Consider the following 57,671-nt stretch of genomic DNA (forward strand, 5'->3'; position numbering starts at 1 on the left):
CCCCACATATTCAATAGGGCCTTGTTGGCATAGATAAATTTATAATCCAGATCAAATACATAAATGAGGTCCGGGGTATTACCGGTAACCGCCTCGTATAACCGCTTTTGTTTGTCTGAAGCGCTCTGGAATTCTCTGAATGCATTTTCTGCCCTGATCCTTTCTGTGATGTCCCGGAATATCCTGGTAAAGCCAGTCGGCTCACCGTCCTTATTCCTGATCAGTGTGATTACACTCTCCGCATAAAACGGCGAGCCGTCCTTCCTCAGATTCCACTGAATGCTTTCAGCACGCCCGCTATGCAGCGCAAGCGCAATATCCTGCCCGGGAACGCCCGCCTTCCTGTCTTCTTCAGAATAAACCAGTTCTAGTGGTTTTCCAATGAACTCTTCCGACGAATAGCCGAGGATACGACCGATACTGGCGTTCCAGGTGATGATTTCGCCCTTTATATCGGTCATAAAAATTCCATAGTCGTAAGCACCATCAATGAGTTGCCGGTATTGTGCTTCGCTAAATTCAATTTTCTTACGTGCCATAACTTGTTCGGTCACTTCAAACCCCATGGCCATAATACCCGCTACATTTCCCTTTGTATCAAATATCGGTTGCAAAACATAAGTAAACCAGTTTTCTGCATGCTCCCCGCTCCTGAAAAACATGGCCTTCTCTTCGGTACCATGTTGAGGCTCTCCGGTTTCAAACGTTTTCACCAAAAGTTTTTCAAAAACCTGCCCCCTGAGCTCCGGGACCACTTCCAGCAAAGGCCTGCCAATAATATCAGCTTTTCTGTTGATCGTCTGAAGCATTGATTTATTTGCAAATTCAATAACCTGGTCATGCCCGCGCAACATCAAAAATATCCCTGGCGACTCCATTAACAACTCTCTCAGTTTCTGCTCTTCTGATTCAGGCTGGATCAGCATAATAGAATTCTGTTTTGAATATGTTTTAGGTAGAAAATGGCAATTTAAAAAACAGGTTTGTATCTAAATTGTTTTGCTTACAATGTATAATTTCGGATGGTCCTTTATATGGAAAAAGAAATTATACAGATTCTGCTCGCCGACGATGATGCCGATGACCAGGAACTTTTGATTGAAGCATTTTCAAAAACCGAACCACGTGTACAGGTTCATACCGTTGTTTTTGGGAAAGATGTCATAGCATATCTTGACACGCTTTCCGAAAGTCAATTGCCTGAACTGATCATACTGGATTACAATATGCCGGATTGCAATGGGGTTGAAGTATTGAGTCAATTGAACAAAGTTCCTCGTTACAAACAAATACCGGCCGTGTTGTGGAGTACCTCCAATGCTGACTTTTACCGTGAATCAGCTCAGCAAAACGGTGCGAGGGATTATTTCTACAAACCGCACCGGTTTGATGATGTGGTGAAATTGTCAAAAAAGATACTCAGTCACATCTATGCGTAAGTAAAATTAATCGGTTTACCTGTGTCAATGTAAACCAACCCTGGTACGACATTGAACCAATATTATTTCCGGACGAAGTCTTTTTTCTACCTCTTTTCAGTAAACCCTGCAGGTATTTCGAAAGTCGAAGCAGGCAGGTTTTCCCGCTTGAGCGATGTTACTTGCATTCCAAAATTACCCTGACCAGAAATGAATTCAATTTCCAGCGGGAAACCATCTATTCCTTCCACATAAAAACTGCTGTTTCCTTTCGAAGCCTGGCGGGCAATCGATCTCATGTCGAGGCCTTTGATTTCCGTTGTTGACCAGACATGTTGGGTGACTGATTTGCCCGATTCGTCAACATAGGTAACATCATATTTCGTGCAATTATAGTCGAGGATTTTTTTCGTTTCAGATGTCTTTGTGACTGTATACTTTCCTTTCGGTTTGGAAATCGTATCGGACACAGATAATGGTGTATATGTTTTATTGTCCCGGTCGATGCGATAACTCTGCTTTTTTGCTCCGACGGTTAGTATTTCGGTGCCGAATGTACCTCCCTGTGTAGTCACTAAAGAATTCGACCCTTTAATTTTTATTGTTGTTCCCTGTGGAATCAGGGCAGAAATGTTTCCTGCACCTAATGCTTTTTTTGCATTTTCCATCTGAGTTTTTAACTGCGGATTTTTATCCATCATTGCTTTAAACTCCGGTGTATTCATCTGCTCTTCCAGCTGTTTCAGCTTTTCCTGGTTTGCCGGATTGGAAAGCTCTTTATTCGCCTGCTCCATTTTTGCTTTGGTAGCTTCATCCAATTTTACGGCCCATACAATTGTTCCTTCAAAATTCTGAGCAAGTAGTTGAACCGGCAGGAAAATCAGTAATGCAATAATTGTTTTCATTGTAAAAGCATTGATCTTTTCAATTTACGTTTTTTCTGATGAGCATCATTAAGACAACCGAAGCTCGTATTTGTGACGGAAATTTTATTTCCAGGGTTATCTTAAAATAACCGGAATGCCGCATCTGCCTGTCAATAAACCCCGGATAACCTGCCTAATGGCCCATCTTGTTGATCATAGTACTTACGGCGGCAACTTAAATTGCCTATAAATAGTATATTGTCCAGACAATCGCCAGAATTCATGCCTGAATTTCACAACAGCTTCGTACACCTGCTTTTTATTGGATTAATTGCTCTTTTTCCGGTAGTCAATCCGATCGGATCTGCTTTTATTGTCAATCCCTATTTCAGTAACCTGACCAAAGATGAAAAGAAGCTCGCAGTAAAAAAGATCACTATCTATGCCTTTTTCATTTGCGTGGTGTCACTTTTTGCGGGTCACTGGATACTTGAGCTGTTTGGAATTTCTATCCCGATTGTACAGATCGCGGGTGGCACGATGATCTGCAAAATGGGTTGGGAATTTTTGTCCTCCGATAAATCGGATGACAAGCCAACAGATGCTGAGAGCAAACAGGCGCCGGATTCGGGCTATCAGAAGCTGCAGGATCAATTGTTTTTCCCCATCACGTTCCCCATCACTACAGGAGCTGGTACAGTGTCCGTACTTTTTACCTTGAGCGCACATTCGGCAAATAAAAACTGGGAAAGTTACCTGATCAACACCAGCGCGATCATTTTATCTATTCTGATCATGTGCTCGATGGTCTATTTCTTCTATCTGAATACAAAGACAATCATCAATTACCTTGGATCGAATGGCGAAAAAATTGTAAACAGGATTACAGCGTTTCTTATTTTTTGTGTAGGACTGCAGATTGCGGTGACGGGGATTAAAAGTCTTAACCTTTAATCGCTTTGCGTTCAACGTTAAACGTTCGACGCTGAACCTAAAATAGTAAAGCAACAACAGTTTCCCGTTATTGCTTTGCACAATGTCTTTCTGGCTTCATCTGGACATTGGTTTGGATCATACATTCATAGGATAAGGATAGTGGTTCGGTTGGGTTGGTTAGGCATTCATAGAATTGGATCAGAACTCAGGATGATCAGGGTTGTTTGGTTTTTTTCACGGACATTGGAACGGATGGTTTCAGGATAAAGGCTTCAATCAATCTTCAAGGTTTAGGATTTTATAAGGATGGTTTCATTGGATTTGTTACACAAAGAAACGCCGGATTCAGGCGCTGAAAAATAGTATCATCTACCCTTCATTTGTAATAAATGGAACTACGTAAAAAACATGCTGTGTAATTACGACCTCAGCCTGGAGACAAATACGATTTCCGCTGAAACCCGCTACCAGTGGGAATTTTAGCATTTAGCAAAAAGCAGCGACCCAAATTTTCGGGTGGAACTACGTAGTTAAATTACTATAAGGAAAAATGTCGCATTAGAAAACTGTGGAATTAATGATTGTCTTTTACCTCAGAAATCATTTTCCATAGAGATTTCGGCTCAAAAATGCGTTTCTGAATTTTGCTTTTGCATCGAATTCTGCAACCAGGTTCTTAAATTCTTTCATTTTCGGATACAGGGTTGACAGCTTCGCTGGTGACATCGTAAAAAGTTTGCCCCAATGTGGTTTTGCATTAAATGGCTCCAGCGTTTTTTCGATTACAGGCAACAACTTACTTACGTTGGGCCAGTCTTGTTTTAAAGTAAAATGAATTGCGACTGATGGTTGTTTATAGCAGGGACTCATCCAGAAATCATCACCATCAATTGTTCTTATTTCTGAAATAAAAAGATGCGGACTGATCTGCTTTCCGATTTTCTGAATAGCAAGGATTGCATCGACCGCATTTTGTTTGGATACAAAATATTCAGCCTGCAACTCTTTTCCACTGCTTGGTGTGAACCCCATTTTAAAATGCGGAAGTCTTTCATACCACGGGCCATCCACACCCATTTGTTCTGTACAGTTTTCAGCAGATAGTTCAATGATCGGGTGCACATTTTTCGTTGCTGCTGCTGCACCAAAAAATTCAGGTTTTCCTCCATATGCAGAGGGAGAAGAAGAGCGTTCTTTTATCCAGACTTCGTTAATACTTTCAGTAGTCCAGTCGGTAAACAAACTCACGCTGTATCCTGCAGATTCTATTGTTTCAAAATTATCGCGTAGCTGACTCAGTGGCAATTTTTCAAAAACCCATTGACGCATCTGAAATTTAGGTTGCAGTTTCAGCGTGATATTTGCTATCGCGCCTAACGCACCAAGGCCAACAACAGTAGCATTGAATTTTTCTCCATCTGATTTTTTCAGTTCAATCCATTCACCTGACGCATTGATAAACTGAATGGCTACCACCTGAGTCGATAAGTTTCCATTCTTTAAGCCTGATCCGTGTGTTGCTGTTGTAACCGCACCCGCAACAGAAATGTGTGGAAGAGAAGCCAGGTTGTGCAGTGCAAAGCCTTTTTCATCAATAATCGGCGCAAGCTCTCCGTACTTCATCCCACCCTCCACCGTAACCTCGGATTTTTCAGTATCCAGCTTCACCATCCTGTTCATATCCCGGAGTGATACAAACTGATCTTTGCTGTCGGCGATCGTATTGAAGCAGTGCTTTGTACCCAGTACTTTCATCTTAGGATATTGAACAATCAGCTTCTGCAACTCTTCTACCGATTTAGGATAAACGATTTTATCTGTACTGTATACAAGATTACCCGCCCAGTTACTGATTTTTTCGGGCATGGCCCATGATTCGATCGGACTAACGAGCGGAGCAGCCATCATTGCAGAACTTAATTTTAAAAATGTTCTTTTCTTCATATCCCGGTGTTGATACAAAAAAGATAGTATAAATAACAATCACTTTTAATCAGCACAGCTACGTGGCTGGAAATATTTTCAAAAAAATGATCATTGAAGGACTACATAAAAAAAAAGCACCCCTTTTGGAGGTGCCTTCTCAAAACATCTACGGACAAATTATTTCAGTTTAATGACTGGTTTCAACTTATAGTCGCCAGTACCTTCCTGGTGGATGGATAAAGCAGCATCAAAATCAGCAACCAGTGAATCGATATCTCTGCTCAACGCTTTCTGCAGTTTAATTTTTAACCCCGATTCACTTCCACTGGGAATCGTCAGCGGATAAGTTTGTCCGGAAATCACAATGCTGTTAGCATCTCCCAGTACAAATCTCACTTCCTGCAAAACATCCAAAGGAACAACTGCCGTTGCAACTACAGTATCAAGGCCATTCTGATATTCAAGCAAATTATAAATGCCCTGGTTGGTAGGTAAAGAAATCCAATCGTGCTTCTGCAATTTTACTCTTACCTCCCTGATGTCCACATTTACTGCTGATGCATTGTAAGGAGCATCGGTAAGATGAATTTTCAGCTGGGTAGTTTCCTCTTTGTCTTTTGTACAGGAAGCCAATCCAAGCAATGCTGTTAAACCAAAAAGACCAACAAGTTTCAGGATACGCATAAATGATTATTTGTCTTCCCAGAATGAAAAAACTATGCCATTGAGTACCCAAAAACCGTGACTAAAAGCTAAAATTGGGAAGAGGCGATTTGTTCGCTGGAAAATAGACGTTTATGTATTGAATAACCTGTTAATTGCCGGGCGGAATTTTGTAAAAAATTACGATAGTGCATTTCGGGTGAATAAACTTTCGGCTTTTCAAACAGCCATCCCACGGGGGCTTTTTTTGCCGCCTTCGGCGATCTTCTAAATGCAGCACACGGAGGAAGCTGAGAAACAGCCCGCAGAGGAGAGAGAGTCTTAATATTAGAGTGCTTTTAAAAATTCTGAAAATTACTTATTGCTCTTATTTTTTAGTTAAGAGAAATGTCAATCGCTAAATCCATTATTTAATTTTTCTCCTCCGCGTATATTCCTCCGCATGCTCTGCGTTCCGGCTGTTCCCATCGCCACAGGCGATTAAAAAAAATCCGAAGCACACAATCCGCCATTCGAAGTGAGTACAATTCCGATATATTTGTTTCATGAACGCGCTCATCGTCGATGATAACAAAATAGCCAGGACCACCATGAAACAACTCGCCTCACAAGTGAAGGACCTGGTGGTAGTGGGTGAATGTTCCAATGCGATGGAAGCTTACAATTTTCTTCGTGACCAGGCTGTTGATTTATTACTACTCGATATTGAAATGCCTGGCATGACCGGTCTGGAGCTCACAAAAAATATGGGTGATAAAAAACCCCTGATTGTTTTTACAACCTCAAAAAAAGAATATGCTGCAGAAGCATTTGAGCTCAACGTAGCAGATTACCTCGTAAAACCTGTTACTCCTTCACGCTTTATCCAGGCAATCGATAAAGTGCGTGAGTTTTTGGAAAGTGACAAAGATGAAATCACTCTCAACAAGGATAGTTTCATTTTTATCCGCGACTCTAACATCGTTCGTAAACTCAACCTCGAAGATATTCTCTACGCCGAAGCCATGGGCGATTATGTAAAGCTTCACACAGCACAAAAATTTTATGCCATTCATTCGACATTAAAAGCTGTTGAAGAAAGACTTCCCGCTCCTGCTTTTATTCGGGTTCATCGATCTTACATCGTGGCACTGGATAAAATTGAAACCATACAGGATGGTGACCTGATCATTAACAGCAAAGCAATCCCCGTTGCAGATGCATATCGATCCTCATTGAATAAGCGGATGAATATCCTCTAGACCCCTATAAATGTTAAATACCACCCGTTTTGATTTAACATTCCATTTTTGTAACTGATTTCTTTCCTGTACGTCTCTATTATATAAACAGGGAACAAAGTGAGTTAAAGATTACTGCGGGTATTCCGACGACTAAAAATGCCTGTTTAACGATTCCCGATGATGCAGGGCAGATCAGGATCTTAGCTTTGTTTCATCAATATGATTCAAATACATAACAATAGTTTTCTCATAAGCAGTTAGTTTTGGTTAGACAGGGCTGTATTTCCATACGGCCCTCCTTTTTTTACACTCGAATGAATAACAGACAAATCATATTAATCATCTTTTTAACTGTCATACTTATCCTTTCAGCTTATGGATTGCTTGAAGGAATTGAGCGGCATTTCCATATTGCCGTGATGATTATTCTCATTTTTATCATGCTCTCTGATGTTATAATGATGGCTTCGGCTTATTTCAGGTATCTGAAAACTGGTCCGGAAGACAAACCCTGACCTTATACTATATTTGGTTATACAATCATCATGAGCCGCTACTTTAAATATCTTTTACTCGTAGCTTTTCTGGCTGCAGTCTTACTGATTGTATTTCTCCAATTTAATTCCAACAGCAATATCAATCAACTGATCGATAGCAACGAGATGCTGATGCAGGATCTCGCAACAAGATCGGATCTGCAGCAATTGTTTAATGAGGTGATAACGATGGAGTCGAAAGTGAGAGGAGCAGTAATACGGGGAGTTCCACTTGATTCTATAGAATTTACATCTGAAACGGATACCATTTACAAGGCTTTGAACCGTCTTGACTCACTTCATGATGATCCTTCACTGCATTCGCTTATCGAACAATTGAGTTTCCAGGTTGATGAAAAGATAAAATTCAACCGGGCGGTGCTTGACAGCTTTTCCCTGAGAGGTAAAGCGTCTGCAGAAGAACTGATCAATACACAGATGGGGAAAAAGCTGACGGACAGTATTCGCCTGGTGATACTCAAAATAGATGACCAGCACCAGGTGTTTGTATTGAATACCATCAGACAGGCAGATGACAACGGCAGAAAAGCAAAGACCCTTGGTACCATCATGGCTATCATCGCAGCCATTGCGTCCGTTTTTACATTCGTATATGTGGCTTATAAAGTGCGCGAACAACAGCAACTTATTTCGCGACTGAATGTATCTGAAAAGAAAGCAAGGGATGCGGCAAGGATCAAGGAGAATTTCCTGGCCAACATGAGTCATGAAATCCGAACGCCGCTAAATGCGATCCTCGGGTTTACTAACCTGCTTCAGCGGAAGCCTCTTGAACCGGATACAAAAGACTACGTACAAACAATTCAAAAATCGGGTGAAAACCTGTTGACGATTGTAAATGATGTGCTCGATCTTTCAAAGATTGAAGCTGGCATGATGCGAATAGAATCGGCGCCATTTAGTCTGAGGGGCCTGGTACACTCTGTCGAAACCATGTTTCGTCAGAAAGCTCAGGAGAAAAATCTGAAGATCAGTTCAGCGGTTGCAGACGAAATTCCGGATGCCCTCGAAGGCGATGCCACCAGGCTAACGCAGATACTGGTCAACATTATTGGCAATGCGATAAAGTTTACTTCCTCAGGAAGTATATCGATGCATTTTACCAGCAAGGGCAAAACGGGCCCGGCCATTTTACTTGGAATCGAAATAAGAGATACAGGGATTGGTATTGCAAAAGATCAGCTCCCCCATGTTTTTGAAAGGTTTCAGCAGGCTGAAAACACTCCTGCAAGAAAATATGGCGGTACTGGTCTGGGCCTTTCGATTGTAAAGGAACTCGTGGAATTGCAACAGGGAAGTATAGCCGTAGAGAGTGAAGCAGGTATGGGCGCAGGATTTCTTTTGACCATCCCTTACAAAATTGCTGTTGAAGATGCACAACCGGTTCCCCGGCCGGATAAGGTAGCATCCCCGATTTTTATCGGACAAACAAGGCTGCTGGCAGTAGAAGATAATGAGATTAATCAAAGTCTGCTCAAACATCTCTTCACCGGATGGAAATTGAATTTCGATATTGTCAATAACGGACGCGAAGCTCTACAAATTCTGAGCAAAAACAAATACGATCTCATTCTGATGGATATCCAGATGCCTGAAATGGACGGATATTCAACAGCACAGGAGATCAGAAATAATTTGCAATTACAGACCCCGATTGTTGCGATGACTGCACACGCAATGTCCGGCGAGCGGGAAAAATGCCTCAGCTATGGCATGAATGAATACATTCCGAAGCCTATACGTGAAGAGCAGCTCTTCCAGATCATAACCAAATTTGTAGAGGCTCAACGAAAAAATGAGAATGGTAAAAATCCAGAAGAGTTGCGTTCCGATCATGCATTCAGGTTCATCAACCTGGATTATATGAAGGAGGTCAGTGGTGGCAACAGAGAATATGAAAGAACGGTTACGGAGCAATTCATGGAAGCCATTCCTGATGACCTGCAAGATATCCGTCATGCCTGGGAAACAAACGATGCTACTCTTCTGCGACAACTTGCACATAACCTGAAAACGACAATATCAGTAATGGGATTAAATCCATTACTCGAACCACAATTGAATTTGCTCGAGCACCATAACCTTTCAAAGGATCAGTTTGAAAAGGTTTTTGGCGAATTGAAATCAATACTTTCCCACTCTCTGCAGGAAGCAAAACAGTTCTATCGCAGTTTCAATTAAAGATGTATTTTCCTGACCTGCCGATTGTTTTTGCCTGTTCAGCGATCAGCTAAACTTCTTTTTATTATACGGTTGTAAGTTTATGTTGTCAGTCGATAACACATCTGAAACATAAAAACAAAAGGATACTTAGCATAAGGCTTCTCAAGGTTTCTATAGGATAAAAACTTCCCCTGCGTCTGCAGGGGATTTTTTTTCAAGTAAGAAGGGAAAGGTTAGAAGTAAGAAGTAAGGGCGAAGTAGGATTTGCGAAGGACTAATTGAAGATCGTTCAACCGAATGATTTTTTTATGTGGCATCTGTACGGAGGTGTTCGATTTTCTGTAGGGAAAAGGCATGCCTTTTCCTTGGATATTTTCAACTGCATTTTATCAAAAGCACTGCATTAATCTGCTGCCTGCTGCCTCTCCCCTACATAACGACCCTTTTTGCCCATTCGCCGAGTGATCCCTGCAACAGTTTTTTCTTCAAAGCAACTTTGCCTTGCAATAATGAAGTGCTATGAACTTAAGGTTTCAATACCTGATCAGATACTTAATAGTCGCCATGGTTTTTTGCATTCCTGTTTTAGCAAATGCGCAAAACAGGAATACCGATTCACTGCGCCTGACTATTCCGGAAGCAGAAGGTCTTTTTCTGAAAAACAATCTCCAATTGCTGGCGGAACAATATAATATCGATATCAACCGGGCTTTTGCAGATCAGGCAAAACTCTGGGATAACCCCCTTCTTGTGACCGATCAGAATATTTACGACGGGAAATTCTTTCGCCATGGTACAGAAAATGGAGTACAATATGGTGAAATATATGTGCAGGTGCAGCAACTGATACGCACAGCTGGTAAAATCAAAAAACAAACAAGGCTTGCCAATGATAATACCCTCGGCGCAAAGGCTCAATTCGAAGACGTGATGAGAAACCTTCGCTATGTCCTTTCCACCGATATGAATAATCTTGCGCAATTACAGAATACATCGACGGTTTATACCACTGAAATCAGTACAATGCAATCACTCGTGAAGGGAATGGACGAAATGCTTCGCGTTGGGGACATCTCACAAAAGGAAAATATCCGCGTCAAAGCATTGCTTTTCTCTTTACAGAATGAACTCAGTGAAAATATTCGTCAGCAGGTTGATCTTGAAAAAGAACTTGCAATGCTTCTTCATCTGGATGACACTTCGTGGGTTATTTCACTCGCCGGCGAATCATTCGACAGCACTAAAATTTCAGATCTCAAACCAGGTCTGCTTCGTGATAGTGCCATTCAATTCAGGCCTGATCTGAATTTCGCAAAAATTGCCATCCAATACCAGTCCCACAATATTGCATATCAGAAATCACTCGCAAGTCCGGACCTGAATGCCGGTGTTGAGTATGATAAACTCAATAGTTATGTGCCTAATTACTGGGGCCTTTACCTGGCATTACCCCTTCCGGTATTCAACAGAAACCAGGGAAATATCAAAGCAGCAAAACTGGCATCGCAACAAACAGATATCAACTTTCAGCAGGCACAAAACCAGGTAAGCAGAGAAGTAACCAGTGCCTGGCAAAAGCTGATCAATGCTACAGGAATGCTAAACACAGATAATAATCAACTACAAAGTAACTACGATACCCTTATGAAAAACATGCTTGACAGTTACCGGAAACGGCAGGTAAGCCTGATTGAATTTATCGACTTTTTTGAAGCTTACAAAGATACCCGTGTAAAAGAATGGCAGCTCATCACCAATCAGCGAAACGCAGCTGCTGAATTAAACTTCGCTGTAAACCGGCCCGTCATTCAACTTTAATTATTACTGTGATGAAAAAATTATATAACCTGGTTATACTCGCTGCAACTGCATCATCCATTCTTACAAGCTGTGGAGACGGCGATGCAGAAACAAATGCAAAAACAGATGAACCGCTTATCAGCGACAGTACAATGCAACTGCTGAAGATGGATACAGCCCGATTGCGAAACACTGATGACGAGATCAAATTGAGCGGAGAAGTAAGTTTTGATGAAAATAAAGTAGTAAAAGTATATCCATTCAGCAGTGGCCAGGTACTCAGTGTAAATGTCAGTGTAGGCGATTATGTGAAAAAAGGGCAGACCCTTGCCACCATCAGGAGTGCAGATATCGCAGGTAATTATTCCGACCTGAGTGTCGCCGGCAATGATGTTGCTATTGCAAAACGCAGTATGGATAATGCAGAAGGTCTGTACAAGAATGGCATCGCCAGTCAGAAAGAATTTGAAGAGGCAAAGGAAAATTATAACAAGGCTCTGGTCAATGCCAATAAAATACGTCAGCAGATCCAGATCAATGGTGGCGGCCACACGGATGCGAATGGTACTTATGTAATCGCATCACCAAGAAGTGGCTATGTAGTAGAGAAACTGATCAACGCCGGCAATTTTATCAGGAACGACAACAGCACAAACCTGTTCACTATCGGTGATATCAGTGATGTCTGGATCTGGGCAAATGTGTACGAAACAGATGTTGCAAAAGTGCAGGAAGGTTATACTGCATTGGTTACTACCCTCGCCTATCCGGATAGTGTTTTTACCGGAAAAGTCGATCGTGTTAACCAGGTACTCGACCCCGTTACCAAGGTGATGAAAATAAAAATTGTACTTGAAAATCCTGGCGGCGCTTTAAAACCGGAAATGTTTGCGAATATCCTGATCACAAAAACGGACAGTAAAAAATCGCTTGCTGTTCCTGCTTCAGCAATCATAAGCGAGAATGGCAGAAATTATGTGGTGGTATTTGTAAATAAAGATGATGTGAAAGTGCAGGAAGTGAAAGTGGCAAAGACCATTGGAAATTATACATACATCAACAAAGGACTCCAACCGGGCCAACTCGTGCTTACTCAAAACCAGATACTCGTTTACAGAAAACTTACCGACAGATAGCAAATTAATTCTGAAGAAAGTCGCATGAAAAAATTTATACAACGAATCATCCGGTTCAGTTTACAACACCGCTATTTTGTTTTCTTCATGACGGGCGTGCTGGCGATCATCGGATTCATCAGTTATAAAAGCACTCCGGTGGAAACTTTTCCGGACGTCACCAATACGCAGATCGTTATTATTGCTCAATGGCCGGGACGAAGCGCAGAAGAGGTGGAAAAATTTGTTACCATACCGCTTGAAGTCTCTTTGAACAGCGTACAGAAAAAATCAAATCTCAGAACTACATCAGCATTCGGTTTAAGCTATATCAGGATCATTTTTGATGATGATGTTGATGATGCTTTCGCAAGACAGCAGGTATTGAGTCGCCTTGGCAATGCTGACTTACCGGAAGGCGTGAAACCAGATGTACAACCACCATACGGACCAACAGGAGAAATTTTCAGATATACTTTAAAGAGTCAGACAAAAAGTATCCGTGACCTTACTACTATTCAGAACTGGGTATTGGATCGTGCATTCAAGAGTGTTCCAGGCGTGGCAGACGTGAACAGTTTTGGTGGTGAAGAGAAGATATTCGAAGTCAGTGTGAATCCCGATCTCCTGATCAAATACAATCTTTCTGCACTTGATGTATACAATGCTATTGCCAAAAGCAATGTGAATGTCGGCGGTGACGTCATTGAAAGAAACGGGCAGAGCTATGTAGTGAGAGGAATTGGCATTCTTTCCAGTATAGATGATATCAAAAGCGTGTTTATTGAAAAGAGAAACGGAGTTCCCTTGCTTGTAGGGAATGTCGCGGATGTTATTGAAAGCGGCAAACCCAGGCTGGGAAAGGTGTCCAGGGATGAGGATCAGCCAGACGTTATTGAAGGAATTGTGGTAATGCGCAAAGGCGAAAATCCTGCGGAAGTACTTACACGCGTTCGCGAAAAAGTAAAAGACCTGAATGAAAATATTCTTCCCAAAGATGTAAGGATCGATACATTTTATGATCGCACCAACCTCATGGATTACGCGCAGGAAACAGTGTTGCATAATCTATTTGAAGGTATCGTGCTGGTCACGGTGATCGTACTCATATTCATGGCCGACTGGCGAACTACGCTGACCGTCGCGATCATCATTCCGTTATCGTTGCTTTTTGCATTTATGCTGATGCGCATCAAGGGAATGAGTGCCAACCTGCTGTCCATGGGTGCTATTGACTTTGGTATCATCATCGATGGTGCCGTGGTCATGGTCGAAGGGATTTTTGTTGCGCTGGATCACCGGGCTAAAGAAATAGGAATGGAGAAATTCAACAAACTCTCCAAAATGGGTTTATTTAAATCGACGGCAACAGAGATGGGCAAGGCCATCTTCTTCTCCAAAGTAATTATTCTTACCTGTCTCATTCCCATCTTCGCGTTCCAGAAAGTGGAAGGAAAAATGTTTTCGCCACTGGCATACACTTTAGGCTTTGCACTGCTGGGTGCATTACTATATACGCTTACGCTGGTACCGGCATTGTCGAGCGTACTGCTGCGAAAAAATGTTCGCGAAAAAAATAATCCTGTCGTTCTGTTTTTTGAGAAAGGAGTCAGCAGATTACTCAACGTCGTTTACAGAAATCAGAAACGAAGCGTGATCATCGCATTCTCTATCATGATCGTTTGCTTCTTCTCCGTAAAATTTCTTGGTACAGAATTTTTACCTGAACTGAATGAAGGCGCATTATGGGTAGAATCGGAACTACCGATGAGTGTATCGCTCAACGAAGCTGATAGTGTTTCACAAAAAATGATCTCGATGCTGACTTCATTTCCCGAGGTAAAACAGGTGTTGTCTCAGATCGGGAGAACCAATGATGGAACGGATCCTAAAGGTTTTTTCAATGTGCAGATACAGGTGGATCTCAAACCTAAAAAAGAATGGAAACGCGGACTGACAGAAGATCAGCTGATCGATGAAATGGATAAGAAACTAAATATCATTCCGGGTCTTGTACTGAACTATTCACAACCGATCAGGGATAATGTAGAAGAAGCAGTCGCAGGTGTAAATGCAGCGCTTGCTGTAAAGATTTTTGGCAGCGATTTTCAGACGCTCGATAGTTTGAGTCGCGCGGTTTTAAAAAATCTGGAAGGCATAAGAGGTATAGAAGACCTCGGGATTTTAAAAAATCTTGGACAGCCGGAATTCAAGATTGAGCTCGATCAACAGAAAATGGCGATGTACGGCGTCAATACTGCTGATGCGAATGCGGCCATTGAAATGGCGATTGGTGGTAAGGCTGCGACAGAGTTGTATGAAGGCGAAAGAAAATTTGATATACGTGTACGTTATCAGCAAAACTATCGAAGTACACAGGAGGAAATTGAACAGATCATGGTGCCTACCAACGATGGTGCAAAAGTTCCGCTGAAAGAAATTTCGGTGATGAAAACGCTTACCGGTCCGGCCTTTATTTATCGTGACAATAATATGCGTTACATCGCTGTAAAATTTTCTATCCGTGAACGTGACCTTGGAAGTACCATCGCTGAAGCGCAAAGCAAAGTAAAGGCCAATGTGCATTTGCCCCAGGGTTATAAGATGACATGGAACGGTGAATTTGAAAATCAACAAAGAGCAAACGCAACGCTGGCGAAAGTGGTTCCGATTTGCTTACTGGTGATATTCATCATTCTATTCATCACATTTGGAAATGTGAAAGACGCAACACTTACCATTCTGAATGTACCATTTGCATTGATCGGAGGTATACTCGCGTTACATATCACGGGAATGAATTTCAGCATCAGCGCAGGCATTGGTTTCATTGCATTGTTCGGTGTATGTATTCAGAATGGTGTGATATTGATCAGTGTATTCCGGAAAAACCTTGAAGCAAAAATGCATTTTGATGATGCGATTAAGCAAGGGGTGATCAGTCGCGTGAGGCCGGTAGTGATGACGGCATTGATGGCCGCGATTGGCTTATTGCCTGCAGCGGTTGCCACAGGTATCGGAAGTGAAACGCAGAAGCCATTAGCACGCGTAGTTATCGGGGGGCTCATTACTGCCACAATACTGACTTTGCTGATCCTGCCGGTGATGTATGCGCTGGTGTACAAGTTTATGCACCTGAGGGAGAACAGGAGGTTGTTGAAGAAATCGGGATTGGTGAAATAAGGAAACAGCAGACAGTAGATGTGACAGGCAATACGAACAGCCGGCGGTTGATAATGACAAAGGCCGGCAAAAATTATAAATTTCAACAGCCAGTCCCGTAGGAACGATGATCTTTTGAACGTTAAACGTTGAACGTTGAACGTTACACGTTCTACTTCTTCAGTTCTTTATCCAGCGCCATCAACTCTTCATGGTACTGATGCTTTCCATGTTCATCAGCATTCAGCTTTTTTGAAAGTGATGCAAGTACAGCTTTGGATTCAGTTGAGTTTATCGCACCGATGCGTTGAATAGTGAACAGCATGGCTTTTGGCAACTGTGCTTTTTCTGCAATGGCCAGTGCACGATGCATATCCAGGGCGACCAGCGGCTCAAATGCATACCAGTTCATGAAGGGCAGGTTCTGATCATCCTTATCTTCTGCGTGTGCATACAAGGCTTCCACAATCGCCCAGCGTTTTTCAGGCGCTGTTTGTTGCATTGCTGATGATATGCGCAATCTTACCATTGCGCTTGGATCAGACTTTGCCATGGAAGCAAATTTTGCCAGTGCGGCATCAGAAGGATTTTTTGATTCAGTAAGAAACTGCACAGCCCAGCCGCGTACATACTCGCTTGCGTTATCACACAGTGCAATCAACTCTGATTCACTCAATCCATTCGTTACTTTTAGTGCCCACATCGCACGCAGTTTTCTTGTTACATCAGAATTGTCATTCAGGATCTTTTTCAATGCTGCATGAACTTCTGCATTACCACCACGTTGCATCAGCTGCAAACGCGCCTGGCGGACATACCAGTCGTTTTTATTGAGTTGATAATTCACGAGCTCCATATCACTCGCCTTCGATAAATCGACCTGGACAAACTTATCTTTCTCATTGATGATGGTGAAAATGCGGCCCATCGTTTTATCATGCACTTCTGCATTTGCGCTGTGACATTGGTTTTTATCATACCAGTCGATCGCATACACCGAACCTGACGGACCATAACGGAAATTCAACCACTGGCTCCACGAATCATTGGTCAACAGGAAATCCTGGCCATGAGTTCCGATATATCCGGAACCTTTACGCGCAAGGTGATCCACATCAACGCGACTACCATGGATGCTGTTCATCATAATGTCATCACGATACTGCGCCGGCCAGCTATCACCACCGAGATAGATCATCGCACCCGCATGTGCGTGACCACCACCCTTACTTGCAGAGCGACCATTACCTGCATGCGGACCACGATCACCGATCCAATGCACGTGATCAGCCATTTGTTTTACATCGTCAAAAGTGTATTCGGGATGTTTTCGTGCCTGGCGTGTATATCGGCCATTCTGGAAAATCTGGTAGAGATGCGGGATCACGCATGCAGTTACAAATGCATCACCGTAATCATTCCAGTCGATGCCCCATGGATTACTTGTACCTTCTGCATACAGTTCAAATTTCTTCGTAACCGGATGAAGACGCCAGATGCCTCCATTCAATTTTACTCGTTCGTTATCTGGTGTACCGGGTTTACCCACATTCGAATTCGTGAACACACCGTGCGTTCCATACAACCATCCGTCAGGACCCCAATGAAAACTATTCAGTGTCTCATGTGTGTCTTCATAACCCCAGCCATCAAGAATAATCTGGGCAGGACCAGATGGTTTATCGGTTGCAATATCCATCGGGATGAAAATGAGATAAGGTGGGGCTCCGATCCAGACACCACCCATACCTACTTCAATTCCACTCACCAAATTCAACGTATCGATAAATAATTTCTTACTATCCAGCGTACCATCGCCGTTGGTGTCTTCAAAAATATACACACGATCTTTTCCTCCGCCATTCGGTGCACGCGTTGGGTAGTTATGTGATTCGACCACCCACAGTCTTCCGCGCCAGTCAAGTGTGAACGCAATCGGCTTTACAATCTCTGGTTCAGATGCTGCGAGCTTTACAGAAAACCCCTGTGGCACTTCCATCGCTTCTGCGGCCTTCGGTCCAGAAAGCCCGTTGAATTTTGTATAATCCAACGGCGGCATTACGACGATTTCAGAAGGTTTCAGTTCATTGGGAAACTCAGGACGTTTTGCATAAAATTCAAAATCATCAAAGTTAATATGCGCAGTCTTATCCTTTCCGATATATGGAATCGGAGAAATGCCGGTTTCATTATCCACCAGCCTGATAAAAATTTCCTGCCCCATCAAAGGCTGAAGATCTACGACAACAGGACGCAGGGTCGGTCTTCCGGTTCCTGTAATCTGGAAGAATACGCTGTTATTATCTGCACGAACAATTTCAACGCGTGTATCCTGCAATGCACCACCGGAAACTTTAAATGCGGCCCAGGGTTTGGTTACTTTAAATCCAACCGAAGTAAGCGTTCCTGTTTTTGCATGACCAACACTTCCGCCGCTGGTAACAAAATATTTTCCCTCTTTATCGATCTGTGCATCTTTTTCATGAAGCGGTGAAGGGTCAACTGAAACCAGCGCAGTATCAAATGCATTGCCTTCAGCTTTCCAGTCTTTCAAAGTACCTGTTTCAAAATTCAGGTTCAACGGCTTTCCGTCATTGATGCTTACGGGAATATTTCCTTTGGGGATGGGAACTTTTGTATCTGTAGCTGCGCTGACCACAAATTTGCCCACCATTCCTGCCAGGCGGTGACCGGGAACTGTACAGTAATAAGTATCACTAACGGTAGCCGTAAACGTTATTTGTGTTGTCTCCCCTTTCTGACTCAGGGTTTTGCTTCTCACTTTTCCTTTTTCAAGGGCGATGTCATGTGTCATGACTTCCATGTTCACTATCCGGATGCGGACTTTCTCGCCTTTCTTGGCTCGAAGCGTCGGGTTGCGGGTACCATCTTTTGAAAAATATCCAAGCATCGATGCCTCGAGCAGGTAATCCCGGTCGTACGCAGGTTTTTTAGCAGCGGGTTGCTGCGCCTGCAGACTTCCTGCAGATAAAACAAAAATCAAAATCATTACAGAAAGAAAACTCAATTGCTTCATATGGTGTGTTCAAATTAAACAGGGTGATCTCAAATCTATCTCCGGAATAAATACCTTGATGAACTGTCCCGTACCGGTCTTATCAGTTAGTTAAGGAAGTTCGGTGATCATAATATCTTTATACCAGACTTCCGCTTTTCCGCCGCCATGGATCTGGAAAGCGATCAGTCCCGATTGCGGAATATTCGCATCTGGTTCTTTATAATCAACGGTTTGTTTGCCGTTCAGCCGGATCTGTATTCTGCCATTTTCGGCGCGCACTTCATATTCATTCCAGTCGCCTTTTTTCAGTACCTGTTTTACGATATTGGTATCTCCCCGGACAAGAATTTTATCACGGCGAGATTCATCATAAAGACTTGCCCAGAATCCTTCTCCCAGGTCAGCCTGGTAGCCGGTCATCTCGTAGGGAGGATTAGCAATCCGCTGGCTGTGAAATTGTACACCGGTATTAATAAAACCATCGGTGCCCAGCAGGCGGAATTTTACCTTAAGGATAAAATTTTTGTATGGTTTGGTAGTAGCGATGAATTCATTATGAGGCACTTTCTCCGTCAGAGAACCACCTACCAGTGCACCTTCCTGGATACGCCATGTTTTAACAGTATCACCTTCGAGGCCTTTAAAGCTGCGGCCATCAAAAAGTGGAATTGATTTTTGTGCTGATGCGATATGAGTGATGGCAATAAAAAAAAGACATGCAAGCAATCTCATGGTAGAAATTTTGAAGACAGGCCTGGCTTTTGAAAGTTCCCTGGCTGAAATATTGTTCTCTACAATAATATAACCCTGCCAAGGAATTATCAAATCGAATTTGGGCCGTCAACATGCAGAGTTATTGAATTTTACCGGGCCTAAGGTGAAAAATATTAGCCGATCGCGGAAGAGAATTGACAGGTATAGAGGGTCTGCGCCGCGACGTTACGCAGCCGTACGCATGAATTTCATTTTATTCATTAATACATCGCTCTATAGCAGGATTTTTTTCTGCCTTTTACTTCTTAGCTTCTTTCCTCTGACTTTTTTGGCGTGTCCCCGCCTGCGCCAGGAATCTGTTGTAAATACAGGGAAGTTTTTTGGCGCAGGCGGGGTCGGGCTTTCCGCTGCAAGTCCTCGTGTACCGTCGCCAGGTAATTTCAAAGTATAAATATTTGTTTCCGGCTCCGGTACACTGCGGGCTTTCCGCTTCAATCCCTCACGCAGCGGTGGAGTTGCGTTGACGAACAGGCGAAAGTCCCCGGTGGCGTCGATCCCGGACAGAAGTCCGGGGGGAAAAACCACCTTCGCAAACTTTCCCAACCAGCGAATAAGATATCCGCAATTACTGAACTTAGACACCAGACAAAATGGTCGATCTAAATCGGCTCATGAAAAAGATATTGCTCATCAAAATCAATTTCAATTCCTTTAACAGTAATAGGTATTCATCCCTGAATGAAATTTTTCTATACTGTTCTTCCTGGTTTGTGATATAGTTAAAAAATTACCCAAGATCTGATCGTCTGTAAGAAAAAGGGCCGAACCCTTTTGCCATTCCAACTTCCGTTTTGTCAAACAGCGCCCGTTGATATATTTGGATGATCGTGCTTTCAGCGCTTTCGTTAGTGCGGAAATCGACATCTTTGGCCTGTGCGAAAACAAACAATGAACATGATCATCAACCTAATTCCCTATCAGATTTTTGCTACCAATTTTATTTATAATATTTCCTGCCACACTAAAAACCTGATTTCGCCAATTTGGTTCCAGCATTGCTCTCCTGTATTTTACAGCAAATACAGTTTGGTTATCGATTTGGGAACAAGTGTGTGCGATTCTTTTTTGATGTCACACAATTTCCTTTTAAAAAATAGCCCGGCTGCGGTCCAAATACCCTCCGCATAGAGGATTTTTCCGTCACCTTCACTGTGAAAAAACACTCTTTCTGCAAAACGACGTTGACCTCAACAACAGCTGATCAGCCCAACACACCCCTTCTTTAACTAAACCTTCACCGGCACCAAAATATCAAAGCTTAGTTTCCGGAAAAAAGCTATATCTTTGCCGCACTTTATTGTTACTCCTGCACTGAGTTTGTTTAGATTCTCCCTTTCAAATACCGTGATGGCTTAACGTGAGGCGGGTAATGAATCGCTGCAACTGGCGATTGCCTTACTACAATTTTCATCATTAAACTATTTTAGCATTGTTATTTAATCAATTAGAGCTCATTGAGCCTTTATTAAAGGCCGTGAGCGAAGAAGGCTATACAAAGCCAACCCCCATTCAGCAACAGGCGATTCCGGTGGTACTGCAAAAACGTGATCTGCTGGCATGTGCACAAACAGGTACGGGTAAGACTGCTGCTTTTTCTATTCCTCTTCTGCAACTGATGCACCAGCAAATCGAAAAACATCCGCAGAAATCAAAAAATATTCGCGCCCTTATACTGACGCCCACACGGGAACTCGCAATCCAGATCGGTGAAAACATTTCAGCATACGGAAAGTATCTGAATACCAGGCATACGGTAATCTTTGGTGGTGTTAATCAGTTTCATCAGGTTTCGGCTATACGTAAAGGTGTGGACATTCTTGTAGCAACACCTGGTCGTTTGCTGGACCTGATTCAGCAACGCATTATTTCTCTCAACCAGATTGAATGGCTGGTGCTGGATGAAGCAGATCGTATGCTCGACATGGGTTTTGTAAAAGATGTGAAACGCATCATTGCATTGTTACCTGCGCAGCGTCAGACGCTTTTCTTTTCAGCAACCATGCCGGTGGAGATACAGGATTTGTCAGATTCATTATTGAAGAATCCGATGCGTGTTGAAATCACACCACCTGCGACAACGGTGGAACTGATTGAACAATCCGTTTATCATGTTGAAAAAGCGGATAAGCAGGATCTTGTTTTCGACCTGATGAAGGATAAGAATATCAAATCAGCATTGGTCTTTACGCGTACGAAACACGGAGCAGATCGTCTTGCAAAATGGCTCACCAAAAATGGCATCAGAACGGAAGCCATTCATGGTAACAAATCGCAGAATTTCCGTCAGGCAGCTTTGGCCAGTTTCAAATCAGGCAGAACAAGGATACTCGTTGCAACTGATCTCGCGGCACGTGGTATTGATATCGACGAGCTGACGCATGTGATCAATTTCGAATTGCCCAATATTCCTGAAACATATGTTCATCGCATTGGTCGGACGGGTCGCGCTGGAGCAAGTGGAAAAGCAATTTCGTTTTGTTCATCCGATGAAAGAGTTTTTCTGAAGGATATTCAGAAGCTCATAAAGAAAACAATTCCGGCAATTAATGATCACCGGTTTAAATCGATGCCGTCGATTGTTGCGGAGCCTAAAATGCCTGCCACTACGCAAATGCATAAAAGTAACAGAACATCGAAACGTCATCAACACAACTCCGGCAAACGCAGAGAGATTGTGCTTATGAAGAAATAAATTGTTTTATAAAAATTGCAAACGGCATTAGAAATAAATTTCAGATGCCGTTTTTTTTATTCATACATTTTCAAAAAAATTGGTCGAGCCTACGGCTCTCTTAAAACAATTACCATTTTTACGGCGGATTGAAATCCGCCGCTACAATATCATCGTGGCTACGCCACTGGGCTTCTGCAAGAGCAATCCATAAAACTGATAGCATTTTCCAGATTATTCAGAGATAACCATTTTCGTTGCGTTGTTATGTATGCAAGAAAGGCCCTCACCATCATAAGGCGGATATAATCCGTCGCTATAAAATCGTCGAGTCTGCGCCTCTGGGCTTTCGCGGGGTGCATTTACTCACTCTGATGGGAATATAAAAACAGAGAACATGATAACAACAGGACCTTGTTTTCAATCAGAATTTTAAGATCAACGATTTTAATAAAAAAGGGAAGTTCAATTTTGGAATAACGGTGGTTAAATTTTTTTAGATCATTAGGCTCGTTTCTTATCTATATCATAAGTCCGATTCTTTTAGATAACAGAATTCAGCCCGCGCGACATTGCAACTTTGAGCCTTTTAAGATCGTCGTGGCTACACCTTCGGCCTTTCGCGAGTTTTTTAGAGCCCATGATAATGCGAATTCTTATTCACAGACAATCACCTGAAACATAAATTTATTTTCAATCAGGATCCTGAAATCAATAGATTTAAACAGAACCGACAGGCTCGATTTTCTTATAACGCGGAATTTATTCCGTGGAACAATGCAACCAAAGGTAACCAGGAGCCGTAGGCTCGATTTTTCGAGAACCGGAGGTTCGGTTTACTTATAACCGCGGAATTCATTCCGCCGCATACTGCAACTAATGAAACCGGGAGCCGTAGGCTCGATTTTTCGAGAACCGGAGGTTCGGTTTACTTATAACCGCGGAATTCATTCCGCCGCATACTGCAACTAATGAAACCAGGAGCCGTAGGCTCGACATTTTTATAGAACCGGAGGTTCGGCTTTCTTATAACCGCGGAATTTATTCCGCGGCACATTGCGACCAGAGGTAACCAAGAGCCGTAGGCTCGATATTTTTTTAGAACCGGAGGTTCGGTTTTCTTATGACAGCGGAATTCATTCCGCGCCACATTACTACCAGAGGTAACCGAAAGCCGTAGCTTCAATTTTTCCAGAACCATAATTTGACCTTCTTATAACCGCGGAATTCATTCCGCGGAACAATGCAACCAGAGGTAACCAATAGCCATAGGCTCGACAGTTTCTTAGAACCAGAGGTTCGGCTTTCTTATAACCGCGGAATTTATTCCGCGGCACATTGCGACCAGAGGTAACCAAGAGCCGTAGGCTCGATGATCTTTTGCAGTATCCTCCCGTCAAAAATTCAGACCCAGAGAAAAAATCCATAGATCAGCACTGGAAAAGGGATTGAAATAATATACACCGGCACTGAGCTTCCATATGTCATATCTCATAAATGCGCCTCGCTGGATGTCAAATTTTGTTTCATACAGAAGAGTTCTTTGAATCGAAATACCTGCATCAAAATTTTTAAATGCGTTATAGCTTAGTTCATTCCAGGTGTAAATAAAATTATTCGTGTAGCCGTGATAGTAAATCATATACTCAGACTCAGAATAAAATCCGAATTTTTTGTAAGAAAGATCCATTTCGAGTCCCGGAGCCACACCATTTGAATTTCCGAACACAAATCCGATCATGGGTGTAAAATCCGCTTTCAACCAGCCATTGGTTGAAAATGTATAACCGCCGAATACGGAACCTGTCTTTACATCCTCATAGTTATACCTTCCCTCCATGTGCCATTTATCTACATCTGCAGTTCCTATGAACATGAGCTGGTCATCGTCCCCGGGGATCGAATAATAATAACCTGATATGGTGAAATCTACCTCACGGCGATCGTTCTTCCTCAGTTTGCGCTGCGCAGAAGAGGAGTAAAACAAAAAAAACGAAGAAAATAAACAAAGTAGAAACCCCCGGAACATTCTCCGAAGATAATACTGTCATCGGATTGATCGAAACAACTTCGTATAGATACTTTCCCTTGCAAAACTTTACCCAGGCGAGATTTAACAACTCTACAGTCATTATTTAATTCAATGTTAATCCCAGGATTAGTTTTCGATTATACTAGTCTACTTTACAGGTAGACTTAAAAAACAGGCATAGCTTTGTATGGTTGATTTGAAGATGAACAACAGAAAAAAACAATGCACCATGCCTACATTTCAGACAGAGATCAGAATTACCGATCCGGATGACAAAATTCAGCAGAAATTAAATGATTACCTGCACCAACATGTTACTATTGAGAACCAGAGCGTTCATCATTTGACAAACGAACTGGCCACTCCATTGTATTTGAGATTCGAAACCAAAGGTGGAACTATCAGCGAGCTTACCAAAACAGTTGCGGAAGCTGTACGGGAAACAGGACGCAAATTATCGTTCACCATCATTCGTCATAAAAACTAATGTCATCTGCATTTTCTTACTGAATTCCGGTTTTCACTAGTTTGCCAACCTGTTGAAACAACTCTGATTTGACATATTAACCGCAGCAAAAACCTGCACCGGTTTTTTTTAATCAATCGCGTTTAAATGAAGCTTTTCCTCCTGTGATTCTTCAAAAGCATTTCACTATCAGTAAAAAACACCACAAAACCTGCGAATAACACCGCTATTCCTTTCACCATATGTATAATTTTGTCAGCTGAAGTCCGGATGTATGGCAAAGAAAGATCTTCCGACATATACCATTGGCACATTGAAAAATGAAGCGGCGCGCAATTACCGCAAGTTTATGGCAGACAGGTTCGCTCATTATCTTGATGATCATCCTGATCTTCATTTCCCACATAAACATTCATTCTATCATCTTGTTTATTTTTCAAAAGGTTCAGGAAATCATTCGATTGACTTTACCAATTTCAAAGTTGAAGGCGGCCAGATTTATTTTATGATACCTGGACAGGTACATAGTTGGGATTTTGACAAAAAGCCGGATGGATTTATCATCAATTTTTCAGGCGAATACCTGACCCTGCTTCTCGCCAATCCAGCCTATCTGGAACAGTTTCGTTTTTTCTCAGGAATTGCGACACACCAGGTAATCAACATCCCTGCAAAAAAACGGGATGAAATAGAATATTTGTTTGAGAAAATTATTAAAGAAGGAAGCGCTGATCTTCCATTGAAAGACGATTATATAAAAACAGCATTACTACAGTTATTTATTGCTGTCAGCAGATGTACAGGTAGCCAGAACCCCGATTCGCAAACAGCATACAACTCCGTACTCCTTAGAAATTTTCAAAAGTTAATTGATAAGAATTTCAGGGAGAAAAAGCTTACAAGGGACTATGCAGCTATTTTGTATGTAACACCAAATCACCTGAATGCGTTGTGTAAAGACATTACCGGTAAATCAGCTGGTGATCTTATCCGTGATCGGGTAATACTTGAAGCAAAACGCCTTCTGGTAAATGCCGACTGGAATATCTCTGAGATAGCCAGCGAACTTTCCTTCGCCGACAACTCCTATTTCTCAAGATTTTTTAAAAAAGATACGGGTGTGAGTCCGGAAGATTTCAGAAAACAAATCAGTAAAAAATAATGGTTATGGAAGCAAATATTTCAATACGTGAGGAAATAAACAAGGGCGAAAAAATCGTTGAGCCCGGGTTCTTACATCTTTTTGCATGCAAATGTCCGAGATGCAGAACAGGAAATATGTTTACCGATCCCAACCCATGGCATTTAAAAAATACAATGAAGATGAATGAGCGCTGCCCGGTTTGTGATCAGCCTTTCAATCTCGAAGTAGGTTTTTACTATGGTTCAGCTTATGTTTCTTATGCGATGACAGTTGCTTTTAGTGCCTTAAGCTTTGTGGCATGGTGGTTACTGATTGGTTTTTCTCTTGACGATAATCGACTATTTTACTGGATAGCCATAAACGCGCTCCTGCTGATCATCGGACAGCCGTATTTCATGCGCGTCGCACGTACAGGCTGGCTCACGTTTTTTGTGAGATACGATAAAGATTGGCGGATCAATCCACCAAAACCTACTGAAAGAACCAACAAAGACCAGGAAGGCAACTGGTGAAGAAACAACAGAAGATGTTCGCTGAACCTCGTCAACAATTCTTAACCTGCTATCAGTAAAGGAGTAACCGAGAATGAGAAGTGAATAAAATTTAGTTTGAATTAGATTGGATCCATAAGATGCGAAGACGAGTCAGAGGAAAATTAATTTTACATTTTTTCACTTTCACGAATTGCTTTCCAGCAACCAGCACACTGGGCCATCTCTTCCTTTCCCACCCCCCATCACCGTTTTCAGAGATAAGATATAGCTTCACGGGCGCTTGCAGGCAGCCATTCACCTTGTCTTTTTATTTTTCATAACGTAAGAACTTTCTATCCACAATTCCCATTACCTCAGCGATCTCCCTTCTTCTTTACATAACACCAATTCTACATGCTAACCTCTGTAAACTTCGACTGTCTACTTTCTACTGTCTATATTTGTATCCTTTCAGAAAAATAATTACCGAATGACTATCCGAGCCGCAGTAAACTCCGACCTTTCCCGCCTGCTTGAATTTGAACAGGGAATAGTCGCTACCGAACGCCCTTTTGATCCTACATTGAAGCCGGGTGAAATTCATTATTATGACCTGGGTGAACTTATCAAATCACCCGATTCCATGGTTGCCGTTGCTGAACTGAATGGAGAGTTGATTGGGTCCGGCTATGCAAAAATTAAAATCGCTGATGATTTTCTGCAGCATAAAGAATTTGCCTACCTCGGTTGTATGTATGTCGAACCTGAACATCGAGGCAAGGGAGTGATCCAGGCTATTACGGATTATCTTTTCGACTGGGTTCGTCAGAGAGGATTATCCGAGGTCAGACTTGATGTATATGCAGAGAATAAAACTGCCGTCAATTCATATACAAGGATGGGTTTCACACCCAATTTACTGGAAATGAGAATTGCGTTGCAGCCGGAATAAATCGAAGTTTATGATTAATGCAAGGCAGCTCTAACTGAAAAAACTATCACTCTTTAATTGGTTATTCTGTGTTTCCCATTTTTGTCTGTAATAAAAGCAACTCCTATCCCTACGTCGGTGACCGGTATTGAAATACTGTATTGTATTTTAATGCCCGCTTTTTCAAAATAAACATTCGGGTAAAGAAGCGTCGAGTACTTCTTTAAATTTTCATCGAGGAATTTATCAAAGGTATTCTTAGTGATCTGATGACTAAAAAGTGTGTCCCGTTCTTAAAGCACGGTTAACTCCGACTCAAAACTATGCGCAGCAAAATCTTCTTTTGTAACAAGATTATATTCAGCGGGGACGATGAAACTGCTGTCCATCCTGGAAAAATGCCTAAACAAAACACGATACTTTACAGTGTCCCAAATGATCGTTGTGTCTATAAAAACGGGCCGATCATATAATGCAATAAAATCTTTTCTCACCGTTTCCAAATCCGGACTTTCGAACGCCGTGTCGACATTTTTAATTTGCTCAGTTTTAGAAGGAGAACAACTAAAATTTGACAAACAGAAATGGATGATGATTATTTGTACAACCAGGCTTAAAGAGTAAGGCAGGGTCTTGATTTGCAACTTCAATAATTAATCCTGATTAGGTCAGGACACCGGGTGATAAAAAGCAATTTCGAGATAAGGTCGCAATTCTTTCTGATCGTCACCTAAATGAAACTCTTTGATGATCCCTGCAACTCTTAATTGACCAGAAGGAAGTTTTCCAGTACCCTTGTCATGCGCCACAAGAAAATATTCATCAGATCCCTCTGTTCTGAATTCATAGATATCATACTGATCCATGATCGGTACAGGAATCATCGTCATAACGGTTCCGGTCATGAGTGGAACAATAATAAAACCATTCAATCCTGATTTGGAATCGGTATGTTTTGCAACGCCGGTCAGGATTACATTCTGATTTTTTTCACTGACAAGTTTCGCTTCCGCTGCAGAAATTGAAAATGATTTGTATTTCTCATATGCGTGTTTCGCGTCATTATCAAGACTTGAAATAATTTTTTGCTGATCCGCAGGACTTAACCTGGCGGTGGCGAGATCAAGATACAGGATAGCTTTTTGTTTTCCACCGTACAACCCGGCGACTTTTTCAATTTCCGCTGCAGTGATATGACCATCATCTTCCCTGGTGAAGAAATTGAAAAAACGACCACCATTGTCCAGCGAATGCAATGCAGTAGGGAGATCGTTGTATGGCTTTATCTCTTTCATAAAAAACTATTAAGGCTGAAGGGGTGAGCAAAATCCCTTTCAAATGTAAAATTGTTTCCCATACTACCGAATTTAAATGCCGACGGCCCGCCAGTAAGTATTTTCCGACTTTTGCACGCAGCGGTTATGTAATTTTTACAGACCTGGCATCGTTTTCTAAAGCCACAATATGAGAAAACTTTCGACACTGGTTACCATTTTCCTGTTTCTTAATCATGGCCTCTCTGCTCAGACATTGCCGGACATCTATACCTGGAATAATATTGAGCAGGGAATAAGTTCGAAAATGATGTTGAATCACTTTGCAGTCAAACTCTTTCTGTTTTATCGAACTCGAATGCAACGGTCTCTTTTAATATTCATGTACCAGAAAACATTCTCCATCCGGTAAAAGCCAGGATTGTTGCAGGATCAAAAAATATTTCTGATGGGGAAGAGCATGTACTTCCCATTCTGTCAAGAAAAACATTGGTAAGCATTCAGAAACCAATCAAACTTGATTCGGAATCTTCAATAGAAATTAAAAATCCACCGCTGTCAACATCGGAACAATTGTACGGCGTTGTACTGAACATCAACCCGAAACCCGCAGCCGGAATAATCTGTGCGCTTCCATCGCTTGCATTTTACCCGTATGATTGCGCAGAGCAAACCTTCAACAAAATTTTCGCATATGCTCTTGCGATTAAGCTAACGAAAAGTGATCCTGGCATACAACCTTCAAAAAAGACTAATCAGAGTGAAAAACACCAGGAAATGTCGGAAGTACTTCCCTATGAACTGAGTGAACAGACCATGCGCTGGTTGCGTCTGAATAATTTCACCACTATTCAGCAGTCAAAACTTAATAAACTTCTGGATACAGTTTCCGGCAAAAAAGAAATTGAAAAATACATCGGTGTGTTAGTGCAGATGCAAAACAGTGATGGCGGCATTTGCTGGTTCAATGGCGGGAAAAGTAATCCGTTCATATCCAACTATCTTCTTGCCGGATTTGGAAAACTATTCGCAGATTGATGCGTTGAGTAGATATGCATATGGATCAATTGCCTATTATAAATCTGTTCGCGATGCAGGCTTCTAGTTTTTTGCAGACGAGATACCATCGGGAATTTCAAAAATCAATTACGAAATGATGGTAGTAAAATCAGGAAAATTTCATTACGGATCAACTTCCTTACAATGTTGTATCAACCAGGCATGGCCTCCTATTCCGGTAGTTCAACAGTGAATGTCAGGAATGATTAATGCCGGCCATTTTTTTCCGCCAGGTATCCGATACTTGCAAGTATCGGATACCTGGTGAAATTTTTTGTTTCAGCAAAGTTCGCATTTCATTAGGCGAAATGAACGGTATTATTCCCGGATGCCGGGAGAATTTTCCTTTATTATAGCGGGTTGTGTACTTTTCCATTTATGAAGATCCATTTTATATTCAGACCTTCAGACTACCCTGTATCGAATCGTCCAGTGTTTTACCCAATACTGCGCCAGTGACCTGTTTCGCAAATGCAACAAAGGCGCCGTGTTTAGTATCCCAGTAATGGCCATCTTCAGGAACAAAACGAATAACTGAAATCCGGGGGTCGTCCTCGCCTTCTGTGAACCAGGTCTTCATCAATGGTTCCCATAGCTCTTTGATCTTTGCTTTATCCTGAGAAATAGTAGCATGACCGTATAACGTCATAAAATCTGAATGCGCGCTCCCCTGGAAAAACAATTGAACCGATGGATCCTGGAGTATCTCTGCATTTTTATGACTGTCATTTGAACTGAGGAACCAGAATACACCGCTGTCATCGATTTTCTGCACGGCCATCGGTCTGGTTGAAAATGGCGTTTGTGTTGTAGCATGTGTGCAGAAAAAACAGGTTTTAGCTTTATTCGCAAGTTCCCGGATTTTCTCAACTGCATCTCCGCCAACCAGGTTAGCAAGATTATCTTCCTGTTGTTGTTTGTCAATACTGTTCATGGCAATTATTTTTCTAAAACCGTTAAAGAAATCGTGCCATTTACTTTAACAGAAAAAGCAGATTTAGTTTTAATTTTATTGTCACAACAAAGCGAAAGATGGAAAAAAATAAAATCAGGAACTGGCCCGAGATTAAGGATAAACTTCAGGCAGAGTTTCCTCACCTTACAACGGACGATCTTATCTATGAAATTGGCAAAGAGGAAGAGCTGTTGGAAAGACTTCAGAAAAAGCTCAATAAAAATGAGGATGAATTGAAAGGTTGGTTGAGTTTGATGGGATAGTTTACAAGGGACAGATGGGCCAAAGCGAAAAGTTGAAAGTTTAAAGTTTTAAATGTTAAGTCAGCCTCGGCGAGTGCCAGAGGCATCTCCGGTTGTGAAAAAAGGTTCGTTCATACTCTGGAAGGAGCATCCTGTTTTTAGCCGCCGGATAGATAGGAAGTAGCTGAAAGTGAAACATTCCAATGATTAGTTTATAAGTTAGCCTAAGCAAAAGCTAAATTCATCTCTGATTGGGAGAACAGGTTCGTTCATCCTACCGAAGGATCATCCTGTTTGTAGCCTTCTGAAGGATGCTAAATTACAAATGCCCGGACACGCGCCGGGCACTTATGCATGGAGTGCCTGAATAGACGATTACCTATTGAAATAACTTTTTGAAGTCGGCTTTGAATTCCTCCCAATCGCGGTCGGCTTTTTCAAGACCACGCTCAACATCCGCTTTGGTATTTGCCCAGGCTTCGGCTGTACTGTTTTTTACTTCTTCAGATTTACGTGCGAGGTCGTCTCTTGTCTCTTCCAGTTTTTTCTGAGCCTTTTTACTTTTCTCAGATCCATCTTTTTTTAATTCTTCGATCTTAGCATCCATTTCACGTTTCCGCTCGTCGAGACGGGCAGCCAGTTTTTGTCTTTCGGCTTCAATATTATTGCCGATCGTATCGGCTTTCATCTCAATGCCAGTGCCTACATCTTTAGCACCTTCTTCGATTTTTTCATCAGCCGCATCTTTGTTATCGTTACATCCGATGGCTACACTTGCACTAATTGCAAATAGAATAAATAGTTTTTTCATGATTAAGTTTTTCTGTTAACAATTTCGGCTACGATCGTACAAAAAATATTCCAAGGAGACGGCAGTGGGCAGACGGCAGGCGGTAGAAGTTTATAGAGAGGAGTATCGTACTACCAGCATGAATATTAGGAAAAAAACCATTTACGTAGCGATTTAAAAAGACCACAAATGACTTTTTAACAGGAACAATTTGCTGGTAAACGTAGGACTTCCGGATATTGCCTGTTTTTTTTTATTAGGGACTTGTGACAGCCCTTTCCGGATTCTTTACTTCTTGTTATTCCCGAATTAGTATTCCAATAATCGTGAAAACATTTGCCCAATTTTCTGATTTGCGCAAAAAAAGCCACAGTTTTTTGCGCAATGAGTAAATTTTGTTAAAGGATGATGCCCGGTTCCAAAGTGCATGTTATTTGCAAATAGATTTACGAGATATTTATAGCCACCACATCAAACCAATTTTATGACAACTAAAAAAAGCACGGAAGGAAGGACCGGCAGAAGACAGCCAGCACGGAAAAACAAATCTAACTGGATTGAAAAATTCATCAATTCCTCAAACATCACAGATTTTGAAACCGGTTTATTCCGCAAAGTAGACTTTGAAAACATCGCGAGCTGGCTCAAAAAAGGAACATCAGAAGCTAAAGCACAGAGGGATCGGTTTTTCAGTATGTTATGTAATGTGGAATACCTGTATTAACCGTATTTCAAAAACCTGTCATTATGAAAAAACAAGCATATTCTCCGGATAAAGAATTCAAACCGGATAAAGAAAATCTTCAGAGAGAAGATAACGATAAGGCTCCGGGCGAAGAAAAAAACAAAGGGGAAAAGGTAAAAGCTATCGATCTGAAAGGGAAAAAGGTTGATGCAGATCCAAATGATCCGAAAGACAGTCCTATCAATACTACAGAACAATGGGTGGAACAGTAAAGAACTGTTAAAAAGAAAGTGGTGTCCGCTCAACGGAAGACTGTTTTTCCACAAATATCTTTTATTGCTTCACATCTTTCACCATATACCTTCTGTCCATTGAATGGCATATTTTTTTTATCGCTAGGTTGTGACTATTACAACTCCTGCGACAAAATATGTTTCGCTTTACGACGAAGAAGCGATCACGGAAATAAAGGATTTTCTTATTTCCGGAAATCAGACTATCGCAGTTGCAGAAAGTGTTACTGCCGGTCATCTCCAGGCAGCATTTTCGACGAGCATTAATGCATCACATTTTTTTCAGGGAGGTATAACTGCCTACAACATCGGTCAGAAATGCAGGCATTTGTTGGTGGAACCAACGCACGCACTTGCATGCAATTGCGTATCCTTAACCATCGCAGAGCAAATGGCCAACCAAATAACAAATATATTTTCGAGTGATTGGGGAATCGGGATTACCGGATATGCGTCGCCGGTAGATGGCATAACATCGGATCGGCTCTTTGCCTATTTCTCAATCAGTCACGCGGGGCAAAAAATTCAAAACGGGGTTATTGAAACGAAGATCAAAGACAGCATTGAGGTCCAGATTTTGTATGTGAACGAAGTATTGAAAGAAATGGCTCGTACTATCCGCTCACATATGCATACCTGATGAAATAAATAATCCAATCATGAAAAAATTAGCAACCATCATTCAGGAGAAAATCAAGTCGCAGGGACCGATGTCCTTCCGTGATTTTATGGGAATGGCATTGTACTATCCCGGACTTGGCTACTACACTTCCGGAAAAGAACGGATCGGGAAAGCAGGTGATTATTTCACAAGTCCAACGGCCAATAATCTGCTTGGCGAATCCATCGCCAAACAACTTGTTGAAATGTGGGAGATCCTGGGAAAGGAAGAATTTGCAGTGGTTGAATACGGTGCCGGTGATGGTTCACTAAGTTCACAGATCCTGTCATGGCTCAAAGACAACAGCAGATTGTATCACCACATTTCTTATTATATCATTGAGAAAAGAAGCAGCACTGATATCAAGAAAGAATTCATTCATAAAATTATCCGGGCAGATGATGTGAGCCAGATACCCCCGATCGTTGGATGTATTTTATCAAATGAACTCATTGACAATTTTCCGGTACATCGGATTATCAATCAGAATGGGCTGCACGAGCTACGGGTAAGTTATACTGAAGATGGATTTACAGAGGTAGCAGTTCCGCTGGGAAATGACCTTAAAAACCATATTGAGAAATTCGGAATAGAGATTCCGCAATACTCCGGAACGGAGATCTGTACTGAAATGGCTCCATGGCTCAACGAGATCAATCACATTCTCAAAAAAGGATTTGTATTAACGATAGATTATGGGGATTCAGGCGAACGATTAATACAGAACTGCGATACAAATGGCACCATACATTGCTATCATAAACACCATGTTAATCGTAATCCTTTCGCTAATATCGGCGACCAGGATATTACTGCTGATGTGAATTTTTCAACACTCGCTGCAATGGGCAAAGCTGTCGGACTTGAATATACCGGTTTTACAACCCAGAGTGAATTTATGATCGCACTTGGGTTGAACAGTCGAATTAACCATGATGAACAGATGGATGAAATCAAAGTCAACACCATGCTTGATTTCATGGTGAATATGAGTCGCAAACTGAAAGTATTCATTCAGCACAAAGCTGTGAATCACCCAATGATATCAGGACTTCTGTTTGCGCGACGTGCTGTTGCTTAACATGCTATTTTTCTATATTGCCTTACTCAAAAAGCTTCGGGCACGAGAAAATGCAACTGATGCTTGTTGATTGAAATTGATATTTCTGAAGCTGCGGATATATCAATGATTGTATCGTCCAGGTGAAAATCAGGCCCGTTCCAGGTCAGTTTTATATTCTTTCCATGAATGACGGGAAGTGGATTTTCATCGAGGTCCTGGTTGATTTTCCTGATGAAGTATTTCTTTAGTCTCGATCTGTCCGAAGCTCCTCCAAGTACGATATCGAACCTACCATCACCCGGATGCGCGTGTGGTGCAAAAAAAACATTCGGTCCTACACAACGAATATTCATAATCTCCACGAGTAACATTTCACCGGAGTAATCTCTTCCATCAATATTGATTTCGCAATGTGAAGCAACGAAGTCTTTAGTGGCCTCGTACATCGCTTCAAGAGAATTCTGCAGGTTGTCTTCCGGGCTCGATGATCCATTAGGAAATTTCTTCTTCATATCATTGATCATCTTCGGGAAAATTCCGAAACCGACACCTTCAATAAAAAAATCGCTAATGACAGGATTGTTAATTACTCCGGTATCAAATGCAATAGCTTTTGCTTTACCTTCTTTCCAGCTGCTGATAATTCGTTTTATATCCTGCGGAATGCCAAGGGATGTAGCAAGGTTATTTGCGGTGCCCATTGGGAGAACACCGATAAGCGGATTTATGGTTGCTTCCATAGCTGCCACCGAAATTTTCTTAACTGTACCATCACCACCGGCAACAACAACGAGATCAGCCTCAGGGTCAATACCCCAATGATCCTTTGTCGATGCATACTCAAATTCCCAGCCGGTGGTTTTAAAGATTGCAGATAACTCTTCCCGGCTGATGCTTTCTGAGCCTGCTCCCGGGTTATGCAGTAATTGCACGCGATTGATTTCCTTCATATATGCAACAGAATAAAAAACATACCACCGGGCTGGCATGATAATATCAGCTTTTCACACATGAGAATACTGGTTACAAACGATGATGGAATATATAGTCCTGGACTTGCAGCATTGGCGAGGGCAGCATCTCATTTCGGAGAAGTCAAGATTGTTGCGCCTGATGTGGAGCAGTCGTCGATGAGCCACGCGATTACCGCGACGAGGCCGCTGTCCTACAGGGACTCTCCGGTTCACTTCGGTAACATCGAAGCTTATCGTGTGAACGGAACTCCGTCAGATTGCGTTGCATTGGGAACACATCTCTGGTCAACCACCGACCTCGTGGTTTCAGGAATTAATCTGGGGTATAATTTGGGAAACCAGCTTTGGCATTCCGGTACGCTTGCTGCTGCCAAACAAGCTGTTTTACTAGGCGTGCGGGGAATTGCGTTCAGTACAACTGTAGATAATGGTGAACCAAATTATCCCGTCATTGAAAAATACATAGCAGAATGTTTCCACTTGCTGGAAAACGAACAGGATATTCGTCTGATCAATATCAATCTTCCAAGAAACCCTGTGGGGATCGAGTGGACCAATCAATCAGTCAGGCAATACGATGCACGTATTGTACCCGGTGTGGATCCGATGGGAAGGAAACTATACTGGTATAATTTCATTCCGCTTGAGGCACCTGAAGAAGGAACAGATCGATGGGCCGTTGATCGAAACTATGTTTCGGTTACACCTCTGCGGCTGGACCTTACTGATGATGCCCAGTTGACAAGATTGAAAAAGAAAATTCCTGTATAAGACAAAAAACTAATAGTTCTTCAATTAACTGTAAGATGAATTCTTTTTAGATGGTACTGTTTATATTTATCTGCAACTATTTGGAGATGAATATCCATAATGAGGAGCTTATAGCCGAGACCAGGAAAATCATCGCCCTTCAAACAAACGATGTGGAAGAAAAGAAAATGTTTGGAGGTCTTTGTTTTATGGTAAAAGAGAAAATGTGTGTTTGTATCACCAGGGAACGTTTGATGTTGAGAATTGATCCGGAGGATGCTGAAACCCTGTCAGCATCCGGTGAATGCACTCCGATGATCCATAACGGGAGAGAAATGAAAGGCTTTGTTCACGTACATGTAGAATCGTTGACATCCGGGAAAGAGCTCGAAGCATGGGTAAAGCGCGCACTAGACTACAATAAGCTCGCGAAACCATCGAAAAAGAAAAAGTAATTACAAAAATGAGCGTCAGCCAGTTACTGTTATTTGAAGAGTTAGAATTCCATTCGACGCTGTCTGTTGAAGAAATAAAGTCAGCAATAGAACAAAATACTGATACAGGCTCATCATTTTACAAATCTTTATTTCAGCCTTCGTCAAAAAAATATATCGGAAAAATCGGAACAGATTCATTTACCATCTGGCGAAATACCACGATCCGGAATCTTTTCAGGCCGCTGATTAAAGGAAAACTTTTCGTTCAAAATGATTTGGTCAGGTGTAGAATAAGACTTCATATAAGTTCGATCCATCTCATCCTCCTGTTGCCATCATTCGCATTTGCTGTGATGCTTTCCATTGCGATAGCTGATTATGGAGAAATAACATTGATAATATTACCATTACTACTCATGCTGCCTTTTTACATCTGGGCAGTGCTTTCATTGAAAGCCGAATCAGGGAATGTAAAATCCTTCTTATCAGAAGTGATTAAAATTTCAGAATATAAAAACTGATATTTAATTTCCCACCGACTGCGAAACTTTAATACATTCATAGTGATCAATTGCTATGCTATGGCCAGAAAATCTGAAGCACCAAAAAACTATTCAGTAACAAAACCGCAGCCGCTAAAAGCTGAACCCAGACCTAAAGAACCAACCGCCGCATATTTTGAAAAGCGACTACGCTCCTATCAGTCTAATACGGAACTTGCTAAAATCCAACGTTATTTCAAAACAGGAAAGGGTGATTATGGCGATGGTGATAAATTCATCGGTGTGAGGATGGGTCAGCTCTTTGAAGTAGCAAAAGCATTTACTGATATGCCTGCAAAAGAGCTGGAGAAATTACTTGAGAGTAATGTCCATGAACTTCGTGCCGGTGCGATGAGTATAATGGATAAGATCGGCAGAAATAATAAAACGGCCGAGAGCAGGCGAAAAGAATTGTTTGATCTGTATATCAAAAGACATGACCGCATTAATAATTGGGACCTTGTAGATCTTGCAGCGATTCACATCGTCGGAAGATATCTTGACGACAAACCAAGAAAAATTCTGTATAAATTGGCCGGGTCAAAAAACATGTGGGAACGACGAACTGCGATAGTAAGCACGGCATATTTTCTGAAGAAAAAAGATACCAGAGATACTTTTGCAATTGCAGAGCTACTTGTAAAAGACAAGGAAGATCTCGTTCACAAAGCGTCAGGTGGATGGATAAGGCAGGCCGGGAAATCTAATCCGAAAGCATTGATAGAATTTCTTGATAAACATGCAGCAACAATGCCTAGGACAATGCTCCGGTATTCTGTGGAGTTGCTGGACAAGAAAAAAAAGGAATACTATATGGGGCTTGCAAAAAACTGATTGTTGCTGATGGATACCTTATCGGCATCAGTTTTGAATTGTTTACATTTGAATACCATTCAGGTCTCAAAAACTTAACGCATATGAAAAGTAAAAAATCTTCAAACGATCCTTCACTCGATAAAATAAAATATCCTGCGGACGAAGATATTTACAGAAAATCTGAAAAACTTGATGATGTTGATCCGGATGACGTCACTAAAAAGAAAACAAAAAATAGTCCGGATCCTGACGAAGAAAATGAACTGGATTTCAGGGATGATGTTTCCGGTGGCGATCTTGACATTCCCGGTGCAGAGCTTGATGATGAGGAAGAGATGATTGGTGAAGAAGATGAGGAGAATAATTATTACAGTCTTGGTGGTGATGAGCATAATGACCTGGAAGAAGATCGCGCGGGCGAATAACGTTCAATGTTTAACGTCAGACATAATCTCCGGGAAATAACATGTCGTTACCGACTGAGTGTGCAGTCCTATTATTATTGCAGGATGAAAATGGGTGAAGTTGACGAGAGTAGCTACAATTTTTTGGCTCTCCCGGCGAAATCCGCCAGGTATCCGATACTTGCAAGTATCGGATACCTGGGAACTTTCAGCAATTTCGAATGCGCTTTTGAAAATTCCAAGAGAAAAAAACTTTTTACAGGCAGAATATTCTCCCTGAATCGCCTTACAATACATTGATCGAAATTTGCTTTTTATTTGCAATGTCTCATCCCGTTTTAACCTGTACACGTGATGCTGCACGCCCTATATACAAACTTCAATAGTTGATGTAGATATAATTCCCCGGTAGTATTTGGTTCCATTGAATTTGTTAAACATCCTATCCATCGCTTATTGCTGGAATAATTTTTTCATTCTCTTCCGAAATAATTTTTCACCTTTAAATCTAACATTATGTACGATCTGAAAAATAAACGAGTAGCTATACTGACGGAAAATGGTTTTGAAGAATCAGAACTTACCAGTCCCAAAAAAGCGCTTGAAGAAGCAGGAGCAAAGGTTGATATTGTTTCTCCGCAAAAAACTTCTGTCAAAGGATGGAAAGATGGTAACTGGAGTATTACAATCGATGTCGATGTAGATATTAAAAATGCAAACTCCGAAGACTATGACGCTCTGATGATTCCCGGTGGAGTGATTAATCCTGATCTGATGAGAAGAAGTAACGAATGTGTCAATTTTGCGAAAGCATTTCTCGAAGCAGGTAAACCAGTGGCTGCCATTTGCCATGGCCCGCAATTATTAATTGAAACGGGATTACTAAACGGAAGAAACATGACTTCATTCGGATCAATAAAAACGGACCTGATCAATGCAGGTGTTCAATGGGAAGACAGTGAAGTTGTAGTTGACCAGGGTTTGGTAACAAGCAGAAGTCCGAAAGATCTGAAAGCCTTCAATGCTAAAATGCTTGAAGAAATAAACGAAGGGGTGCATGCGCATTGAATTTAAAAGTTGAAAGTTAAAAGTCCGCTGAATAGCAATAAAAAATCCGGTGAATTTTACATCACCGGATTTTTTTTTACCATGATCGCAAATATTATAACGGTATCCGCACACCCGCATGAATGAAAACTGATCTTGATTTTCCCACATCAATCTGTGATATGTCTTTCTGAACATTGGTTAGTGACCATTCATAAGATGCTTCAACAAAAATGATGGAAATATCCAATCCAGCACCTGCAAATAAACCGAATTGCGCGTTGTTAATTTCTTCATTTGTTGGAAAGCCGCCTTTTGAAGTCACGATAAAAGCAGAAGGACCACCATAAAAACGTAACCCGACAGCGGATTTCTCATGACCAATTACGTTGAATCCAATGGCCACTGGTATTCTCAACCCGCTGATATCATATGTTACATCCGGTATTGTAGTTCCGAGGTCTACAGCTTCGGTGCTTTTCTTCACATAAAATAAGCCTGGCTCTACATACCATTTTTTACCAAAGGCAACTGTTCCTCCAATCTGCCATCCAACTTTGGATTTGTAGTCACCTGTCTGGGGATCTTTACTATAGTCCGATAAATTAATACCGACCGCAGGTTTGATAGTTACCTGAGCCTGGGTCGCGAACGTTCCGAAAACAATAAAAGCAATTAACGTCAATAGATATTTCATAACTGAAGCTTTATGTTTAATATTCAATAATTTTTTTGCTACTGGTTCTTTTGCAGGCCGGTCACGGTCTGGATATTTTGACAACGGTTTCAGATTACCAGACGAGAGGATTTCAAAGTTAAGTGATTCGTTTTTGTTATACATGTGAAGTTTTATGATCAAGTAATGCTACGAGTTCCTGGAGCTGATGAATGGTAAAATCCGGTTCACGAAACGGAACTAAATATGTCTCTTTTTGAATTTGCAGATAGGCTGTTTGCATTCCTGCTGTTGATGCGCCTCTGATATCCCATAAATGTGACGATAAGAACAACACAGCTTCAGGTACAACACCAAACTGTGCAGCGGCCCAATGATAAACTTCTGTTTCCGGCTTATACATGCCGTATGTTTCTGCACTTAGTATTTTTTCGAAATATGAGATAAGACCAGTACGCTTCATTCTAACATTAATAATGTTCTGCGAGGCATTAGTCAGCGTTCCGATTCTGAAACCAAGGTCTGCCAATTCGGAAAGACCTTGCTGAACATCCTCTTTTAATGGAAGGTGTTTCAGGAGTTCGAGCGCTCCCACCAATTCAATTTCATTAATATTTTTCTCAAAATAGGCGGCAGTATTTGCCAGGGTGTCGCAAAAAATCTTTTCGAAAGTACCAGGTTGTGCGTCTGCAGTGTGCTCCTTGAAATATTGCGTGAATTCATCAAACCATGTTGCATAGCCGTTCCGGCTCCCCAGGATGTGATTTATCCTTTTCCGGAGATCTGACATATCGAGTATGGTGTCATAAACGTCGCAGATAATCAATTCGGGTCGGGTGAGCGTTTCGGTCATTGCGGGTTGTTATTTATACAATTGTTAAAGGTCTTCACATAGCAACCGGAACAGTTTCAAATTCGTAGATCAGATTAATCAAACATTGAACACTGTAAATAACCCGTATCAATTCCCATGCCCGGCAAAAGAATTGCATGGGCTTTGTAAACAATACATTCAAAGGAACGTTTGTAATTTTTTAAAAAAATGACTTCTTATGAAATCAATTATGATTATGTGCGCAATGGTGGTGACCGTGAGCGCAACGGCTCAGCAGACGACAACGGGTAGTACTACAACCCAGACAAAGACTTACTCAAAAAATTTCTTCAGCACCATTGGCTTTGGTGTTGGATGGCAGGATTTCAGCGGGTTGAATGACAGGGTCAAAGAATTTCCGGAGTATGAACAATTAAATGATGTAACAGCCCTTTTACATCTCGGATGGTTGAAAGAGAAAAACAGGTTGATTTCCAACACGCAGGTGACATTGGGAAGCACACTGAGTGGTAATCGCGATCAAAAAAGCAGTGATGTCCGCTTTATTGGTCTCGGTGCAGATGTTGGATATGATCTGCTTGCTTCCGACAGGATGATGCTTTATCCACTTGTTGGTATCGGATACGAATGGTATCATGCAAAATTCAACAGGGATGTTTCTTCAGTAGATTTTGATGATGTACTGGGTTCACCGGTATTGCAGAACACAATAAAAGCTGCCTTGTTCAAGAATGATTTCTTCACTTGGAGAGCTGGCCTGGGGTTCAATATACTCAATCCCAAAAGTAATAATTACGGAATCGGCATACAGGCAGCCTACACCGGTAGCTTCCAGGATCGTAGCTGGAAAAGCAGTGATAATCTTAACCTCAACAATTCTCCGAAAGACAGACTGGGAAGAATACAGGTTTCGCTTATCCTGAGCGGAAAAATGGGAGCAGGAATGGGAATGCATTAAACGTTGTACGTTAAACGTTAGACGTAAAACGTAACAACCTGTGGATGCAATACTTCTCATCGAAATCATCAAAGCATCATTGTGAATTCAAATAGGGCAGAATATACGTTGAACGTTAAATGCAATATGTGAAACGTTCAACGCATATTCTTTGGCTGTTGAAACTCATCAAAGAATTTTTTATGATAGCTGAAGAAGGTTTGCTATGCAGGAGCATATGTTCTTCGTTTAACGTTCTACGTAATACCTATAATGCTCCTTTAACATTCATCTGTATTGAATAAACTGATTCACTCGCTGTAATGAAGAGAAGCTTTCTGTCCGCGCCGCCGAAACAGAGATTTCCCACCCAACCGGAAGGAACAGGTATATAACCAATTTTTACACCTTCGGGATTAACAATGGTAACGCCCCGGCCGGAAAGGTATAGGTTCCCTTTCTCATCAAGCCGTATGCCATCTGAACCCTGTGAAACAAACAGCTGTTTGTTTGTGATTTTTCCTTTGCCCAATATTTCATACCGATAGGTCTTATTAGCCCTTATATCTGCTACAAAAAGATATTTGCCATCCGGTGATCCTGTGATCCCGTTCGGTTGCTGTAACGTACTGTCCACAATTATCGGTGTTGATTTACCCGCAGGCAAATAGAAAACACTCTGTTTAGACTGCTCAGGTTTCTTTCTTTCCCAGTAATCCCGCTGGTAATATGGATCAGTAAAATAGATTCCACCGGATTTATCAATCCAAAGATCATTGGGACCGTTCAGTTTTGTACCCAGATAATTGTCCATTAATACATTCACTTTTTTTGAAGGATCGATTGACCAGAGCTCATTCTTTTCGTCGGCACAGGCGACAATATTCCCCTTTTTGTCAAAAGCAAGCCCGTTTGAGCGACCAGCTTTGTCCATAAAAACGGTCAGATCCCCCTTGAGATCATATTTCCAGATCTTATCATTGGGCTGATCAGTAAAGAAAATATTACCGGCTTTATCGGCTGCCGGTCCTTCGGTAAATTTGAACTGGGATGAAATCTTCCGGAGTGTTGCGTCCTTTCCAATAAGGTTAAGCGAGTCACTAATTCCCGGATTTCCATCCTGGGCAGAAAGAAACCCAATGAAGGTGGAGGCAAAAACAAGGGAAAGAAAAAATTTTGAAGCTGGCATGAGAAATAATTCTACGTTTAGTTAAAAATTAAGTTTCTATTTTAGAGATATTATAAAATTTCATATGTTCGGTTGCGCATTTTTTTAAGGCTCATTGATTACCAATTCATCTCTATGCTGACAAAAGATAAGAAGGATATTTCTCCTTTACTTGCGACTTTAAATCAACTCCACCCTCTGTCAAATGAAATTACCAACTTTCTAACCGACAAAATCAGTTCTCGGAATTTTAGAAAAGGTGCCATGTTATTGAAAGAAGGGAATGTGTGTGAATCCATCTACTTTATAAAACGGGGTGCCATTCGTGGTTTTATAAAAGATGGAAGCAGAGATATTACGACATGGATTTCTGCAGAAAATGAAATTGTTACTTCGATAGCGGGACTGAATCAACGCGCTCCCTCAGCAGAAAACATCCAGACCGTTGAGTTCTGTGAAACACTAATGCTGTCCTATAGCCATTTACAGGAGCTTTATCAGAATTATATTGAGTTTAATATCAATGGCCGCAAATTGCTGGAAATGTATTACCAGGACGCGGAGAACAGAGCTTATGTCAGTCGTATTACGGGAACCGAACAGAAATATCGTTATTTTCTGAAACGGTATCCACATCTCGTTAACCGGATCCCGATAAAATACATTGCTTCATTCCTTGGCGTTACATTGGAAACACTTAGTCGAACCCGTAAAAAATTCGCAGAATAGGATTATCTAAGTTTCACTGACAATTCTATGACTAAAATAATGTTGATATTAGTCAAAGTCGTTTCCGGCTGGTCTGGTTTTTATACTATTACACATTATCTTGATATACACCCGAAAACAGCCTCTTAACATATTCTGAGTAGTAGCCGTGCTGCACGATCAGCTGCTTCGGCGACTGATGTAATGGCCATTCGCCCGTTGCGAATGGCCATTTTTTTCCGCTTATCAGCTTTCTTTTTCGTTTTTTTCAGGAAAAGATTAGGTTTAATCTGTTTCAATAACCCCAAACGCTGTTTATGAAAAAGAACAAACCATTGATTTCGGTTATCGCTATTCTTTTTATTTTTTCCTGCAAAAATGAAGTTGATTTGAAATCTGTCGAAGAGGAAGTTATGCAGGTGGAAAAAAATTTCAGTGCGATGTCGGCCAACGAAGGTTATAAAAAAGCATTTGCCTCTTTTGGTGCTGATGATATGGTTGTGTTAAGCCGGGGAGGTGAACCTCATATCGGGAAGGATGATTATCTCACGCCAGATAATAAGGCGCAATTGGATTTTGTGCTGACATGGACTCCTCTCCACGCATCTGCTGCAAAATCCGGCGACATGGTATCTGTTTTTGGTGAATGGCTGATCAAAACAAAACTTGAATCCGGGAAGGATACGAGTATGTTCGGAAATTACCTGACTGTCTGGAGAAAGAATAAATCAGGCGAATGGAAATTCATTATGGATGGTGGCACCGTTACTCCCGGGCCAACCGATCCTGCACTTGTAGAAAAATTAAAAATGCTTGCTGAAAAAAACAGGTAAGTACACTGTACTCTCAAGAATTAAACACATTACATGAAACTTTTTAGAATGCTGCTTTGCATTTGCGTGCTATTAATTGGCAACAATATTTTTTCCCAGGAAAAAAAATTCCTGAACACTGTTTCTTTCGATAGTATAAAGGGATCACCAAAAGCAACACTCGCGTCATTAAAATGGTTGCCGGGATTCTGGCAGGGTGAAGCATTCGGTGGAATAACGGAAGAAGTATGGACGCCGGCTTCCGGAGGATCAATGATGTGTGCGTTTAAACTTATTTCAAAAGGCGTAGTGGAGTTTTACGAGATAGTGACGATTGCAGAAGAAAAAGAAAGTCTTGTTTTGAAGCTGAAACATTTTCATGGAAATCTGAAAGGCTGGGAAGAGAAAGACCAGGTACTCGAATTCAAGCTCGTAAAGATTGAAGGCAATAAAGTTTTTTTTGATGATCTTACCTATGAGAAAGTCAGTGATAACGAGATGAATGCTTTTGTAGTAGTTGATTTTGGCAATGGTAAAAAGGAGGAAGTGAAGTTTAATTTTAGACGAGGCAGGTTGTGACGTTAAACGTTGAACGTAAGTCCCTGCGGTTGGTAATTGTCTCGAAATAGGGTTAAGCTGATCTAAAATATGATTGATTCCACAGGTTGTGCGTTCTACGTTATACGTTCAACGTTATACTTCATACCTAATCATCATTATTGTCCCTGCTCCTGTTTTCTCTATTGAACATCTGGAAATCTCTCTTTCCAAAACGATAAGTAAATGTCAGGCGGAAAGAACGCACGCGCCAGCGGCGGTATGAATCCTGGTAAAAATATTCTGTATCATAAATCTGTCCCCAGCGATTGGTATTGAATACATCATTTATTGAGAGCGTAATCGCACCTGCCTTTTTCTTCATGAACTCTTTGCGAATAGCGAAATCAACAACAAAATTTGCTTTGTTCTTTCCTTGCGGAATGACTTCTGCCGACTCATATTCACCGTTCAGCTGAAAATTGAAATCAGTCCAGAAAGCACTTTTACTTTTTGTGGTATAATTGGCGATCAGTTTGGCCTCCCAGTTAAATCCCTGGTTATCCAGGTTGGTTTCATTGATTCGCGCTTTCACATAACGATATTGAAGATTGATATTGGGAATCAATTCAAGACCGCCAAACTTGTGCTGATAAGTCAGCTCTGCTCCCATCCTGTTTGTGTATTGCGCATTTACAAACGTGGTGAGGATTGCATTGGGTTCGATCGCAGCATTGTTCAACTGCTGGTATTGTTGTGGAGTAATGGTATCACTATAAGGGGTGATATCTTTTGCGTTGTTATGGAAATACAATACAGCAAGTACACTTCCTTTAGAATACTGTTTCCCATAATTGAACTCAAACGCGTTTACATATTCCGGTCGCAATGCTGGATTACCAACAGTGATATTCATCGGGTCGTTGATATTGAAGTAGGGATTCATCTGCCAGAAATTTGGCCGACGAATACGACGGCTGAAATTAGCCTGCAGTTCATCGCCACTTTCAAATTTCTTTGTCAGAAATAAACTTGGAAACAATCCACCAAACAGGTCATCAAATCCTGACGGTATCGTGTACCCGAATGTACGCGCACTGTCAACCAATACTCCATCAAACTTTGAATACTCTGCTCGCAGACCCAACTGGTACCTGATTCCCCACAATACATTTGTATATGTTCCATAAGCCCCGTATACCTGTTCCCGGTATTTAACATTTGTACTCAACGGCAGTTTCTGTTCACCTCCATTCGCTAATGAATACGCGTCAAGGACATTCCTGTTGTCATTAATAAATGCCCGGACACCAAGTTCAAGCTTTGCAGAATCAGTCAATGGGTTAACATAGTCAGACTGAATCGTCAACTGATAATTATTGTTGTTCCCGTTGTTCCTCACAAAATTGGGATCTTTTGCCACAGTTCCATCAGGCAGGTAATAGTAATTTGAGATCATCGAATAATTATTACCCTTGCCTGCGTTAAAGGTCGCATCAGCAGTAAGCTCATGACCGGTTTTTGGAAATTCAAATTTGTAATTCAGCTGTGTGTTACTTCGCTTGAAACTGTTGTTCGAATTTGTTGCCCGCAAACCGACCTGGTACAAATCCTGGTTAATGTCGAGAAACTCCTGGTCCTGGTTCTCACTGTTTTTAAAACGACCATCTACAAAATTCTGAGAGACTGTTATCGTGCTCCTGTTGTTGATAAAATAATCGGCGCCAAAGCGAACAGAAATAAATCTGCGGGAAATATCTGTAATTGTTTCCTGGTTAAAATAATCGGTTACCTTTCCGTTTTCCTTATTCTGTCTTTCCGCAGTGCTCCTGGCCCGGCCCCCATTCTGGTTGTAATTTCCACTGGCAAAAAAGTTCCATTTCCCCTGGCGCATGTTTAAACTCAGGTTCCCTGTCAGGACTTGCGGGTATCCTGCACCGATAGTAGCAACGCCGTTCAGGCCAGCCCTCCTGCTCTTCTTGAGTACCACATTAATAATACCTCCCGCTGTACTCGCGTCGAATTTCGCAGAAGGGTTGGTGATCAACTCAACTCGTTCAATATCATCTGCAGGAATTTGCTGCAGGGTTAAAATGGTTGGTCTTCCATCAACAAAGATCTGCGGAGATGAATTTCTCAATTGAACTTCACCATTTACGTCAACAGTAACGGAAGGAATATTCCGCATCACATCAATAGCAGTTCCGCCTGTTGATGTAATACTCTTATCCACAGTAAAAACTTTTCGGTCGATGCTCATTTCCAGGACAGGCTTGGTCGCAACAATTTTTATTTCCTGGAGCGAAGCCACTTCCTTGTCCATCCTGATATTTCCCATATCCAGGCTCTGACCACTACTACCAGTTCCATGTTTCTTATGGACAAATTCCATTTTCGTCATAAATCCTATAGACGAAAATCTTACGGCGAATGAATCAGGAATGGGTAATTCCCGAAAACTATATTCACCGTTGGGCTGGGTAAGCATCCCTGCGATCAGGCTATCATATCCCGCATCTTCTGCTGCGTTGACCTTTCTAAGAAAAACTTCTACAGTCACAGAAGGAATGCCCTTGTTGGATTCATTATCCACTACTTTACCAAATAATCTTGCTGAGCGTGAAGCACGCGGAGATGCATCAGAAGGAATATCCACTGGTTCAACCTGTGCCTGTGTAACAGAGTACAGAATTGCAAATAAAATAATACACAGAATCTTCTTCATCAGGTGGTTGGGTATTAATCTTTCGGGTTGTAAAATGCATTAGACGTTATCGCGGGAAATAACTTGCGAAGAAACGTCCTTAATAACTCCGAAACAACCAAAATCAGGCCCTGCGAAAATTATTATTTTTTAACTTTAACTTTTCGTTAGAATTCGTATTAGAAAATTGCCTGTTACTCTAATTCCGCTGGAGTATGGTGATTATCTGTTTATCCTCGGTCCTGTTGCGATCAACAATTCCGAAAGAGCCTGATTTATAATTCCAGTTTGCCCAGGCTATATGGTGTTTATTGAAGATTGTTATCATATCATTATACCAATTCAGCTTCGACTCACGTGGCGCTTGTTGAATGATTCCAAATTCACCACAATACAAAGGAAGCCTCAGACTATCTGCCAGATGCAATGGCTTACTCAACATCTTCTCCAGTGAATCGATATTGTAAATTCTTTGTTCCTGCGGAGATGTACCTCCGGGTGCAATCTGGCCAGGATAGGCAACCGTACCATTGAATTCTTTCATGTAGGTCCAGGATGCTTTGTAATGCGAAAGCATGAAGGGTTCATAAAAGTGAAAACTGAGAATGATGTTTTTATCACCAGGTGGAATGATCAGCTGATCAAATGTATTTACACTTTGCCAGCGGTTTGACCCGATCACCAGCACCCTGTATCTTTCCCAGTTCCTGATTGAATCGGTTACCCTTGCCAGTAAGCGATTCCATTCCTGCGGATCATCTGCCACAGGCTCATTCATAAATTCATAAGCAAGCATGTCATTCGGATACTTATTGACAGCGGATGCCAGATCTTTCCATAACAGTATAAATTTATCCTGCTCTCTGACATCTGTCCACAAAGGCTTAACGGCTGCATTGAAATAATGCGAGCGAAGAATATGCAAATCCAGTACAACACGTAAATTCTCTTTCTTTGCCCAATGCAGACAGCTGTCGAGCAACGCAAATGCTGCCGATTCTCTTTTTCCGGTGCTGTCCCACAATTGTTCTTCATCCACCGGAAGACGAATATGATCAAAGCCAGCCGCTTTGATTTGTTTTATATCAGTTGAAGTAAAAAACTGCTGCCTGTTTATCCCTCTTGCGGACGATTGCGAGAGCCAGTGAGCAATATTTGTCCCGCGATGAATTTTAAACCCTGTTGCAGACTTTTGAGATTTGTGTGACTTACACCCGAGGAAAAAAAACAATGCAAAAACGTAGAAAATGATTTGCCGCATACAACTTGTTTTGGAAAGTTCAAATACTATTTCCGATTGATGCGGGGGAACATCATGTGCCGGATTTCATCTGATCCCGTTAGTTAACATCAAAATTATTACTCATATTTCAAATAATGGTTTTGCAAGTTAATCATCCATATTAATTCAGCAATTAAAAGAAGATTTGACTATGTTCATACCAATAAAAAAAGCGACCGGACTAACATCCGGCCGCTGTGTTGAATATAAAGGGAAGGCTTATAATTTCATGATTTTTAAAACCCATTGTTGTTTGCCATCGCTTATAGTAACATAGTACTGGCCGGTTTTGAGATTAGACATGTTCAAACGTACCAGGGTTTCTCCGGCAATATTTGCGTTTTCCTGCTGAACTATTGCCCCCGAAGCATTTGCAATGCGTACGGTTCCTCGCTTAATTGCTTTCTTAAGATCGATAATGCAGGTAGTGTGTACAGGGTTTGGATAAACTGAAGGTTCGCCTGACACTTCAGCATACATTTCTTTTTGCGCTGTTGTAGTTGCAGAGGATACACTTTTAGCTGCGACTGTAATCTTAACCACTTCTTCATCAAACATCACCGGTGTTCCATTATCGCTTACTCTGAAGCGTACATAAAACACACCTGCAGTCGCCGGAGTCCAGGTAAACACTCCGGTTCCTCCGTTTATTGCAGCACCGGCGGGTGGAGCAACCAAAGAGAAAGTCAGTAACTGACCCACATCTGCATCTTTTGCGTTTGCATCCAGACTGAAAGGTGTTCCTGCAATCACAGTCCTACTTCGGATAGAATCCAGCACAGGCGCAATATTCGGTTGAACAATTATTGAAACAGTTTCAGCATCTTTCATTACAGGAGTTCCATTGTCACTAACTGTAAAGATCACACGATAAGTTCCGGCTTTATCAGGTGTCCAGCTGAATAACCCTGTAACTGAATCCAGTTTTGCGTTGGCCAGTGCACCAGTAAAACTATATTTCATCTTTTGACCAACATCAGGATCCTTTGCCGTCAACCGGAAACCAAGAGGCTTTCCTGTTTTGATGGTTTTGGTTCTGACCGAATCCAATACCGGCGCCTGGTTGCCGACAACAGTAACCGTAACCAATTCTGTGTCATTCAATGCTGGTACACCATTGTCGGTAACACTTACGGTAAACTTAAAGATGCCAACAGCTGTGGGTGTCCAGCGGAAAATACCTGTCTTTGGGTCAATCACAGCACCCGCAGGAGGATTTAATAAGGAGTAAGCAAAAACAGTTCCCGCATCGCTGTCTTTTGCAGTAGCCGTAAACGTGAGTAATGTGGAAACTTTCACTGTTTTGGATTTAATGGAATCCAACACAGGTGCAATATTGGCAGTCACTTTTAATGTGACTTTTTCTTCATCAAAAAGAACAGGATTTCCATTATCACTGACACGGACAGTTAATGGAAATAATCCGACTTTAGAAGTCGTCCATTTGAACAATCCCGTTTTCGGATCGATTACCGCACCCGCGGGTGCACCAGTAATACTGAACGTTAATAACTGACCCTTATCGTACTCTGTGGCTTTTGCCTGGAAACTCAATACTGATCCTACAGATGCAGTGGGACTTCCAATGGAATCCAATACAGGAGCATCGTTATCAACTGGCGCAATATTGAATACCACTTTCGCAGGCAATGAGCTCCAGCAACCATAGCTGACTTTAAAATAAAGTGAATCTTTTCCCGCATAATTTTTCGAAGGAGTATATATTCTGTTGGCAGTGGCACCGCCTGTTACCGTTCCATTTTTTGGAAGGACTACAACAGTAAATATCAACGGTGTTGCTCCTGAACCAGTAAGTACAACTGGCTTAGCAATATCTTCTGTTGCAGCGACAACCTGCTCATCCGCTTTCAGCGGATTTGGCTTTTGCACTACAAGGCTTCCGAGTGGAACGCCACCATCTTTTTTAAGATCAAAACTGCGCAACACCGCAAACGCATTACTGACAGGATTGATCCTGAATATTGTTCCTGATTTTCCAACACCACCATTGCTGGTCATTCCATAAAGATTTCCATCAGCAGCCAATACCAGACTTCCTTTTGCCTGGAATCCATCTGTTGTTGAATTCAGGTGTTTGACCACTTTGAAAACCCCGCCATCACTGATCCTGAATATTGTTCCGGCACCGGTAGAACCACCTGCATTTGCAATACCATAATAATTTCCGTCGTTCGCACGCACCAGGTGGCCGGCCGGATAATTTCCATCAGACGTGGAAACAAATTTTTTCAGCACGGTAAAATTTCCGCTCGACGTAATTTTAAATATTGTTGCACCATTCGGCGTCATTCCCAAAAAGCTGGTATCGGTAACCTTTGTTAGGCTTCCTTCCGGATTTGCCCCGTCAGTTGCGGTGACAAGATGTTTCAATACAGTGAATATTCCATTTGTGGTAATTCTGAAAATTGTACCTCCATTCGTTTTACCACCGTTTGTGCAGGTTCCATACAACATACCTTCTGCACCTTGCACCAGGCTCCCCTGCGGATTGCTGCCATCTGTCGGACCGTTTAAATGGTATCCCACAGAATATGCACCGGTGATGGTGTTAATTCTGAATATTGTTCCGCTGTTATTTTTGCCGCCCTCACTCGTTGTGCCATATAAAAGTCCATCAGCGGTCTGAATGAGGGATCCCTTCGGCATACCGCCATCTGTTGTTTTATTGAAAGACTTTATTACAGAGTATTTACCATCACAAATTTTAAAGATGGTGCCGTGGTTGTAAGTACCACCGCTGACAGTAGTTCCATAATATGCAAAATCTTTTCCTTGTACAAGGCTTTCCATCGGAATATTTCCGATCTGCCCTCCGCTGAAACTGTTCAGCACTGTGAACGAACCGCTGGACAGCACCCTGTACACTGTCCCATAGAAACCTGCTCCACCTTCGTTCGTCATTCCATAAAATGCGCCATCAGGATGTTTAACCAATCCTGCTTTTGGGTATCGTCCGTCTGCATCAGTGAATGATTTGATTATTTTGATTACACCTGAAGTGCTAAGACTGAATATAGTTCCAAAACCATTGGCACCGCCGCCTTTACACACACCATACAACTCTGTACCGTTAGCAACGATGAGTGAACCTACGGGGCCGGACCCGTGTAACCTGTATTCCAGGTGGCGAATAAGCTGATATTCCCCCGATTTGGAAATTTTAAATATTGTACCCTGTCCGAATGCACCGCCATAATGATTCATTCCGTACAAAAATCCATCAGGGCCTTCCACTAAAGAATTCGTGTAAGCGTAACCGTCTTCAGCTGTTTTCAGATGTTTTAAAACCGTATACTCGCCTTTCAGAGTGATTTTGAAGATGGTACCGGAATTGAAACTTCCCCCATTATAAGTGATGCCATAAAAGTTACTGTCGCTGGCCGCATATAAACTTCCATAACTGGCACCACCGTCAACTTTTGGATCAGCACTGAATGTTTTTATCACTGCAAAATTTCCTGCAGTTGAAATTCTGAAGATCGTACCATTTCCGGTAGGACCTCCTTTCCGCGTCATACCGTAAAAATTTCCATCCTTACCAATGGAAAGAGATCCGAAAGGGTTTGCACCATCGGTTTGGTATGCGAAATGACGCAGAACCGAAAACTGACCGGCTGCAGAATACCTGAAAATCGTACCATAGGTATTTGTGCCACCTGCATTGGTCATTCCGTAGAAATCTCCATTGGGTGCAAGCGTTAACGCCCCCAAGGGATTGGCACCATCGGTCAGCGAATAAAAATTGTGAAGTATCGTGATTGCGCCGGCCGGCGAAATTTTAAACAACGTACCATCATTATAGATCCCACCCATGTTCGTCATTCCATAAAGAAATCCATCTGTACCGTAAATGAGTTCTCCACCTGGATTTTTACCCCAGTTGGCAAATGTCTTCATCACTTCAAACGAAGACCCATTGGTATTAATTGAAAACGCAGTTCCACCGCCCTCTGCCCCACCGTTTGATGTTAGCCCCACCAGAGTTTCCTGCGACATTGCAGGCCCTGCAGCAAAAGCACTTATAAAAATGAGCAGGAGATAAAAGAAATAAGTACGGGAAGAGTTGTGAACTCTTCTTGCTATGAAAGCCTTCTGCATTCTTCGTCCCATCAAAAAGATCCTGATCCAATGTAAAAGTTCACGCATAATCGTTTTTTTGTATTCACATCAGACGGTAGATGATTTTGACTGTGACAGCCAGGATAAAAAATTCTTTTTCACGACAAACAACTTCTATTTTGCGCAAAAGATTCTAAATAATGTCACATACGAAGGATTCAGTTGTCATCACCGATGAAGTCATTGAATTGGCTCAGGTACTTTGGGATTATCATCATATGCATCATGAATTGATTCCTTCTGATGCCATTTTTGCATTGGGTAGTCATGACCTGCGTGTCGCCAGCAGGGCGGCTGAACTGTATCTTCAAGGATACGCGCCCCTGCTGATTGTTTCGGGAGGTTTAGGGAATGTGACGAAGGGTGTTTGGACTGTTCCCGAAGCAGATCAGTTTGCAGCCATCGCGATTGAGATGGGTGTGCCTGCAGATCATATTCTTATCGAAAATAAGTCTACGAATACCGGGGAAAACTTGCAGTTTACAGGTGAATTACTTCGATCAAAAAGCCTGCAGCTTCAAAATTTCATTGTAGTACAGAAACCTTATATGGAGAGGAGAAGTTATGCCACATTCAAAAAGAACTGGCCAGACAAAGATCTTGTCGTGACATCACCGCAGATATCCTTCATGGATTATCCCAATGATGAGATTCCAATGGAGCGGGTAATCCAGATCATGACTGGAGATCTGCAACGCATCAGAGAATATCCGGCCAAAGGTTTTCAGATTGAACAGGAGATTCCACCAGAGGTATGGTCGGCTTGGGAAAAACTTGTCGAACTGGGTTTTACCAAACACCTGATAAAAGAATAAGTGTTTTTTCACTCAATAGGATAGAAAATTCTGAGCTGGAAAAAGATTTTTCTTCCGCTTTGTATTTCCTTCATTTGCGACCTTTGAATTCCACCAGGTATCCGATACTTGCAAGTATCGGATACCTGGCGGGTTTTGCCGGAAAAAAATTCATTTTCAGGAAAACCAAATTTCTCCCTGGTTATTTTTCTTTCTTAAACAGTTGATAAAACCCGGTAGTTGCTGTATCTGCAATGGTTCCGTCTGCTTTCGAATAAATAAAATATGCGTCCAGGAGCGGATTTTTTTCTGCAAACTCAAGTCCTTGCTTCATGCCCATACCCATCAGCGCATGATCATAGCCGTCAGCAGTCATGGCATCGGGTGCGTAAATGGTTACGCTGATCAGTTCATTACTGATGGAACGGCCTGTATGCGGATCGATCAGGTGAGTAATTATTTTTCCATGAGATTCATAATACTTGTGAAAATTCCCGGAGGTGGTAACAGCACCTTTATCTGCAGTAATTATTTTTTTCAGAACTATTTCATCATCTTCAAAATCGGCCGGACTTTCAATTCCGATTTCCATCATCCTGCCGGAAGGTTTTTTCTTTCCTTTCACCCTGATCTCTCCACCAACTTCAACAATATAATTTTCTATACCATGTCTTTCGATCATTGCGGCGATTCTATCCACAGAATAACCCTGCGCAATCCCGTTGAGATCGATTTTTACACAAGGCTTTTTCTTGAGCAACGAATCACGTTTTATATAGATCAGGTCCGCTCCTGTACATTTTAGTATTTCAGGCAATTGAGTTGTGTCAGGTTCTGTTTCAATTCGCTTTGCTCCGAACCCCCAGAAAGCAACAAGAGGCTGTACCGTAATATCTGAAAATCCTTTGCTGTCTTTGGTGATTTCCATCGCACGCGTAACGACAGTCCGCAGCATTTCATCCATTTTAACTCCCCTATCCGATGCATTAAAGCGATTGATCAGCGAGCCATCTTTGTATAATGATAATGATTCATTGAGTGAATCCAGGAGAGCTTCTACCATTGGTTTTGTCACCTGCAAACTATCGACCGCATAAAATTTGATAGCATAAGTTGTACCCTGTGCGTGACCATCGATTTTAAACTCGTGAAGTGTCGCGGAACTATTACAGGAAATTGCAGCAGGCAATAGTAAGCAGATTATAAATGATTTACCTATGGGACGAAGGATCATGGTTGTCTGTTGTTCGTTGTTCGTTTTTCGTTTTTCGTTAGTTGTTACAGAGATGTTGGAAACAGTAGTCCGGTAGAAAATCAGGTGGTCGGTTGAAAAGTCAAATATATGACTAATGGGGCAGCGTCAATCCTGAACAGGGCCGATAAACAAGGTGCTAGACACCGGAAAACGCAAAATCAATTATTTCAGACTGATTCCAATTACATTAGCAGAAGATTACAATAAATATTTTCATTGTCAAATTAAGTCAAATGAAAAAAACCAAATACAAGCAGTTGCTCGATACCGAAAATGAGCATCTGAAAAAATTAAACAATATTGTACTTACAGCTGTACAGGATGAACAACTTCTTACACAAAAGATTTACGAAGGCGAGGAAAAAAAAATCAATTTCGGTGACCGGCTTGCAGATAAAGTTGCAAGCTTCGGTGGCAGCTGGAGGTTCATTTTGTCGTTCGCGGGATTTATGCTCTTATGGATCTCAGCAAATATTTTCCTGCTAAAAAGAGCATATGACCCTTATCCTTTCATTTTACTGAATCTTTTACTGTCCACTATTGCAGCGTTGCAGGCGCCATTCATAATGATGAGCCAGAACCGACGTGAAACAAAAGACCGCGAGAGGGCAATGAACGATTACCAGGTCAATCTGAAAACAGAAATTGAACTTCGCAATCTGCATGAGAAAATGAACCTGCTGATGCAGGAACAAATGCAGACGCTTTTCGAAGTGCAGAAGGTACAGCTGGAAATGATTGAAGAAACGAGGAACATGGTAAAACACAATGCATCGTACATAGATAAAAAGAAAGATCAATAATCAAATTGCTGATCATGGCCAATATTATCACTATTACGTTCAGTCCTGTTATAGATAAAAGCACGTCAATACCTTCATTGATCCCGGAGAAAAAACTCAAATGTTCACAACCGAAACTGGAACCTGGCGGAGGCGGAATTAATGTAAGTCGCGCCATAAAAAAACTGGGCGGTCATTCCCATGCGATATTTCCTGTTGGGGGTTACTCAGGTGAATATTTTTTGAGTCTTGTAAAGGAAGAAGGGCTTGAGTGCCTCACGGTAAAAACGAAAGCTCCCACGCGTGAAAACATGATTGTATATGACGAGGCAACCGGATTGCAATATCGTTTTGGAATGCCGGGATCGCCGCTGGAAGATGCTGAATGGCGGGAGATGATAGCACTTCTTGAGAAGCAAAACGATGTTTCATTTATCGTCGTATCCGGTAGTCTTCCTCCAGGTGTTCCCCAGGATATTACTGCAGCAATTGCGGCGATTGCCAAATCAAAAAATGCAAAACTGATTGTTGACAGTAGTGGTGAAGCGTTGGAAAAAGCAGCAGAATGTGGTGTTTTTCTTTTAAAACCGAATTTGTCTGAGCTCGCTGCACTCGTTGGAAAATCAAATATTGAACTGGAAGAAGTAGATGATGCTGCGCGTGAGCTGATCGATAAAGGAAGTGCTGAGGCTATCGTTGTTTCACTTGGAGCAGCAGGCGCGTTACTCGTTACAAAAGGAAAGGAAAAACAGTTTGTTCCGCCGAGAATTAAAGTGAAAAGTACTGTAGGTGCAGGAGATAGTATGGTGGCGGGAATTATTTATTCACTTTCTAATGGAAAAGATCTTGAATCCGCAGTTTGTTATGGCGTTGCCTGCGGCACTGCAGCAACAATGAATTCCGGAACAGAACTTTTCAAACCGGAGGATGTTAATCGCATTTATAAATATATAGAGCGGGCACCGGTGAAGTGAGGCCGATGAGTGAGGAGGTTCGTGAATAGTTTAAAGTTGAATGTTAAAGGTTGAACAGCCACCTTCACCCAATTCTTTAAAGCAGAAATTTTATGCTATGGTCCTAGGTCAAATAACGAACCAGTGCAAAAATCCCGAGACCGATCATTAATATTCCCGGGATCTTCATCAGTGTTGTTTTTCGGCTTTCCAATACCGTTACTACTTTTTTTGCAAGGTAGGCCACCAGTACGAGCAGCGTGAATACACCCGCTGACACGCCAAGGAGATAGGTATGCAATTGAATTGCAGAGTTCAGTTCAATCCAATGCTGACTTTTCAGGTAAGCTGTAACACCGATCCAGTACGGCATCGACAATGGATTCAATACTCCGAGAATAAATCCACGACGAAAACCACTTTCGCTGAAGCGCTGAACGAGAGGGACAGGTTTTGAAACAGAAAGCAGACTCAATGTTCCCAATGTCAGCATAACTATCGCGGCAATCAGCTGAAAGTTTTTTATCACGACAGGATTGGATGTGATCCATTTTTCGAAAACCACTGCAAGCCATGAGTACACATATTCCATGATGGCTGCAGCCAATGCCAGGCGCCAGGCATGTCTTGTTTTATGTTCAAGACCCAGCTGAACCGCAGTCAGATTGATAGTGCCGGGAGTAAGAGAACCTGCAAAACTGAAAAGAAATGAGAAAATGAAATTCAAGATGCAGTCAGGTTTTAGTATAACGTTTAA

Annotated in this window: 53 protein-coding genes (1 of these 53 only partly in view); 32 read left to right on the plus strand and 21 right to left on the minus strand. The window is 41.8% G+C overall.

Annotation, left to right across the window (positions count from 1 at the left end; genetic code table 11):
• Positions 1-926, minus strand: partial view of a PAS domain-containing sensor histidine kinase gene (locus tag P2W82_RS08640; RefSeq protein ID WP_336515470.1) — the beginning only. It extends 1,039 nt beyond the left edge of the window; the window shows 926 of its 1,965 coding nt (coding positions 1-926); it begins with the start codon at positions 924-926; its stop codon lies beyond the left edge, outside the window.
• Between the two features lie 108 nt (positions 927-1,034).
• On the opposite strand from P2W82_RS08640, the gene P2W82_RS08645 reads away from it, so the two are divergent.
• On the plus strand, positions 1,035-1,439 hold the full coding sequence (locus P2W82_RS08645; RefSeq protein ID WP_336515471.1) for a response regulator: 405 nt from the start codon (positions 1,035-1,037) through the stop codon (positions 1,437-1,439).
• 86 nt (positions 1,440-1,525) lie between these two features.
• On the opposite strand, the gene P2W82_RS08650 is transcribed toward P2W82_RS08645, so the two are convergent.
• A complete protein-coding gene (locus P2W82_RS08650) occupies positions 1,526-2,323 on the minus strand; it encodes a DUF4412 domain-containing protein (protein WP_336515472.1) in 798 nt (265 codons plus the stop codon).
• A gap of 243 nt (positions 2,324-2,566) precedes the next feature.
• Here P2W82_RS08650 and P2W82_RS08655 point away from each other — a divergent pair, with 243 nt between their 5' ends.
• Positions 2,567-3,238, plus strand: coding sequence for a MarC family protein (locus P2W82_RS08655; protein ID WP_336515473.1), 672 nt, complete (start codon positions 2,567-2,569; stop codon positions 3,236-3,238).
• A 582-nt stretch (positions 3,239-3,820) separates the two neighbouring features.
• Here P2W82_RS08655 and P2W82_RS08660 read toward each other — a convergent pair.
• Positions 3,821-5,164, minus strand: a complete 1,344-nt coding sequence (locus P2W82_RS08660) for an FAD-binding protein (protein ID WP_336515474.1) — start codon at positions 5,162-5,164, stop codon at positions 3,821-3,823.
• Positions 5,165-5,323: 159 nt separating this feature from the next.
• On the minus strand, positions 5,324-5,830 hold the full coding sequence (locus tag P2W82_RS08665) for a DUF4382 domain-containing protein (RefSeq protein ID WP_336515475.1): 507 nt from the start codon (positions 5,828-5,830) through the stop codon (positions 5,324-5,326).
• A gap of 524 nt (positions 5,831-6,354) precedes the next feature.
• Between P2W82_RS08665 and P2W82_RS08670 the strand changes: the two genes are divergently transcribed.
• The 6 genes from P2W82_RS08670 to P2W82_RS08695 all read left to right on the plus strand — a co-directional run bounded on the left by P2W82_RS08670 (position 6,355) and on the right by P2W82_RS08695 (position 15,850).
• Positions 6,355-7,050, plus strand: a complete 696-nt coding sequence (locus P2W82_RS08670) for a LytR/AlgR family response regulator transcription factor (RefSeq protein WP_336515476.1) — start codon at positions 6,355-6,357, stop codon at positions 7,048-7,050.
• Between the two features lie 296 nt (positions 7,051-7,346).
• On the plus strand, positions 7,347-7,547 hold the full coding sequence (locus P2W82_RS08675) for a hypothetical protein (RefSeq protein WP_336515477.1): 201 nt from the start codon (positions 7,347-7,349) through the stop codon (positions 7,545-7,547).
• Positions 7,548-7,577: 30 nt separating this feature from the next.
• Positions 7,578-9,770, plus strand: coding sequence for a response regulator (locus P2W82_RS08680; protein ID WP_336515478.1), 2,193 nt, complete (start codon positions 7,578-7,580; stop codon positions 9,768-9,770).
• A 501-nt stretch (positions 9,771-10,271) separates the two neighbouring features.
• On the plus strand, positions 10,272-11,570 hold the full coding sequence (locus P2W82_RS08685) for a TolC family protein (protein ID WP_336515479.1): 1,299 nt from the start codon (positions 10,272-10,274) through the stop codon (positions 11,568-11,570).
• Positions 11,571-11,581: 11 nt separating this feature from the next.
• The gene (locus P2W82_RS08690) at positions 11,582-12,688 is read left to right on the plus strand and encodes an efflux RND transporter periplasmic adaptor subunit (RefSeq protein WP_336515480.1); all 1,107 of its coding nucleotides are present in this window, start codon (positions 11,582-11,584) and stop codon (positions 12,686-12,688) included.
• Between the two features lie 24 nt (positions 12,689-12,712).
• Positions 12,713-15,850, plus strand: coding sequence for an efflux RND transporter permease subunit (locus P2W82_RS08695; RefSeq protein ID WP_336515481.1), 3,138 nt, complete (start codon positions 12,713-12,715; stop codon positions 15,848-15,850).
• A gap of 151 nt (positions 15,851-16,001) precedes the next feature.
• On the opposite strand, the gene P2W82_RS08700 is transcribed toward P2W82_RS08695, so the two are convergent.
• The 4 genes from P2W82_RS08700 to P2W82_RS24805 form a co-directional block, all read right to left on the minus strand.
• A complete protein-coding gene (locus tag P2W82_RS08700) occupies positions 16,002-18,866 on the minus strand; it encodes a PVC-type heme-binding CxxCH protein (protein ID WP_336515482.1) in 2,865 nt (954 codons plus the stop codon).
• A 90-nt stretch (positions 18,867-18,956) separates the two neighbouring features.
• Positions 18,957-19,580 carry a 3-keto-disaccharide hydrolase gene (locus tag P2W82_RS08705; RefSeq protein ID WP_336515483.1) on the minus strand — a complete coding sequence of 208 codons (624 nt, stop codon included), beginning with the start codon at positions 19,578-19,580 and terminating at the stop codon, positions 18,957-18,959.
• Between the two features lie 255 nt (positions 19,581-19,835).
• Entirely contained in the window at positions 19,836-20,204 is a 369-nt protein-coding gene (locus tag P2W82_RS08710) for a hypothetical protein (RefSeq protein ID WP_336515484.1), read from the minus strand.
• Positions 20,205-20,273: 69 nt separating this feature from the next.
• Positions 20,274-20,486, minus strand: coding sequence for a hypothetical protein (locus tag P2W82_RS24805; RefSeq protein ID WP_419555713.1), 213 nt, complete (start codon positions 20,484-20,486; stop codon positions 20,274-20,276).
• Between the two features lie 565 nt (positions 20,487-21,051).
• Here P2W82_RS24805 and P2W82_RS08715 point away from each other — a divergent pair.
• Positions 21,052-22,314 (plus strand): DEAD/DEAH box helicase, encoded by a 1,263-nt coding sequence (locus P2W82_RS08715; RefSeq protein WP_336515485.1) that lies wholly within the window; start codon positions 21,052-21,054, stop codon positions 22,312-22,314.
• 1,375 nt (positions 22,315-23,689) lie between these two features.
• On the opposite strand, the gene P2W82_RS08720 is transcribed toward P2W82_RS08715, so the two are convergent.
• On the minus strand, positions 23,690-24,322 hold the full coding sequence (locus tag P2W82_RS08720; RefSeq protein ID WP_336515486.1) for a hypothetical protein: 633 nt from the start codon (positions 24,320-24,322) through the stop codon (positions 23,690-23,692).
• Positions 24,323-24,554: 232 nt separating this feature from the next.
• Between P2W82_RS08720 and P2W82_RS08725 the strand changes: the two genes are divergently transcribed.
• From P2W82_RS08725 to P2W82_RS08740, 4 genes are all read left to right on the plus strand, one after another.
• Positions 24,555-24,812, plus strand: coding sequence for a hypothetical protein (locus P2W82_RS08725; RefSeq protein ID WP_336515487.1), 258 nt, complete (start codon positions 24,555-24,557; stop codon positions 24,810-24,812).
• 253 nt (positions 24,813-25,065) lie between these two features.
• Positions 25,066-25,953, plus strand: coding sequence for a helix-turn-helix domain-containing protein (locus P2W82_RS08730; protein WP_336515488.1), 888 nt, complete (start codon positions 25,066-25,068; stop codon positions 25,951-25,953).
• A 5-nt stretch (positions 25,954-25,958) separates the two neighbouring features.
• Complete coding sequence (locus P2W82_RS08735; protein ID WP_336515489.1) at positions 25,959-26,447, plus strand: DUF983 domain-containing protein; 489 nt, start codon at positions 25,959-25,961, stop codon at positions 26,445-26,447.
• A 451-nt stretch (positions 26,448-26,898) separates the two neighbouring features.
• A complete protein-coding gene (locus P2W82_RS08740) occupies positions 26,899-27,360 on the plus strand; it encodes a GNAT family N-acetyltransferase (RefSeq protein ID WP_336515490.1) in 462 nt (153 codons plus the stop codon).
• 647 nt (positions 27,361-28,007) lie between these two features.
• On the opposite strand, the gene P2W82_RS08745 is transcribed toward P2W82_RS08740, so the two are convergent.
• Complete coding sequence (locus P2W82_RS08745) at positions 28,008-28,634, minus strand: hypothetical protein (protein WP_336515491.1); 627 nt, start codon at positions 28,632-28,634, stop codon at positions 28,008-28,010.
• Positions 28,635-29,102: 468 nt separating this feature from the next.
• On the opposite strand from P2W82_RS08745, the gene P2W82_RS08750 reads away from it, so the two are divergent.
• Positions 29,103-29,651, plus strand: coding sequence for a hypothetical protein (locus P2W82_RS08750; RefSeq protein WP_336515492.1), 549 nt, complete (start codon positions 29,103-29,105; stop codon positions 29,649-29,651).
• 418 nt (positions 29,652-30,069) lie between these two features.
• On the opposite strand, the gene P2W82_RS08755 is transcribed toward P2W82_RS08750, so the two are convergent.
• Positions 30,070-30,606, minus strand: a complete 537-nt coding sequence (locus tag P2W82_RS08755; protein ID WP_336515493.1) for a pyridoxamine 5'-phosphate oxidase family protein — start codon at positions 30,604-30,606, stop codon at positions 30,070-30,072.
• A gap of 98 nt (positions 30,607-30,704) precedes the next feature.
• Here P2W82_RS08755 and P2W82_RS08760 point away from each other — a divergent pair, with 98 nt between their 5' ends.
• Entirely contained in the window at positions 30,705-30,890 is a 186-nt protein-coding gene (locus P2W82_RS08760; RefSeq protein WP_336515494.1) for a general stress protein CsbD, read from the plus strand.
• A 358-nt stretch (positions 30,891-31,248) separates the two neighbouring features.
• On the opposite strand, the gene P2W82_RS08765 is transcribed toward P2W82_RS08760, so the two are convergent.
• Positions 31,249-31,680 carry a hypothetical protein gene (locus P2W82_RS08765; protein WP_336515495.1) on the minus strand — a complete coding sequence of 144 codons (432 nt, stop codon included), beginning with the start codon at positions 31,678-31,680 and terminating at the stop codon, positions 31,249-31,251.
• A gap of 463 nt (positions 31,681-32,143) precedes the next feature.
• Here P2W82_RS08765 and P2W82_RS08770 point away from each other — a divergent pair, with 463 nt between their 5' ends.
• The 4 genes from P2W82_RS08770 to P2W82_RS08785 all read left to right on the plus strand — a co-directional run bounded on the left by P2W82_RS08770 (position 32,144) and on the right by P2W82_RS08785 (position 34,379).
• Positions 32,144-32,383 carry a hypothetical protein gene (locus P2W82_RS08770; protein WP_336515496.1) on the plus strand — a complete coding sequence of 80 codons (240 nt, stop codon included), beginning with the start codon at positions 32,144-32,146 and terminating at the stop codon, positions 32,381-32,383.
• A 23-nt stretch (positions 32,384-32,406) separates the two neighbouring features.
• Positions 32,407-32,616: a hypothetical protein gene (locus P2W82_RS08775; protein WP_336515497.1), complete on the plus strand. Its 210-nt coding sequence runs from the start codon at positions 32,407-32,409 to the stop codon at positions 32,614-32,616.
• Positions 32,617-32,746: 130 nt separating this feature from the next.
• Positions 32,747-33,277 carry a CinA family protein gene (locus tag P2W82_RS08780; RefSeq protein ID WP_336515498.1) on the plus strand — a complete coding sequence of 177 codons (531 nt, stop codon included), beginning with the start codon at positions 32,747-32,749 and terminating at the stop codon, positions 33,275-33,277.
• Positions 33,278-33,296: 19 nt separating this feature from the next.
• Positions 33,297-34,379 (plus strand): class I SAM-dependent methyltransferase, encoded by a 1,083-nt coding sequence (locus P2W82_RS08785; RefSeq protein ID WP_336515499.1) that lies wholly within the window; start codon positions 33,297-33,299, stop codon positions 34,377-34,379.
• Between the two features lie 26 nt (positions 34,380-34,405).
• Here the strand turns inward: P2W82_RS08785 and P2W82_RS08790 are convergent, their stop codons facing one another.
• Positions 34,406-35,350: a diacylglycerol/lipid kinase family protein gene (locus P2W82_RS08790; protein WP_336515500.1), complete on the minus strand. Its 945-nt coding sequence runs from the start codon at positions 35,348-35,350 to the stop codon at positions 34,406-34,408.
• Between the two features lie 21 nt (positions 35,351-35,371).
• On the opposite strand from P2W82_RS08790, the gene surE reads away from it, so the two are divergent.
• The 6 genes from surE (at position 35,372) to P2W82_RS08820 (ending at position 39,352) form a co-directional block, all read left to right on the plus strand.
• A complete protein-coding gene (gene surE, locus P2W82_RS08795) occupies positions 35,372-36,106 on the plus strand; it encodes a 5'/3'-nucleotidase SurE (RefSeq protein ID WP_336515501.1) in 735 nt (244 codons plus the stop codon).
• Between the two features lie 86 nt (positions 36,107-36,192).
• Positions 36,193-36,540, plus strand: a complete 348-nt coding sequence (locus P2W82_RS08800) for a TfoX/Sxy family protein (RefSeq protein WP_336515502.1) — start codon at positions 36,193-36,195, stop codon at positions 36,538-36,540.
• Between the two features lie 8 nt (positions 36,541-36,548).
• Complete coding sequence (locus P2W82_RS08805; protein ID WP_336515503.1) at positions 36,549-37,043, plus strand: hypothetical protein; 495 nt, start codon at positions 36,549-36,551, stop codon at positions 37,041-37,043.
• Positions 37,044-37,103: 60 nt separating this feature from the next.
• The gene (locus tag P2W82_RS08810) at positions 37,104-37,898 is read left to right on the plus strand and encodes a DNA alkylation repair protein (RefSeq protein WP_336515504.1); all 795 of its coding nucleotides are present in this window, start codon (positions 37,104-37,106) and stop codon (positions 37,896-37,898) included.
• Between the two features lie 83 nt (positions 37,899-37,981).
• On the plus strand, positions 37,982-38,305 hold the full coding sequence (locus P2W82_RS08815; RefSeq protein ID WP_336515505.1) for a hypothetical protein: 324 nt from the start codon (positions 37,982-37,984) through the stop codon (positions 38,303-38,305).
• A gap of 495 nt (positions 38,306-38,800) precedes the next feature.
• Positions 38,801-39,352, plus strand: coding sequence for a type 1 glutamine amidotransferase domain-containing protein (locus P2W82_RS08820; RefSeq protein ID WP_336515506.1), 552 nt, complete (start codon positions 38,801-38,803; stop codon positions 39,350-39,352).
• Positions 39,353-39,446: 94 nt separating this feature from the next.
• Here the strand turns inward: P2W82_RS08820 and P2W82_RS08825 are convergent, their stop codons facing one another.
• Together P2W82_RS08825 and P2W82_RS08830 are read right to left on the minus strand one after the other, a co-directional pair.
• Positions 39,447-40,028 carry an outer membrane beta-barrel protein gene (locus tag P2W82_RS08825; protein WP_336515507.1) on the minus strand — a complete coding sequence of 194 codons (582 nt, stop codon included), beginning with the start codon at positions 40,026-40,028 and terminating at the stop codon, positions 39,447-39,449.
• A 136-nt stretch (positions 40,029-40,164) separates the two neighbouring features.
• Positions 40,165-40,860, minus strand: coding sequence for a haloacid dehalogenase type II (locus P2W82_RS08830; protein ID WP_336515508.1), 696 nt, complete (start codon positions 40,858-40,860; stop codon positions 40,165-40,167).
• A 199-nt stretch (positions 40,861-41,059) separates the two neighbouring features.
• Between P2W82_RS08830 and P2W82_RS08835 the strand changes: the two genes are divergently transcribed.
• Positions 41,060-41,800 carry a hypothetical protein gene (locus P2W82_RS08835; RefSeq protein ID WP_336515509.1) on the plus strand — a complete coding sequence of 247 codons (741 nt, stop codon included), beginning with the start codon at positions 41,060-41,062 and terminating at the stop codon, positions 41,798-41,800.
• Positions 41,801-42,047: 247 nt separating this feature from the next.
• Here the strand turns inward: P2W82_RS08835 and P2W82_RS08840 are convergent, their stop codons facing one another.
• Entirely contained in the window at positions 42,048-42,968 is a 921-nt protein-coding gene (locus tag P2W82_RS08840; protein ID WP_336515510.1) for an SMP-30/gluconolactonase/LRE family protein, read from the minus strand.
• A 114-nt stretch (positions 42,969-43,082) separates the two neighbouring features.
• On the opposite strand from P2W82_RS08840, the gene P2W82_RS08845 reads away from it, so the two are divergent.
• The 3 genes from P2W82_RS08845 to P2W82_RS08855 all read left to right on the plus strand — a co-directional run bounded on the left by P2W82_RS08845 (position 43,083) and on the right by P2W82_RS08855 (position 45,046).
• Positions 43,083-43,676 carry a Crp/Fnr family transcriptional regulator gene (locus P2W82_RS08845; protein ID WP_336515511.1) on the plus strand — a complete coding sequence of 198 codons (594 nt, stop codon included), beginning with the start codon at positions 43,083-43,085 and terminating at the stop codon, positions 43,674-43,676.
• A gap of 296 nt (positions 43,677-43,972) precedes the next feature.
• Positions 43,973-44,488, plus strand: a complete 516-nt coding sequence (locus tag P2W82_RS08850) for a YybH family protein (protein WP_336515512.1) — start codon at positions 43,973-43,975, stop codon at positions 44,486-44,488.
• A 33-nt stretch (positions 44,489-44,521) separates the two neighbouring features.
• A complete protein-coding gene (locus P2W82_RS08855) occupies positions 44,522-45,046 on the plus strand; it encodes a DUF6265 family protein (RefSeq protein WP_336515513.1) in 525 nt (174 codons plus the stop codon).
• Positions 45,047-45,173: 127 nt separating this feature from the next.
• Here P2W82_RS08855 and P2W82_RS08860 read toward each other — a convergent pair whose 3' ends face one another.
• The 3 genes from P2W82_RS08860 to P2W82_RS08870 all read right to left on the minus strand — a co-directional run bounded on the left by P2W82_RS08860 (position 45,174) and on the right by P2W82_RS08870 (position 53,157).
• Positions 45,174-47,729 carry a TonB-dependent receptor gene (locus tag P2W82_RS08860; RefSeq protein ID WP_336515514.1) on the minus strand — a complete coding sequence of 852 codons (2,556 nt, stop codon included), beginning with the start codon at positions 47,727-47,729 and terminating at the stop codon, positions 45,174-45,176.
• A gap of 178 nt (positions 47,730-47,907) precedes the next feature.
• Positions 47,908-48,969 (minus strand): glycoside hydrolase family 5 protein, encoded by a 1,062-nt coding sequence (locus P2W82_RS08865; protein ID WP_336515515.1) that lies wholly within the window; start codon positions 48,967-48,969, stop codon positions 47,908-47,910.
• A gap of 240 nt (positions 48,970-49,209) precedes the next feature.
• Positions 49,210-53,157 (minus strand): choice-of-anchor tandem repeat GloVer-containing protein, encoded by a 3,948-nt coding sequence (locus P2W82_RS08870; protein ID WP_336515516.1) that lies wholly within the window; start codon positions 53,155-53,157, stop codon positions 49,210-49,212.
• Positions 53,158-53,270: 113 nt separating this feature from the next.
• On the opposite strand from P2W82_RS08870, the gene P2W82_RS08875 reads away from it, so the two are divergent.
• Positions 53,271-53,945: a YdcF family protein gene (locus tag P2W82_RS08875; protein WP_336515517.1), complete on the plus strand. Its 675-nt coding sequence runs from the start codon at positions 53,271-53,273 to the stop codon at positions 53,943-53,945.
• A gap of 181 nt (positions 53,946-54,126) precedes the next feature.
• On the opposite strand, the gene P2W82_RS08880 is transcribed toward P2W82_RS08875, so the two are convergent.
• A complete protein-coding gene (locus tag P2W82_RS08880; protein ID WP_336515518.1) occupies positions 54,127-55,158 on the minus strand; it encodes an FAD:protein FMN transferase in 1,032 nt (343 codons plus the stop codon).
• Positions 55,159-55,412: 254 nt separating this feature from the next.
• Between P2W82_RS08880 and P2W82_RS08885 the strand changes: the two genes are divergently transcribed.
• Both P2W82_RS08885 and P2W82_RS08890 read left to right on the plus strand, forming a co-directional pair.
• Positions 55,413-55,982, plus strand: coding sequence for a DUF1003 domain-containing protein (locus P2W82_RS08885; protein WP_336515519.1), 570 nt, complete (start codon positions 55,413-55,415; stop codon positions 55,980-55,982).
• A gap of 14 nt (positions 55,983-55,996) precedes the next feature.
• The gene (locus P2W82_RS08890; RefSeq protein ID WP_336515520.1) at positions 55,997-56,935 is read left to right on the plus strand and encodes a 1-phosphofructokinase family hexose kinase; all 939 of its coding nucleotides are present in this window, start codon (positions 55,997-55,999) and stop codon (positions 56,933-56,935) included.
• A 103-nt stretch (positions 56,936-57,038) separates the two neighbouring features.
• On the opposite strand, the gene P2W82_RS08895 is transcribed toward P2W82_RS08890, so the two are convergent.
• Entirely contained in the window at positions 57,039-57,641 is a 603-nt protein-coding gene (locus tag P2W82_RS08895) for a LysE family transporter (protein ID WP_336515521.1), read from the minus strand.
• Positions 57,642-57,671 lie beyond the last annotated feature (30 nt).

It is taken from the genome of Pollutibacter soli (assembly GCA_029269725.1).
In the GTDB taxonomy this organism is placed as follows: domain Bacteria; phylum Bacteroidota; class Bacteroidia; order Chitinophagales; family Chitinophagaceae; genus Pollutibacter; species Pollutibacter soli.

Excerpts from the sequence above, each read along its gene's own strand:
- surE (WP_336515501.1), top strand. The coding sequence starts at position 35,372 with ATGAGAATACTGGTTACAAACGATGATGGAATATATAGTCCTGGACTT.
- P2W82_RS08870 (WP_336515516.1), bottom strand. The coding sequence starts at position 53,157 with ATGCGTGAACTTTTACATTGGATCAGGATCTTTTTGATGGGACGAAGA.
- P2W82_RS08805 (WP_336515503.1), top strand. The coding sequence starts at position 36,549 with ATGAGCGTCAGCCAGTTACTGTTATTTGAAGAGTTAGAATTCCATTCG.
- P2W82_RS08810 (WP_336515504.1), top strand. The coding sequence starts at position 37,104 with ATGGCCAGAAAATCTGAAGCACCAAAAAACTATTCAGTAACAAAACCG.
- P2W82_RS08775 (WP_336515497.1), top strand. The coding sequence starts at position 32,407 with ATGAAAAAACAAGCATATTCTCCGGATAAAGAATTCAAACCGGATAAA.
- P2W82_RS08725 (WP_336515487.1), top strand. The coding sequence starts at position 24,555 with ATGCCTACATTTCAGACAGAGATCAGAATTACCGATCCGGATGACAAA.
- P2W82_RS24805 (WP_419555713.1), bottom strand. The coding sequence starts at position 20,486 with ATGTCGATTTCCGCACTAACGAAAGCGCTGAAAGCACGATCATCCAAA.
- P2W82_RS08860 (WP_336515514.1), bottom strand. The coding sequence starts at position 47,729 with ATGAAGAAGATTCTGTGTATTATTTTATTTGCAATTCTGTACTCTGTT.
- P2W82_RS08845 (WP_336515511.1), top strand. The coding sequence starts at position 43,083 with ATGCTGACAAAAGATAAGAAGGATATTTCTCCTTTACTTGCGACTTTA.
- P2W82_RS08820 (WP_336515506.1), top strand. The coding sequence starts at position 38,801 with ATGTACGATCTGAAAAATAAACGAGTAGCTATACTGACGGAAAATGGT.
- P2W82_RS08790 (WP_336515500.1), bottom strand. The coding sequence starts at position 35,350 with ATGCCAGCCCGGTGGTATGTTTTTTATTCTGTTGCATATATGAAGGAA.
- P2W82_RS08755 (WP_336515493.1), bottom strand. The coding sequence starts at position 30,606 with ATGAACAGTATTGACAAACAACAACAGGAAGATAATCTTGCTAACCTG.
- P2W82_RS08650 (WP_336515472.1), bottom strand. The coding sequence starts at position 2,323 with ATGAAAACAATTATTGCATTACTGATTTTCCTGCCGGTTCAACTACTT.
- P2W82_RS08880 (WP_336515518.1), bottom strand. The coding sequence starts at position 55,158 with ATGATCCTTCGTCCCATAGGTAAATCATTTATAATCTGCTTACTATTG.
- P2W82_RS08760 (WP_336515494.1), top strand. The coding sequence starts at position 30,705 with ATGGAAAAAAATAAAATCAGGAACTGGCCCGAGATTAAGGATAAACTT.
- P2W82_RS08875 (WP_336515517.1), top strand. The coding sequence starts at position 53,271 with ATGTCACATACGAAGGATTCAGTTGTCATCACCGATGAAGTCATTGAA.
- P2W82_RS08735 (WP_336515489.1), top strand. The coding sequence starts at position 25,959 with ATGGAAGCAAATATTTCAATACGTGAGGAAATAAACAAGGGCGAAAAA.
- P2W82_RS08800 (WP_336515502.1), top strand. The coding sequence starts at position 36,193 with ATGAATATCCATAATGAGGAGCTTATAGCCGAGACCAGGAAAATCATC.
- P2W82_RS08785 (WP_336515499.1), top strand. The coding sequence starts at position 33,297 with ATGAAAAAATTAGCAACCATCATTCAGGAGAAAATCAAGTCGCAGGGA.
- P2W82_RS08830 (WP_336515508.1), bottom strand. The coding sequence starts at position 40,860 with ATGACCGAAACGCTCACCCGACCCGAATTGATTATCTGCGACGTTTAT.
- P2W82_RS08770 (WP_336515496.1), top strand. The coding sequence starts at position 32,144 with ATGACAACTAAAAAAAGCACGGAAGGAAGGACCGGCAGAAGACAGCCA.
- P2W82_RS08670 (WP_336515476.1), top strand. The coding sequence starts at position 6,355 with ATGAACGCGCTCATCGTCGATGATAACAAAATAGCCAGGACCACCATG.
- P2W82_RS08665 (WP_336515475.1), bottom strand. The coding sequence starts at position 5,830 with ATGCGTATCCTGAAACTTGTTGGTCTTTTTGGTTTAACAGCATTGCTT.
- P2W82_RS08765 (WP_336515495.1), bottom strand. The coding sequence starts at position 31,680 with ATGAAAAAACTATTTATTCTATTTGCAATTAGTGCAAGTGTAGCCATC.
- P2W82_RS08645 (WP_336515471.1), top strand. The coding sequence starts at position 1,035 with ATGGAAAAAGAAATTATACAGATTCTGCTCGCCGACGATGATGCCGAT.
- P2W82_RS08840 (WP_336515510.1), bottom strand. The coding sequence starts at position 42,968 with ATGCCAGCTTCAAAATTTTTTCTTTCCCTTGTTTTTGCCTCCACCTTC.
- P2W82_RS08825 (WP_336515507.1), bottom strand. The coding sequence starts at position 40,028 with ATGAAATATCTATTGACGTTAATTGCTTTTATTGTTTTCGGAACGTTC.
- P2W82_RS08740 (WP_336515490.1), top strand. The coding sequence starts at position 26,899 with ATGACTATCCGAGCCGCAGTAAACTCCGACCTTTCCCGCCTGCTTGAA.
- P2W82_RS08885 (WP_336515519.1), top strand. The coding sequence starts at position 55,413 with ATGAAAAAAACCAAATACAAGCAGTTGCTCGATACCGAAAATGAGCAT.
- P2W82_RS08850 (WP_336515512.1), top strand. The coding sequence starts at position 43,973 with ATGAAAAAGAACAAACCATTGATTTCGGTTATCGCTATTCTTTTTATT.
- P2W82_RS08730 (WP_336515488.1), top strand. The coding sequence starts at position 25,066 with ATGGCAAAGAAAGATCTTCCGACATATACCATTGGCACATTGAAAAAT.
- P2W82_RS08680 (WP_336515478.1), top strand. The coding sequence starts at position 7,578 with ATGAGCCGCTACTTTAAATATCTTTTACTCGTAGCTTTTCTGGCTGCA.
- P2W82_RS08660 (WP_336515474.1), bottom strand. The coding sequence starts at position 5,164 with ATGAAGAAAAGAACATTTTTAAAATTAAGTTCTGCAATGATGGCTGCT.
- P2W82_RS08690 (WP_336515480.1), top strand. The coding sequence starts at position 11,582 with ATGAAAAAATTATATAACCTGGTTATACTCGCTGCAACTGCATCATCC.
- P2W82_RS08890 (WP_336515520.1), top strand. The coding sequence starts at position 55,997 with ATGGCCAATATTATCACTATTACGTTCAGTCCTGTTATAGATAAAAGC.
- P2W82_RS08655 (WP_336515473.1), top strand. The coding sequence starts at position 2,567 with ATGCCTGAATTTCACAACAGCTTCGTACACCTGCTTTTTATTGGATTA.
- P2W82_RS08865 (WP_336515515.1), bottom strand. The coding sequence starts at position 48,969 with ATGCGGCAAATCATTTTCTACGTTTTTGCATTGTTTTTTTTCCTCGGG.
- P2W82_RS08835 (WP_336515509.1), top strand. The coding sequence starts at position 41,060 with ATGAAATCAATTATGATTATGTGCGCAATGGTGGTGACCGTGAGCGCA.
- P2W82_RS08685 (WP_336515479.1), top strand. The coding sequence starts at position 10,272 with ATGAACTTAAGGTTTCAATACCTGATCAGATACTTAATAGTCGCCATG.
- P2W82_RS08855 (WP_336515513.1), top strand. The coding sequence starts at position 44,522 with ATGAAACTTTTTAGAATGCTGCTTTGCATTTGCGTGCTATTAATTGGC.
- P2W82_RS08675 (WP_336515477.1), top strand. The coding sequence starts at position 7,347 with ATGAATAACAGACAAATCATATTAATCATCTTTTTAACTGTCATACTT.
- P2W82_RS08745 (WP_336515491.1), bottom strand. The coding sequence starts at position 28,634 with ATGAAAGAGATAAAGCCATACAACGATCTCCCTACTGCATTGCATTCG.
- P2W82_RS08705 (WP_336515483.1), bottom strand. The coding sequence starts at position 19,580 with ATGAGATTGCTTGCATGTCTTTTTTTTATTGCCATCACTCATATCGCA.
- P2W82_RS08695 (WP_336515481.1), top strand. The coding sequence starts at position 12,713 with ATGAAAAAATTTATACAACGAATCATCCGGTTCAGTTTACAACACCGC.
- P2W82_RS08815 (WP_336515505.1), top strand. The coding sequence starts at position 37,982 with ATGAAAAGTAAAAAATCTTCAAACGATCCTTCACTCGATAAAATAAAA.
- P2W82_RS08720 (WP_336515486.1), bottom strand. The coding sequence starts at position 24,322 with ATGTTCCGGGGGTTTCTACTTTGTTTATTTTCTTCGTTTTTTTTGTTT.
- P2W82_RS08700 (WP_336515482.1), bottom strand. The coding sequence starts at position 18,866 with ATGAAGCAATTGAGTTTTCTTTCTGTAATGATTTTGATTTTTGTTTTA.